The organism is Synechococcus sp. PCC 7335 (assembly GCF_000155595.1).
GTDB lineage: Bacteria > Cyanobacteriota > Cyanobacteriia > Phormidesmidales > Phormidesmidaceae > Phormidesmis.
The window spans coordinates 3682955-3738043 of sequence record NZ_DS989904.1 but is presented as its reverse complement, the minus strand read 5'-3'; the positions used below and the strand labels follow the sequence as shown (position 1 = coordinate 3738043).

Below are 55089 nucleotides of genomic sequence, written 5' to 3'. Positions count from 1 at the left end.
GTCCGTTACGAGACCGATAAGGTAGTTGAATACATCGATTAGCCTGTGATTCACGCACTTGTGCTACCTGTAGGTTGCAGCACCATCTGAAAGCTAACTAACATCTGAAAGCTAACTAAAGTGTGATTAGAGGACATTGAGGGATGGCTGTGCTAGCAGGCGTAACCGTTGCCGACAGCTTCATTCTCGCGGCTATCGTTGAGGGACTATATTTGAGCAGAACCCATATCTAGGCAGGTTGTATTCAAGCGGGTCGTACTCAAGCAGACTTTGTTTAAGCCGTTAGTAAGCTTGCCTTACTCGCCTTCGCCACCTTCGCCACCTTCACCGCCTTCACCGCCTTCACCGCCTTCGCCACCTTCAATTTCTTCAGTAGGTTCAGGCTCGAGGCTCTCACCGCCCTCGCCGCCTTCAGGCGTACATCCAACAGCCGTCAAGGAAACGACTAAACCTAGAGAGAGGAAAAGCTCTACTGGCTTCATTTTCTTGGTCATAATGCTCCAAAAAGGTACAGGATGAAACTGATTTTATAGCTAATGAGATTAAATATCAACAATAGCATTAACTGATTGATACCTTAGAAAGGGATGGTCTCGAATTTGGGCATGGCTAAGAAAAGAAGCGAGGCCAAGGAGCTATACAGAATGTTAGTCGAAGCTTAGTGTAAGTGCGCTGTCAAAAGAACTATGCGAACTTCAAGCTGGGCAGGGTAATTGTGGTAAAAGTCGTTACTTCACAGAGCGAATAGAGAGCAATAGGGGTCAATCATCATTAATGGATTAGAACAAAGCGTTCAAAGGATGAGCTGTCAGGGAAAACTCATGATAAATCGATGGCAGTAGTGCTTCTGAACAAGCTTCCGGAGGCCTAGAGCTAGACTTGATCAGTTCTAAAAGCATATATAGGCGTATAGATATGCGCCTAGTTTCGCTATTAATGTCACTGAGCTTTGGTACAGCTTCATCAGAAGTCTCTTCCATATACTACTCTTATTGCGAACCCCTATCGACTGTACGGGTACTTGTATGTAAGGTTGTTTTGCTTTTTGGAGACGGCGTAAGCACTCAAATTTGCCAACCAACCGCCAACTAACTATGATTTGAAGCTGAATACTTTATATAGCTACATTTTCTAGCGATCGCAGTGGTTTTGAATGAGCAGTTCGCATCTTTCCCTCAGCACTTCATTCATCTGTTGACCCTTATGCCTCAAACAGACGCCTTTAGTGAACTTTGGGACTTAATTAGAGGAGTAATTGCCTTACGTGCTACCACTTTTCAAACCCTGCAGAATCAACCGCACAGTCTGCTTGCCGCTCTTTCGATCGCTTTCATCGCCGGTGTTGCCCAGTCGCTTAGCCAAATTGTCGTTCTCTTTATCAATCAGGTCCGGCCACTACGGTTCGTTCTAAGTCTGCTGATATCAGCCGTTCTTTTTGTTGTTGGCTTTGGTTTTTGGGCACTAAGCACTTGGATAAGTATTAACACTGTTTTCACTAGCTACCTGCCGCTGAGCGCAGTTATCCGAACGATTGGATTTAGCTACGCACCGCTAATGCTAGGCGTGTTCGTCGTTATGCCATACTTTGGTAGCGCTATCTTCATTCTGCTTTCTATCTGGACACTGCTCGCTGTTGTTGTTGGTATTGATGCTATTAGTACGCTAGCACTGTGGGAAGCTTTTGGCAGTGTAGCCTTGGGATGGATTGGCATTCAGCTTATTCAAAAAACCGTCGGCCAGCCGATTGCTTCTCTGGGCCAATGGATTACAAACTGGGTCGCAGGTGAAGACTTGATTAGAAACCGCAACCGCCTTGCCGAAGAACTCTATGTCGGACTGAGAGCCCAAATAACCCAATCTGACCCTCTTAGCCAAATGCCGCCTACCCATCCAGCTAATGTTCCTTTCGATCCTAGAAAGTAGATTCTAAGTTGGTACACCAATAGAAACCAAAGCCTATAAAGACAACACTGACAGTCAATTTTCTTGCCGCCTCATTTACCTATGCGCCGCTACCTTATAAAACTCTGTGCTGCTATCTTCTTAGCAATCGGTGCCATTGTCTTATTGTCTCCTGCCAACAACCAATGGCTAGAATGGTATCTAGCCTTAAACAGCAGGCTACTGGGCTTTGTCCTTGATCTGATTCGTGTTGGACTGATTGCCTTGGTCCTAGCTGGGCTGCTTTCTCCCTTTGAATCTCTAGGATGGTGGGCTGGTTGGTACGGCGACGGTATCGAAACTCACATCTTTCCCATTCCTCAAGCGCGCTCATCCCCACAGATTCTAGATCCTCAAGTTCATTCCACTTACCACTACGCATACGCGCCCAAATCCTCGCAGCCTACGCCTAAGCGATACGTGATCTATCTAGACGGTATATCCCAAAGCTGTGCTGATTACCCAAAGCGTGTTCAGAACTTTTTAGATACCTTAGAAACTACGCTGCCTGAAGAAATGGTTTTCATTCAGGACATCATGGCCTACTCTGCGCTCAATCGGCCCCTGACTAGCCAGAGACCTTTTGCTTCATTCTGGCGCTGGATCAATCGCATAGAAGCTAATAATCCTAATAGTCCGCTAGATATTCTAATCAACCTTCGCAATACCTTTCAAGTCGCAGTTTCTACGGACAATCGCTACGGCCCTGTCTTCAATAGAGGAACAGCGCAGGTCATTCTTAATAGTTTGCGCCAGAAAGGGTATCAGCCAGGAATACCGCTCACACTTCTAGGCTACAGTGGCGGCGCTCAGGTTGCTTTAGGAGCAGTGACCTATTTAAAGTATGCGCTAGATGTGCCCATTGATGTGATCTCAATAGCAGGTGTCGTTAGTGGTGATAATGGCATTGCCGAGATTGAGCGGCTGTATCACGCTAAAGGTGATCGCGATATGCTAGCCAAACTAGGTGCAATTATGTTTCCTAAGCGCTGGCCTATAGTTGCCTGGTCCAGCTGGAACAAGTCGAGAACGGAAGGTAGAATTCAGTTTATCTCTCTGGGCCCGATCAGTCACAACGGCGCCACTGGCCCTATTGATCCAGTAGCTAAACTACCTAGTGGTCAAAGTCATCTTTCCCGCACAATAGAAATCATCCTTGATATTTTGAGTCAATCTAGGAGATAGGTTCAATCTGGCAAGCGGCCGAAATATAATCTTTTTGTTTCTGGCTTTGCCTTATGGCTAGTTGGGATCCGCGATCAAATTTTCTAATAGGTTCATTGGCTCCTAGAACTAGTTGTATAGTTGCGCAGTTTTTGAAGCTAAAGCATTTGAAGCGCAGCGCCGATTGCTATAAGTAAAAACACAGATGCCGGCGAGCTAAAAAAAGAACATACTTGATCTCAGTAACACCTCGATTGCTATCCTGATGATGAGAAATAGCATATGGCAAAATTGCCGCTCCTTGAGGGCTCGCAATGTTTAGCTGAAAATTGTTACAACGAAGAGAAAAACTAATCCCTTACTTGCTTTAAGTAAGGGATTTTTATTTTTTGATTAACTGATTCACGATCTCGATGAAAACAGCTTCTAGTTTACACTTAGCCTTCTTGAACTTTGGGCTTCGCCAGTGAGGAATAGCTTGCACTTCTAGCTGATCGTCTGGTAAATAGACAGGATACCGAATCTCAATTTGAAGTGCCTCAACGCTAGGGTATTGGCCGTAGTGTCGAGTAATATAGCCTCCTGTAAACACTTTGTTTTTCACAACTTGAAACGCTTGATTTGAGAAACTTTCACTGATAATATCGAGTGTGCTCTCGCTGCATGTTTTTCCTCTAGCATTCCCTAGACAAACTTCATCGCTGATTAGTCCCATAAAGCTGTGAAGATCGAGCAGGTAGACCTTGCCGTGTTGAGCGATCGCCTCATTCAAAAGCTTAGATAGCTGTTGGTGGTACGGATCGTAATATTGTTTAATTCGCGCTTGTACCTCCTTTTCAGTAGGTTTGGTGGTATAGATATCTTGCTTGAAAGCAGTTTGCTCTGGAACCACTGCTGACCAAAAAGAGCCAAACAGCGGCGGTTTGAGCGCTCGGTTTAGATCTACTACATAGCGACTGTAGTTGGCTTGCATCAGCGTGATGCCTAAGCTGGGAAGAAAATCGTAAAGTGGTTGTAAGTGCCAGTCTGAATTCGGCAATGTCTGAAGTTGCTCGGTTGTGAAAGTGCGGGCAATCGAATCTGGCACCTGTAGCCCACTATGAGGTAGATTCGCCAAAATAGGAACGCTACTACTTTCAGGAGAAAGAACAGTGAACAAATCAGTAGTCATACAATCTTTAAAGAGATATCGCTTGTATATAGCAAGTATTTCTGGGCTGTTTTAGGTGAGTACTATTTTCTAAGCGGTTGAGTAAAGCCCTTACCGACAAGCGCTATCGGCGCTAACTTGCTTCAATTTGTCTTACCGCTGTGAGCGCCGAATAGCTCACACCTGCTGTCCCCTCTCCTGGATGAGTACTATCTCCTACTAGCCACAGATTTTGGATGGGTGTACGAGTGGCAAAACCAAATGGGCCAAAAGTTGGTACACGCTGACCAATTCCACCAACAATTCCTTGCGATCGCCCTGTAAACGTTTCAAAGCTTCTGGGCGTAGCTGCTTCTACATGCACCAAATTTTCTAGGCGGAGGTCAAAATAGTCTTTCAAGCGAGAAATTGCCGTTTGTGTATAGGTTTCCTTCATTGCTTTGTACGTCTCTTGGTCGCCGTCATACCAAGTTTTCACATCGGTGAAAGAGGAAGCGATAATCGTCGCCTTTTCGGCTGGTGCTCGGCTATCACCTGCTCTACTAACTGAAACAAACAGAGAATTGTTCTCTGCAATCGGACCATCGTAGTCATATAAAAACTGCAAGTGAGGTGGGCAATCTTTGGGAATGGCGGATTGTTTTACGCCTAAATAAATAACAAACGCTCCAGAGGCGGATGGTAGCTGTTCTACTCTTCTTTCATACCCACTCATTCTTTCGCTGTCTGTTAGCTTCACAAGATTTTGTACGGTGACATTAGCCACTACGTGATCAGCTGCCTCTAACCAAGTGTTGCCTTTTTTGTCTGTTATTCTTACCTGAGTTGGCCTGCCATTCTCCACCTCTATCGCTTCAGCTAGATGTCTCATATGGATTTCTCCGCCATCTCTTTCTAGCGCTGCAAGCAGGCGATCGCTTAATACCTGCATACTTCCTTTCAAATGAAACAGCCCGTGGGGAGCTTGCGAAACGCCAAGTGCTGTCGCCGCATATAAAACCGCTGTCTTGTCTGCTGTTGTTTGTGAATATAGCTTCAGCTGCATATCTAAAAAAGTGCGCAGGCGGCGATTTTCATACAAACCGTATCCTTTCAGGATGTCACCAACTGTTGAAAAGGTAAACGGTACGGTCAATAGCGTATCAGGTCGTAGGGCTTTAGCTAACTGCCATGCGTCCCATATGTTTCGAGGTGGAAGTATGGGATCTCTCTGTTGGAACCGCCAGCTAAAATCGAACAGTGCTTTCATAAAAGCCCAGAAAGCGGCGCTACCAGGAAACTGTCTCTCTCGTTCAGCCTTCCACCTTTCAGGGTCTCGCCAAACGCTAATCGGCTCAGTCTCACCCGGTAAAAAGACGGCACAAGCCGGATCGCATTCACTAGCTGGCGGTATCTCAATGCTGAGTTCTTTGAATATTTGGTAATGAATGCCTCCAGCTTCTAACCCGGCTACTTGAGTTGCGCCTACATCAAAGGTAAAGCCTTGGCGCTTGAACGTAGAGGCGCATCCCCCTGGTACGATCGCCTGGTCAAAGACCTTCACTTGATATCCTCGGTGAGCTAATAAGGCTGCGGTTGTTAGCCCTCCTATGCCAGCTCCAATCACTACTACTTTTTTTGACGTGCCGCTAGCCATGCAATCGTTACATTTCTTAAAGTCTGCCTTTATTCTAACGCCGTTGCTAGGCTCTAGAGTTGTAGCTCGCTAATTTGCTAGCGGCTCTATCTTTGAAGGACCAATGAAGGTGTCAGTAATACACAAAGGAGCATAAAAATTTCCGTCATCCGGTACATAGTGCTTACTTTCTCTGGTTCGTAAGCTATGGATGCCGAAGTATAGGTAATGCAAATGGCAGATCCCAACAATATTCCTCAAGAGGCTCAGCAGCTCAAAGAAGATCTCAACAAAGAAAATCAGGAAACTAACGAGAATGAGGAGACTGGCGAACAGACTAAACCAGACATCGCTAGCCCTGAGTTTGATAAAGAATACGATATTGCTGAAGATAATAAGACTGGCCCGGGCAATCAAACTAGCAACCCAAGCGCAGTCGGTCGCAAAGACACAGACGGTGGCGATCATGCGTCTAGAAAGACCAAGGTAGACAATATCGATAGCCCTGGTGATAGCGATCCAGACGATTATCTTGATATGGCCAAGGATATCAACAAAGATGCCGATGCCGGCTAGGTGCGCTATCTGGATATGCTATAGCTTTGGTCACTTAGCTTACGGCATAGTCATTGGCTATAACCCTTGTGTTTCAACAGGCTAAGTGACTCGTAATGCACGAATGCATCCGCACATTGCTATATCTAGGGAAGCTGCTAAGTAGTGAGTAGGTTGAGATCATTCATTTTTGAACTCAACCTATCTACTCAACCTATCTATAGCGTTCACTACTCAGCTCTACACATTCGCGATAGGTAGAACCGTTGGTGTATACACAGCTAAATGGTTAGTAAGTGGTTAGCAATTGTCAAACGCATTTGGCAATTGCTATACGGACTAAGGCCTAGCTTACTGCTCGCCTTTGGTCAAATTGAAAATGAAAGGGACACCGGCACTTTCAGAACCGCTCGTCACTAAAACTCGAGGCATTTGAGCACCGCCCTCTTTCCAAGCCTCGATCGCCTCTTTTTGCAGTACCAGATTACCGCCCTGTGCTTTTAGTGTCTCAGCAATCAACCTTTGGGCTTCAGACCGCCCTTTTGCTCGGTTGATTTCAGCTTGTGCTTCCTGTTCAGCTTCTTGCGCTACATATACAGCTCGTTGAGCTCGCTGTTCTGCAATTTGCTTTTCTTCTACCGCCCTTGAAAATTCAGGGGAGAAAGTTAAATCGACCACGCTAGTATCGAGCACATCAATCCCGTATTTTTCTAGCCGCTTGGCTAGCGCGTTGTCAAAGTCCTCTTTTAACAGGGCCCTTTGAGTAATTGCTTCCTCTACTGTGCGCCGTGCGGCAGCTACTTTAAACGACTCTTGAGTCTGTGGGGCGATTATTTTGTTAACAATGTTTGAAAGTGAGCCTTGCTTACGACGAATGTCTACAACTTCGGCTGGCTGTAGACGAAAGTTGATTGCAAACCTCGCTCTTAGATCTTGCAGGTCTTTAGTCGAACTTTCGGCTGGAACCTCAAATTTCTGGACTGTGATGTCGTAGATGTCTACGAATGAGACAAATGGCGGCTTGATATGTATCCCTTCTAGCAAGGCGCCATCTTGGGCCTTACCCAATACGCTTAGTACGCCTGCTTGTCCCGGATTGATAATCACAAAACTGCTGGCCAAGATTAGGGCCACTACCGTTGCGATCGCTGCGATCACAACCGGCTGACTATTTCCTTTAGTTGCACTCAACTTACAAAACTCCTCTTATATATAAGTGTGATTGATAGCTGTCATTAACAGATGCGATCAATCGTTGGGCCAAACATCTTTTTTAGGTAGTGGGTATTCCTAGTATCTCTCCACTACCCGGAACGACTTCGCCAATGTCATAAGCAGTAATCCCCTCCTGTTCAAACTGTTGACAAGCAGCGACAGACTGATCGGGTGGGACAATAACTACAAAGCCAACTCCCATATTAAAGGTATTAAACATATCGCGCAGACCGACAGACCCTGCTGACTGCAGCCATGTGAATATAGGGAGTACTGACCAGCTATCTAAATTAAGCTGGATGGACTGACCTTCCCCTAGGCAGCGCGGTAGGTTCTCTGGTAGGCCTCCACCTGTGATGTGGGCCATCCCATGAATTGTCAACGTAGACTTTAGTGCCTTCAAGACTGGTTTTACATAAAGTTGGGTTGGTCTTAGCAATGCTTCCCCTAGGGACTGACCCTCTAGAATTCTTGGCTTCTCGCTCCAGTCATAGCCCGTAGATCGTCCGGCTTCTCTAGGATCACGATCGCCTTCTGCCATGATTTTCCTAACTAAGCTAAAACCATTGCTGTGAACGCCACTACTCGCAAGTCCGATGATGCGATCGCCAACTGCCACCGCCGATCCGTCAAACATGCGATCTTTTTCTACAATACCCACGCAAAAACCCGCCATGTCATACTCACCAGGCGCATAAAACCCTGGCATCTCGGCAGTCTCACCACCTAATAACGCGCAGCCAGACGTTTTACAGCCGTTTGTTACTCCAGCAACTACCTGCGCTAGCTGCTCAGGGGCTAACTTGCCAGTAGCCAAATAATCTAGAAAGAACAGCGGTTCTGCGCCTATGGTCAGTACATCGTTTACGCACATCGCAACGAGATCGATACCTACTGTATCGTGCCGATCTAAATCTTGAGCTAACTTTAACTTCGTTCCTACGCCGTCTGTTCCCGATACTAAAACCGGTTTTTGATATCCGTCTGGTAGCTCAAAGCAGCCGCCAAACCCACCTAATCCCCCTAGTACTTCAGGCCGACGCGTTCCCTCCACCATTCCCTTGATCCGATCGATAAAAGCGCGTCCTGCTTCTACATCGACCCCCGCCTGCTTGTAGTCCATCGCTCGCCTTCTCCCAAAACGCTCTGTATAGCATTACAAATCACACCGATTGCAGAGCGTACTCACATAAAGCGCTCAATAACCAGTCTCAGATTCTCACAACGCTTTCTAAGAGACAAACCAATCTGTGAAGAGACACATTAGGGACGACTTAAAATTTCGGTGAGTGACTGCTCATTAAATGTGTAGTTTTGTATGCAATAAAATGCATAGTCCCAAAAAAACTATTCCACTATGCACAGTAAAAAGGGGCTTCTATTGATTAGTTATCTAGATTAGGTAGCATCTAATACATAAGCATCACAAAATATCACTCTATAGGCTGAAGGCACTGGAAGCCCTTAACATTTCGTCACTTCAAGCTTTCATGAAGCACTCAGAAAAACTTTTTGACCGATGACCTTCGCGAATACCCCAATTTTTACCCCTACTCAGTTCGTGTAGATTAGCGACTGTTGGTTTAATTCATGCCGAGGTCAAGCACTGCTTCAAAGCAGCAGCTCAGTGAACCGAACAGAAGACCGGTTAGACAAACGGTGTCTAGCACTAATGCTGTCGCAACGTAGTCAATTATGTTTTTGCTTCCCCAAAGTCTGCTCAAGAAAAAGTCAAAGCAGCAATTTGCTACTAGTCTGGCAGCAGCTATATTGCTGTCAGGAATCAATACGGTAGGAATCGGCGCTACTCGAGCGATCGCCCAACCTACCAATCGCGCTAATGAAGCTGAGGCAGTTAGCGATAAGCCTACCGAGTTGATCGGTGCTACGGCTGCTAGCAGTGACTCAGAGTCAGGTTCTGGCTTTGTGTCTGATGCTGCGCTTAACGATGATGTTTTGGTTTATCCCCACGATGTCGATGGGCGCCAAGCTGCCACACTCTATTTGAAAGATATTCCGATACTTACTTTTTTGGCCACAGAGGTAGACAACCTCACCAACGGTATCGAAAGCGAAGCCGCGGCTGAAGCAGTTTCTGACACAGAAGTTTCCGAAGCGGTCAGCGTTTCTCCGGCTGATGAAGTTCTAGAGAATAATCCTATCCTTCGAGCAACTGAGCTAGGCACCCAGTTGAACCCAGAAGAAGTAGAGGCTACCGATATCTCGGTGCGCTGGCAGGAAGAGTCTGAAGGCTTTGTAGTGACGCTGGCAGATGAAGATCTGATTGCGTTAGATAGTCGCACAATTTTGGCAGATACTACAGACGATGCTGCTGAAGACGCTTTGCAGGTTACCAATCGTTTGCGTCGTTTGATCGGCGGAGCTGAACCGGTCTCAGAGATTGAAGATATGCCTGAGCCTGAACCTGTGGTCGAAGCGGCACCTGCTCAGCAAGTTGCGATTGTCTCTAGTACGGTCGGAACCGCTTCCTGGTATGGCCCTGGATTTCACGGCAGACGGACTGCTAACGGTGAATCTTTTAATCAGTACGCACTAACAGCTGCTCACCGGACACTTCCTTTCGGGACCAGAGTACTGGTAACTAATCTCTATACAGGCAGACAAGTTGTTGTTCGAATCAACGACCGAGGACCATTCTCAGGTAACAGAGTCATTGACTTATCAGCAGGTGCAGCTGATCAAATTGGTTTGACTAGTGCGGGTGTCGGTACTGTCCAGCTAGATATACTGGGCTACTAGTCAAAGATATAGCCGTTTTCAAATACACAGCTAACAAAAGCGTTCAACACAGGTAGCCTTAGCGTCAAAGACGCAGTAAGTGAGGGGTTGGACGCTTTACTCTGTTGAACGAACTATCGCTCTTTAGTGGTTCTCGGAAAAGAATGGCTGAAATGACGCAAACTCGTTACATAATAACCAACGACCCGTACGAGGTTTCAATGCTTACAGCGTTTTGATTCCCGAAGTCATTGAAGAGCGATAGCTTTGTGCACAGCAATAAGTGCTGTCGATAGATGGTTGGGGAATTGGGAACTAACGGAATAAGAGCACTGCAGTTTGGCTACTTCTAAGTAGTTGAACCGTAGTACTGCCAATGACCAAATGACGGATGCGACGGTGACCGTAGGCACCCATGACTAACAGGTTGATTTGGTGTTGCTCGATGTACTGGGCGATTACCTTCTCTGGATTGCCGACAAGTAGGCTTGTTTCCAGCGTCAGCCCCGCTTGTTGAAGCTGCTGCTTGGCCTTAGCTAGTGTTTGCGATCGCTGAGTCTCCGAATCCGACTTGGCCACCGTTAATAGGTGAATCGCTACATGCTTAAATCCAGAAGCATTGGCTGTCATAAAGGCTAAGATCCGTTGGCTAGTAGGGCTGCCATCGTAAGCCACAAGTAGCCGTTTAATCGGCGCAAAGGTTTGAGGCGTTACTAGGCAAGGCTTGCTGCTGCTGCGTACAATCCGATCAACATTGGCTCCTAGATGTCCTGAGGCAAACTCTGCTGCTTCGCCTCGCTTGCCTAGCACCACTATATCGGCGTCTGCTTCAAAGTTGTGAAAGCAGTCCACTAGAAAACCAGTTTGATTAATTAGCTCTACCTCCGCCAAACCTTCAGCTTCTAGCACCTGGCTAGCGTTTTGCAAGATCAATCGGGCGCGCTGGTTATTGAGTTTAGCCTTTTCATACTCTAAATTAACTAACTCATTTAATAGCTGCTCCGAAGCTCCTAGACCAATGCTGCCACTGAGATTGCCAGTAGAGGCAACTTTCTGTCCGCGAATATCAGTGACGAACAGAACCTTGACTTTGGCCTGAAACTGGCGAGCGAACCAGGCGCCGTATCGATAGATGCTATCTGCGAAGGCCGACCCATCAGAGCACAGAAGAATTGTTTTCATACTTGAGTTTTTTATTTTTGTGTTTTTTACACTTGTGTTCTACCTAAGGCGTTTCTATACAGAAATTGGGGAGATGGAGAGTCCCAGTGGCTTGAAGATACAAAGCGTCCTGTAGCGAGGCTAGACAGCGTTAGGAGAACAGTGCTAGGGCTGCCCGCTAGCGACAAGTTCCTCGTCAGTTGCAAGGCGGTTAAGTAAAGTAGCACTGGCTTCATTGAGACCAATCACGGTCACCTCAATTCCGCGACGTCGAAACTTTTGTACGGCTTTATCGAGTACCTCGACAGCTCCTTGGTCCCATATGTGTGCTCGGCTAAGATCGATAGTTACCTGTTCGACGAGTTCAGAAAAGTTGAAGGAAGCCAAGAATTCATCTCGTGACAGAAAGAAAATCTGCCCCGACACTTTGTAGATGCGATGAGTGTCCTCTAGCAAGATTCGATCGACAAAAACCAGCTTGGCTACTTTACGAGAGAAAAATACCGTACTCATCACGATACCTGTCGCTACCCCTAGAGCAAAGTTGCGAGTAAAGATAATGACAAGCATCGTGGTGAGCATAACGATGACTTCACTGCGAGGTACACGGCGCATGTTCGTGAAAGATGACCAGCGAAAGGTGCCGATAGAAACCATAATCATGACGGCAACTAAAGCGGCCATAGGCATTTGCCTTACCCAGTCTTGCAAAAATAGAATCGCCACGAGTAAAAACACACCAGCCGATAAAGTAGAGAGACGGCCCCGTCCGCCGGACTGGACGTTGATGACCGACTGACCAATCATGCCGCAGCCAGCCATCCCTCCAAAAAAAGCAGTCACAATATTAGCAATGCCTTGTCCTTTAGCCTCTTGGTTTTTGTCGCTAGGCGTGTCGGTAAAATCGTCGACTAGAGAGGCGGTCAGAAAGGACGCTAATAGTCCTACGATTGCTAGAGTGAAGGAATAGGGGAAAATAATTTGTAGGGTCTCAAACGTAAACGGTACCTGGGGCAAAGCAAACAAAGGTGGAGCAGTCGGTAGCTCACCCATGTCTCCTACTGTCGGAACATCTAAGCGCAGAGCGATCGCGGCGATGGTCATGACCGCTAAAGCGACCAGCGGCGAGGGCACTGCCTTGGTAAAGCGAGGCAGGATGTAGATGATCCCTAGCGATAGTAAAGTTAAGACGTAGACCGTAGGCGGCACATTAGTAAGCTGAGGTAGCTGAGCTAGAAAGATCAGAACCGCGAGCGCATTGATATAGCCGATCATGACGGCTCGGGGCACAAATTTCATTTGACGGCCTAGCTTGAATAGACCAAATATCACCTGAAAGATACCCGTCAAAAAGGTTGCTGCCAATAGGTATTGAAGTCCGTGATCTTTGACCAAGTCCACCATTAGCAAGGCCATGGCGCCCGTAGCCGCTGAGATAGATCCAGGTCTGCCTCCGAGAAAGGCAGTAATCACCGCAATGATAAATGAAGCATAGAGTCCTACCTTAGGATCGACGCCAGCAATAATTGAAAAGGCGATCGCTTCTGGAATTAGCGCTAACCCTACCACCGCTCCAGCTAGAAGGTCAGCCTTGGGGTTTGGTAACCACTCTCGTTTGAGCGTACGCAAGTTTGGTAAGCGAACGTTGAAATTAGAAATGTTCAAGGGTTCTCCTTAGGCCTGGGAAAAGATTGAAAGACGATTTTTGGTATGAGCTGTTTGGGTATGAGCTGTGGGAAACAGGGTAAAGGCAGTGTTTACACCGCACCCAAATCATTAGTCTCTCATATTTATTAAGACTCGTTTGAGACCTGCTTGAGGCCCGCTTATTAAGACTCGCCAATCCAATAGGGTCCCTAGAGCGTCCGTCAGCAAGCGCCTCATAGCTAGTAGGTCTTTACGTATTCCTGACGGCTTTCTCTACTTAGGAGCAGAACAAGCAGCTTCGCGATCTGCGCTAAATTAATGTGTGCTGATTTGGTCGTCTGATTCAACGGAGGATGGTTGTGCAGATACTTCATACGCTTGATGACCTGCACATCTATTTAAAGCGCTGTCGTCAGGACAAAGATCTCCTGAGTCCCGATCAGACCAGCGTAGGCCTAGTACCCACTATGGGCGCGCTACATCCAGGGCATCTGGGTTTGATCGAGCGATCGCGACAGATCGACCAAATCGTCATTGTTAGCATCTTTGTTAACCCGCTTCAGTTTTCTCCAGACGAAGATCTAGACCGCTATCCTCGTTCTTTTCAAGCGGACAAAAGCTTGTGCCAGGCGGCTGGTGTGGATGCTATCTTCATGCCCACTGTTGCCGAACTGTATGGTACACCAACTTTGGAGCTATCGAAGGTGACCCAGGTCGTTCCGCCCGCTGAGCTAACGAGTTCTTTAGAGGGGCGATCGCGACCGACTCATTTTCGAGGGGTGGCGACTGTCGTGACTAAACTACTGAATCTCGTTCGCCCTACCCACGCCTACTTTGGGCAGAAAGATGCTCAGCAAGTTGCCATCATTAAGCGGCTACAGCAAGATCTCAATCTGCCAGGTGAGATCGTCGTTTGTCCAACGGTTAGAGAGCCTGATGGCCTGGCGTTTAGCTCGCGTAATCGATACCTATCAGGTGCCAAAAGGCAACAAGCGACCGTCTTGAGCCGTAGCTTGCAATCGGCTAAAGCTGCCTTTAGGCAAGGAGAACGGACCGCTGTGGAGCTAATTCGAGTGGCAAAATCTGTTTTGTCCGCAGAACCTGACGTCCTTTTAGACTATCTAGCCTTGGTGCATCCTGATACACTGAAGCCTTTGCAAGTAATCGATACCGTAGGAATGATGGCAGTCGCAGCAACCGTAGGCACCCCTAAACAGAACGCAACGAGATTAATTGACAACATTATTTTGAGTGATCGCACTCCTATTATTGCCATCGATGGGCCTGCTGGTGCTGGCAAATCTACTGTCGCTCGTCAGATTGCCCATAATTTGGGACTACTGTATCTCGATACTGGCGCAATGTACCGCGCCCTGACTTGGTATGTTCTCCAACAGGGGGTTGATCTCACAGATGAGGAAGCGATTACCAGGCTGATCGCGCATTGTAAGATACAGCTGATTGCTAATGTCCAGGACAATCAGCCACAGCCGCCAAAAGTCCTAGTAAACGGTGAAGACGTTACTCAGGCCATTCGCACTGCTGCTGTCACCGAGTCGGTTTCTACTATTGCAGCTCAGCCTGCCGTGCGATCGCATCTAGTTAGCTTGCAGCAGCAGTATGGGAAAAAAGGCGGTGTGGTCGTTGATGGCCGCGATATTGGTACTAGGGTTTTTCCAGATGCCGAACTGAAGATTTATCTCACTGCCTCGATCAAAGAACGCGCTCAAAGACGCTACCAAGATTTGGAAAAGGCCCAGCTAGAAAACAGTCAGTCATTACCTAAGATCACTGAGCTGACTCAAGCGATTACTGAACGCGATCGCAAGGACAGCACCCGAGCTGTTTCCCCTTTGCGCAAGGCTAAAGATGCTATTGAAATTTTTACTGACGATCTTACGGCAGAACAGGTGATCGACAAAATCTCTAATCTCTACAAAAGTCTGTAGCTTCGCTTTTGGGTTTTTGAACTAATCTCTTAGCACGCTTTCTATTAGCACTCTTTTAGATGTCTTTCACCAGCGATATGGGCGACAAAGAATCGCAGCGGCGATCTTTGCTAAAAGCAAGACAAGCTATGCCCCAGCGGATCAGGGCAGAGAAATCCGCCAGAATCTGTCAACATATCCAAAACTGGGCTGTGTTTGGTCAGTCTAGACTCACTTTGGCCTACTGCACCTCCAACGCTGAACCAGACTTAAGTTTACTTCTACAGCAACCGAGAAGTTGGGGACTGCCTCGCTGTGAAGGTAAAACGCTCACATGGCACCAGTGGTATCCAGATAGTCCTTGGGCGCTTCGGCCTGGCGTCTATGGAATTACCGAACCTGATCCCGACTCGCCACTGGTCGATCCCGATAAAGTTGATTTAATTCTGGTTCCCTGCATTGCTTGCGACGTCAGTGGATACCGACTAGGGTATGGCGGCGGTTATTACGACCGCATGTTTAGCAATTCAATTTGGGCTGATAAACCGACTATTGGTGTTGTCTTTGAATATGCCCGTGTTCCCCAACTACCCAGGGATATCTGGGACATTCCGTTGGATGGAATTTGCACCGAGAGTGGGTTTTTCTTTAGGCGATAGATGAGGTACGTTGGCGATCGCTCAGTCTTTCCACAGCTTGATTCCCCCTAATAAGCCCAGCATATTGGAGACTATGGTTACATTCTCAGGTAGTTCTATCTCGATATGCTTTACCTCACCACCGCCTAAATAGAGCCGATCGTAGTTGAGCACGCGCGATAAAGACTCAATTGCTTTTAATAGACGCGTGTTCCAAGTCTTCGATCCAATCTTTTTGAGTGCTGCTCGCCCTAGCTGCTCTTCATAAGTCTCACTTTTGCGAAAACGATGATGGGCTAGCTCTATATTGGGTACTAAGTGACCCTCTGTAAAAAGCGCTGTTCCAAATCCTGTTCCTAGCGTGATTACCATTTCTACCCCTTCACCTGAAATCGCTCCCATCCCTTGTAGGTCGGCGTCGTTAGCAACTCGTACAGGCTTACCAACACTGCTTGAAAGCTGCGTAGCCAAATCGTATTCCCGCCAGTCAGGGTGAAGATTGACGGCCGTGTAGATTATTCCTTTACGAACGATCCCGGGAAACCCCACTGAGACTCGATCAAAATCGCCTTGTCTTTGAGCCAATTCGATGAGTAGACTCATCACCGCTTTTGGCGTAGCTGGCTTCGGCGTTTTGATGCGATCGCGATCGCCCAAGGGATTGCCCTGCTCGTCTAGCAGCAACGCTTTGAGTCCACTCCCACCAATGTCTATTGCCAGCGTCTTCATCTTGCTCTCTTCCATGCTATGGGTTGTCAGATTCTTTGGGGTTAACCCCTATTTATTAGACCACCCTAAGAGTTGGAATGATTGCTGAGTTGACTCACCTATAGCTGACTTATCTAGTGAGGTCTTCCTCAGCGAAGCTGGCTAGGTGACTGGCTTGGTTAAATTGTTAAGTAAAGACGTTTAGCAAAGCGATAGGATGCGTTAGCAAAATTGCAAACTCAATCTTGTAGGCTAAGTCCTTCAAATCGATAGATTTCTTCGAACACTTTGACCCACCCTGCTGAAACAGAATTTAGAATTGCCTCTCCTTTCTCTGAGGTTGCTGCTGTCGCATCACCGACAACCCCGCTTCGACTCAAGTCTTTCATCGTCCAAGCCATGGGTAGATTTCCCTCTAGACTCAGTAGGCTCCCTGGGGGAAACGCCTTTGGAAATTCTCTTACCGCCGCTGCCATTTTCACCTGCTCAGGCAGTAGCGCTAGCAAAACGCTTGTCTCGATATCTCCAGCATGAATGCCTTCGTCGTATTCTGTTTGGCCGACTATTTCAGCGACTCGGTGAGGTACGCCCCATACAAATAGGGGAAATATCATCAGATCGTCGTGCTGCACTCGTAAATCTCGGGCCACAATCTCTAGAATCTGTGGCTGACCTCCGTGTCCATTAACTAGCAGTAGTTTCCGGAACCCAGCGTGGTAAATACTCTCAGCTGTTTCCATCAGGACTGCTGTCAATGTCTGAGCAGATAGTGCAATTGTGCCCGGAAACTGACTATGTTCATTTGATTTGCCATAGTAGAGGGGCGGCAAAGCGTAGGCAGCGATCGCATCGTCTAGCTGATGCAGCGCCTTACCAATAATTGAGGTAGCGATAACGGTATCTACGATTATTGGTAGATGTGGACCGTGCTGCTCTATCGCGCCTACTGGCTGAATAATCAAAGTATTTGCCTTGTCTGGCAAATCTCTAATCTGTGGCCATTGTAAGTAAGGGAAAAATCGCTGGGGTGGAATGTAGCCATGCATAAGAATACGGTGAGACAGCTCGCGTGATCCTTCGATCATACGTCTCCTAAGGAGGGTCATGAATGAGAGTCATGAACTTGTGTATAGAGAAACCGTTTAGCGATCGGTCGCGGTAACTGTTCGGACTAAGTGCTCAAGATCTTCCAATTAGCTACAGTGGAAATGTTTGTATGGATAAGCTAAGAATAGAAGCACCTTACCTTCCTAAAACTTAGAAGTTAGCTGTTTTGTGTGTTCAGAATTAGACTACATTTAGCCAACTGGATATATCTTTTAATGTCAGTTCTATAAACACAGCCGTTTGGTCTGTGTATGCTGAGTCCATTGCTAGTTACACTAGCTGACCATTGCTAGTTACAACACTAACCGACTTCAGTGCATCTTCGTCTTTACGTCCTTCTGTTGTCTTGTCTTAAATGAAAAATACTGCCTGTGCTCTAGGCTCGCTACAACGCTGTTCGTTAGGTGTGCTTTCGTTGCTCCTACCAGCAATGGCGACAGGTGTCCTACCACAAACTACTCAGACTGCGGTTGCCTCTAGCTTCCAAAACAGCCCTAAAACCGTTTTAGATGAAGCTTGGCAGCTAATTTACGAAGAATATGTCGACGGTGACTTTAATCGGGTTGATTGGCTAGGGGTTCGTCAAACCCTTCTTAGCGGAGAATATACTTCTGCAGACGCTGCCTATAGAGAGTTGCGGCGCGTACTAAGTAGTCTGAATGACCCCTATACTCGATTTCTAAATCCGGCTCAGTACAGCGCTTTGACAGAACAGACTTCAGGAGAAGTATCCGGTGTCGGCATTAGATTGCAAAAGCAAGGCCAAGAACTAACAATAACAAGCGTTTTAGACCAGTCCCCGGCTGATAAAGCTGGTATCCGACCGGGAGACAAAGTGCTGATCATTGACGGCCGCTCAAGTCGAAATCTAACCGTTGAAGGCGCTTCGCAGCTCATTAGAGGAGATAGCGGCAGCCAACTTTCCTTGACACTACGCCGCCTAGATGACAGTGAGGAAACCTTAATCCTAACTAGAGAGCTAGTTTTTGTTTCGACAGTCGACTCTGCTCTGTACACAGATGAGGATATCTCAGTCGGTTATATTCACCTAGATGAATTTAGTGGCCATGCGGCTGAGCAAATGCATGAGGCTATCAATACTCTCACAGAACAGGGAGCAGAAGCCTTTGTATTAGACTTGCGGGGGAACCCAGGCGGATTGCTGCAGGCAAGTATTGAGATTAGCCGGATGTGGCTGCCTCGAGGCAGTATCGTTCGGACGGTCGATAGAGATGGCCATGATGATGAGATTACAGCTAACCGCACAGCGGTAACCGATCTACCCATGGCAGTGCTGGTTGATGGTCGCTCAGCTAGCTCAAGTGAGATTGTCACGGGTGCATTAGGCGATAATGACCGCGCAGTTATTGTCGGTAGTCCTACTTTTGGCAAAGCGCTCGTCCAGAGCTTGCATGGACTCTCTGATGGATCTGGAATAGCGGTCACTGTCGCTCACTACTACACGCCTGATGGTACAGACATTAGTACTCGGGGGATTACGCCGGATATTAACGTTTCTCTTACCGCTCAGCAACAGCGTGAGTTAGAAACAAACCCGGCGCTTAGAGGGACAGCAGAGGATTTGCAGTTCACTCGCGCAGTAGCGGCTATTCGCCCTGAAGTACTTGCTAGGCGGCAGGTCAATGCGCCGGTTTTAGCAGCTCCCGGAACAAAACCACAGCTTCCTAGTCAGCTAGGACGAATCGAACCTTAACTTAAAAAGCGTTTAAAGTTCAATCGAAAGCTGTTTATTCAGAAGCAATGCTCTGCCTAGAGAACATGTAGATCTGCTGAGTGTCTAGTTTTTGACAGATATCGCTGGGCATGACGTTAGGTTGCCCTTGGTTTTCAGTTGATAATGGAAAGATTTGCCGATCTAGTCGAACTTTGAGCTGAGTAAAGGGATCGCCGCCATCGGAGACCAAAAACTCCAACTGTTCGATATCTTGCCAGCTGATAAGTTCATCTAGAAGAGAGGCGATCGCCCGCACATAAGGATGCCTACAATCCTTGTACCAGCGATCACTAGTCAGACCTGGCTGATCTAAACCCAAATGAGCAATTAAGGGCATCTGCCCAAATACCGCTACTGCTACGGAGCGAGCTTCTTCTTGAAGCAGCAGCCCGTGCCTTTCGCCTATCTGCCGAAGTTTTTCTAATCTTTCATAGCGCTCGGCTACTGTATCTCGGCCCACATCTTCTACACTGCTCCACTGAATGGCCACGGTCACTAGATATGTCTGCAATAGAAAGTGGCCAAGCTTCTTTGCCTTAGTCGCCAAATATCCAGCATTATAAGTAGTCGCTTCGATCAATAGCGGTACTCGATCTACCATTTCTAAACCATAGCCCTTGAGCCCAGCAATTTTGCGAGGGTTGTTGGTAATCAATCGAAACTGACTGATCCCTAAGTCCATTAGAATCTGAGCGCCCATTCCATAGTTTCGCTGGTCTACCGGTAAACCTAGTCGCTCGTTTGCCTCAACCGTATCTAAGCCCATGTCTTGAAGAGAATATGCCTTTAGCTTATTCACAAGACCAATTCCGCGTCCTTCCTGACGCAGATAGACCACAACGCCCTTACCTGCACTTTCAATCATCTTCAACGTCGCTTGAAGCTGCATCCGGCAGTCGCATCGAAGCGACCCGAGGGCATCTCCGGTCAAACATTCAGAATGCATTCGGACCATAATCGGCTCTTGTGCAAATGTATCGGGATCGCCTTTGACTAACGCGATATGTTCAGATCCATCTAGCTGGTTGCGATAGGCATATACTTTGAACTCACCGAACTTAGAAGGCATTTCAGCAACGGCTTCACGCTTGACAAATCGCTCGTGTCGCAGCCGATAGCTAATAAGATCCGCAATGCTAATAAATCTAAGCTGATGCTTTTTAGCATAATTTATCAGGTCCGGACGCCTGGCCATAGAGCCATCAGGATTAGAGATCTCGCAGATAACAGCAGCTGGATAAAGCCCAGCTAGGCGAGCCAAATCTACGCCCGCTTCAGTATGGCCGACTCGCTTTAAGACACCGCCTTCTCTAGCGCGTAATGGGAAGATATGTCCTGGCCGTCGTAAATCATGTGCAGTTGATTTGGAATTGATAGCAACTTGAATAGTCCGCGCTCTATCTTCAGCGGAGATTCCAGTGGTTACTCCCCATTTCGAAGCAGCATCAATACTAACGGTGAAAGCCGTCTGCTCACTTTCATCTTCAAACGGACTATTGGTGACCATCAGCGGGAGGTCCAATTCGTCTAGACGATCTCCAGTCATCGCTAGACAGATCAATCCTCTGGCTTCTACTGCCATGAAGTTGATCATATCGGGAGTGGCAAATTGAGCAGCGCAGATTACATCGCCCTCATTCTCGCGGTCCTCATCATCGACCACCACGATAGAACGTCCTGCTGTTAGATCTGCTAGCGCATCCTCTATTGAATCAAATTGAAAACTCTCATTCGAGCGGCCATCTTTATGGGCATCTACCACGGGCGTTCCTTATACAATCTAGAAAAGTCTTTCTTTTCGATTGTATCGCCAGGGTTACTTATTCACAGCAGTTATGGAACTGGAATGAGACCTTTAATCTAGTGGCTTAGTCCAGATGACTTTCTTCTGGTTTGGATAGCCCCTACCGCTTTGCTCTTGCATAATTTGTGAGGCTTGGGCGGGATCAAAGTTACGGTCAAACTGCGATCGCAGCTTAGCGTTTTTCTCTTCAGCTTGAGCCACAGACTCTTGCAAAGTACTTAACTTTGCTTGGCGAGCCCGGAGATAGGGTACTAGGTTAGCAATTGAAGTGATAGCAATAATAGCCAGCAACACATTGATGGTGAGCTGAACCGAAGACTCTAGTGCGATCGCCTTCCCCCTGCTGAAAGTGCCTTGCCGCCGATAAGAACGGCGAGACTGGGTTGAACGAGCTATTTTAGGAGGAATTGGTGAAAGAGACTCTGGCGATGAAGAAGGAATCGGGCGCCTATTAGCATTCATAAAGCGGTGATTACCAAAATAGCGAGTTGACTATAGCAAAAAAGCGCAAATAGTATCGTCCGGAGAACCACTTACACAATAATTGAGCACATTATGGACAATTTCTTATCGTTTTCCAAGCTCTCCTAAACTCTTTTTTCTTTTTGTAGACCTTACCCACATCACCCCCTAGATAGGACTGCCTATAAATTCTTTTCAAGAATAGCTTCTCATTGACTAAACAACGTCTTTTGTTACAGCCACCTAGAAAACACGAGTAGCCTGAATAGCAATAGCAGAAAACTCCCCTCTGGTAACTTCATTGCAGCTACTAGAGGGGAGTTATGCGTTCAGGCTATATCCACGTTATTAAGCTGGTAGATTTTACATGAGCTACCTTAGTCAACCTGCCTAGGTGACCTATCTGAGTATCCTATCTGGAGTATATGAGCAGAAACCCAAAGACCATATACTCTAACCTCACAGTCACTGGTAAATATGGCCGTATGCCAAGTTCAGTGAGCTTGTTTACAGGCTGACAGCCCTGTGGCAGGAAGACTACTTATAAAGTTCAGTCGCCAAACGTAATGCTAGAAATCCAGGAATGAGTGCTAGAGCGAGTGCCAAAAAGATCTGAGAGTCAGATAATGCCATAGTGATTACTATCCTTCTTTCCTAAAAATAAGGTAATACTTCTACGATTGTTTCCTAAAGTGGCGTGTAGACAGCCTCATTGTTTACTAACTGTTACACACCCGCCTGGTTGGACCGCATCTTTTTACTGTGGCTCTTTCTCTTCTGACTCTGAGTATTCTTCTGAGCATCCTTTAATGGACTAATGTCATCTTAGACACTGATGTCATCTTAGACGACGTGTTGTCTGAACAACAGCCTCTATGCAAGGCCCCGCTATATTCCCACTATATCTAGTATGAAAAGTCTAGTAAGAAAAGACTACACTAGAACCCAACGCGAAGCATAAAACAAGCGAATAGGCAAACATGAAAGTCCGATGACTGCAACTCATGCAAGCTCATGTCTCTGCTACATTCTGCGATCTAGCGATAGAAACTTCATCCATAGGTTAGTTATAAATCCTTCCCTTTTAACAAAAATTCAAGTTAGCACCACCCTCTATCATGAAAGATTATTTTTCCACTTCTCTTCCTACAGGTGCTGTTTTTTCAAACGCTGATAATCAAAGCCGGCTGACGGCTAATAAAAGGCCTTCTTCTATGGTGATCGAAAACAGTCTTAGTCGAACCAACAACTTTGACGACGAAGATACTCTCAATAAGAGCAGTGCGATTAGCCCTGGGAACACACAGGAAAGTAGCCCCACGGTGGCTGATTTCGATCAGCCTATACCCAAGACAACACCCTTTATTAGTCGCTCTAGCCTAGATCGTAAAATTATTCGAGTGCAGCGAGAAGTTCTAAAGATGGGCGCACTGGTTGAAAATTCTTGCTTTCTAGCCAAAGAGGCCTTATGTGATCGCAACCTGGACGCCGCCAAACGACTTCCTATCCAGGATAGAGAGATCGATGCTCTCTATCGCCAGATTGAAGTAGATTGCACAAATCTCCTGAATTTAGAGGCGCCAGTCACACAAGACCTACGGCTAGTCAGCGCGTTTATGCAGATAGTACGCGACTTAGAGAGAATCGGAGACTATAGCAAAAGTATTGGAAATTCTGCGATCAAGCTGTTTCCATACCCTGCTCATGAGTCCATGCATCAAATTGGCGTCATGTTAGATAGATGCCGCTCTATGGTGGCACTATGCTTGCGATCGCTCTCAGAACTCGACTCAGAAGCAGGTACGGAACTCAAGCGCAAGGACGATATCGTTGATGACGACTACGAACGACTATATCAGCAGCTAGTCAGTACACCGTTTGTAGTAGGTTCCGTAGAACCAATTGTCCTGCTAGTGTTAGTGATTCGTGCCCTAGAACGCATCGCTGATCATGCCACTAATGTTGGTAGAAGAGTTAGCTTTGTTGTCACCGGTGAGCGTAATTAGCGTTGAACGCTAGGTTTCGAACACTAAGCTCTATAGATAGAGATGGAGTAACGTCGGATTGCATTCGACGCTTCACGTTGCCTAGCCCGCTCAATATCAGTCTGCTCTACATAAAGGTTCTAGCGGCTACAAGTGCGCAATCAAGGTGAACAAATTGATCGCTCCGACAGCTTTGTGGGACAGCTTTGTAGATAGATTACGGCAAATAGACTACAGTAAATAGACTACAGTGAAGGGCATTAGAGAGGTTCTACTATACTAGGTATTTGACAGTATTAACCTAGTACGGAACCATAAGAGGGCTATAGGATAGAAAATGTACTTTGGATAAGTTCAGTCTAGGTGGTTTAGTCTTAAGTCAATTTGATAGGCTTCGCTTAAGTTCATGACCTGTAGATCTTGATCTTGAACCACAGTATTTTGAACCACAGCGTTTGGTATCACAATAACCTGATCAAAAATGCTACTTTCAATCCGTTTTGCTCTATCAGCTCTGCTCACTAATTAGTTTATTAACCGGTTTGCCAAGATTAGCTAAGCGTTTGCCTACTATTTTCTTGATTTTGGGCTGTTAGAAACAATTAGCTTTACTATCTGAGATCTTAACGGATTCACTCAAGGATTCATCGCTACATGGAATTTTCGATTGCGTCACTTTTAGCTAACTTATCTGATGATAAATTAGTTGCCGTCAAAACTTTAGAGAAAAAGCTCAACTGTAATACCGAAGAAGCAGTACGAGACTTGCACATAGCGCTCACCGCTCTAGAGCGCACCAACGTTTTAGAGAAGTCTCGTGGAAAGTATCGAAAAATAGAGAATGAAGATGTCATAGAAGGCAAGCTGAGGTGCTCTAGTAAAGGATTTTGCTTTGCGATTCAAGATGAGGAAGGTGCAGATGACATCTATGTACGAGAATCTCAGCTAAATACGGCCTGGAACGGCGATCGCGTTCTAGTCCAAGTTACTAAAGATGGCAGTAGACGACGTAGCCCCGAAGGCGAAGTTAAGCTGATATTAGAAAGAGCAAATGAGTCCGTTCTTGCCAAAGTAAAAGCGGCCGAAACGGCAGCAGACAAGTTTAAAGCGATTCCTCTAGATGACAGACTACTATTCGAACTAGATATTGCCGAAAGCGAAGAAGATCTGAGCGAAGCTATCGATCACCTGATTCACGTTGAAATCACCCGCTACCCAATTGCGCAACACCCACCGCAAGGTAAAGTTTCTCGAATTCTAGGCAGTGATGCTGAAGACGCAGCTGATGTAGATATTGTTTACTGCAAACACGATTTACCTCGGATCTTTTCAGAAGAAGTTTTCATAGCCGCACGTGGCCTACCTAATCGGGTTCGAAAGTCAGACATTAAAGGCCGTGTGGATCTAACAGAACATGCCGCGCTGACTATTGATGGATCAAATGCCAAGGTGATCGATGATGCGATTAGCCTAGATATCACAGACGATGGCTATCGTCGACTGGGCATTCATGTTTCTGATGTGGCGCACTATGTTCAGCCCAACGACGTCATTGATCGGACTGCTAGATCTAGAGGAATGGCAGTTTATCTTGGTGATGAAATTGTTCCAATGCTGCCACCACCCATTCCGAATGCGCTATGCGCGCTAGTTCCCGATAAGGACAGGCTGGCAATCTCTATATTGATCACGATGGATGACGATGGCCAGGTGCTTGAGTATGAGATTCAGCCTAGTGTCATCCAAGTGAGTCACCAGCTTACCTATGACCAAGCTCAGGCGATTTTAGTTCGAGAAGAGGACGAAGAGCTAGAAAAACTAGGATTCAGCCCTGACGACATCGAAGAATTCGAGCCAGTCATGGATCTAATTGACAGCTTGTATCAGCTATCTCAGGAGGTGAAGCAGCGCCGTCATGAGCGAGGCTCTTTTGAATTGAATCTACCTCAGCATGAGTTTCCCCCTGAAGCAGAAGAGCTAGCTGAATACCTTTCGCCTAAGTTTCAATACGACGACGAAGGTTCCTTTGGTGCGATGGTAGTCTCTGACCATATGCCCGCTAGGATCATCGTGACCGAATTTATGCTGCTGGCAAACCAACTGGTCGCAAGACACATCAAAGAGCTGGGCATTCCAGGACTCTATCGGGTTCACCGAACGCCAGAACTAGCTGATGTCCAAGAGCTAGTGAAGCTAGCTAATAATATGGAAATCGACCTTCAGCTAGAAGATGTCGAGCAGGTAGCTCCCAGTGACTACAGAAATTTTACTGAGCAGTTCAAAGCCTCTAAGTCTGAGAAGGTATTAACTTATCTGCTGTTGGCTACTTTGAAGCCCGCTTTGTATAGCGCTCGGCCCGGTCCTCACTTTGGCTTGGCTATCGATGATGCCTATACGCATTTTGCCTCCCCCGTACGGCGCTATCCAGATCTGCTAGTTCATCGCCTGCTGCACGCAGTCTTCAAACACGGGCGCGATCGCCGCTCTACTCGATCTAAAGACCGCGTCAATCTTCGTCACAGCTCTTGCCACGGTAAGATTAACTGGAGTGTCTTGCCGCCTGCTGTTCAGCAGGAGATGGAAGAACAGCTCACACGTGCTCCAATTAAGCTGACCGAACGCGAACGGATCACTCAAGATGCCGAATCAGATCTAGAAGGATTGAAAAAAGCAGCCTTTATGCAGGCGCACACAGGTGAGGTTTTCCATGGTCTGATTACTGGCGTACAGTCCTATGGGTTCTTTGTGGAATTAGAAGAGCTACTAGTAGAGGGACTGGTCCATGTCAGCTCGCTAAAAGATGATTGGTATGAGTATCGCTCTAGGCAGCAGAAGCTGGTAGGTCGGAAAAATCGTCAGCAGTATCGACTGGGCGATCACGTTGAAGTCGAAGTCAAAAGTGTTGACTACTACCGGCAGCAAATTGACCTTGTTGCTGTTGGAGGTGGTAGCGAAGCTAGTGAAGAGGACAGCGAACTTGGCGAAGAAGAATAGAACAACAAGTGACTAACTCTTCTCTCTCATCATCTCATTTCCCGACTGTCTCACAACCCCTTATCCTCGGTATCAGCGGTGCTTCTGGCATGATCTACGCCATCCGCACCCTAAAGCACCTACTTAGCGCTGGTTATTCCGTTGAACTAGTTGCATCACGGGCCTCACAGCAAGTTTGGCAGCAAGAGCACGGTACGCCGATGCCTACCAATACAGACCAACAGCAAGACTGGTGGCGAAAGCAGGCCGATGTTCCTATCGCTGGCGAATTGCGCTGCCATGCATGGGGAAATGTTGGGGCAAGCATTGCCAGTGGTTCCTATCGGGCACGCGGTATGATTGTAATACCCTGTAGCATGAGCACAGTCGGCAAGCTGGCATCGGGCCTGAGCTCAGATCTGCTAGAGCGGGCAGCAGATGTACAGATCAAAGAAGGCCGTCCGCTGATCGTGGTTCCAAGAGAGACGCCCTTTAGCCTGATCCATCTACGCAACTTGACCGCACTAGCTGAGGCTGGCGTTCGAATTGTGCCAGCTATACCCGCCTGGTATCATCAGCCGCAGACTATCGATGACCTAGTTGACTTTGTAGTCGCTAGAGCCCTAGATCAGCTTGCTATCGACTGTGTTCCACTGCGTCGATGGAAAGGAAAGTAAACGTGTGGTGTGAGTGCTCTGCGCCAATGGTGCTCTATATTAACAGTGCTCTAGGTCAACGGTGCTCTACGCAGACGTTTGAGGGGGCCAACGTTTGAGGGTCAGTGTCCAAAATTAGCATCTAGTGCTGGTACCTACTTTGGAGATACTCAACCATGTTCCGTTTGATTATCCTACTGCTACCTATTGCTGTTTTGATCGTTATAGCTGTTCAAAACAGCACGCTGATTGCCCTTAATTTCTTAGGTGGTAGCTTTCCTGCTGTGCCTTTTGGTTTGCTGCTAGCGATTACGGTATGTATCGGCGCGCTGATTACCCTATTACTATATGGGCTTGTAGGCTGGCGGCGCCCGCCGGAGAGCAAATATAGGCCAATGGGTCGGCGGGTGCCCTACCCTGATTCTGACCCTAGTAGCTTACCTTCAAACCCGACTGTAGCACCCTCGTCTTATCCGCCCACTGATGCTTATGGCGGCTATGCTTCGGACGCCTTTGTTTCAGATACTCCTATTGGTGAGACTGCAGTGGAAGGCGATCGCCCGCCTATTCCTCAAGATTCACCCAGAGATATTTACCATAGTTCAACAGCTCAAAGTTCAACAGCGGAAGTAAATGAATCGCAAAGTAACTTGAATCCTCTTTCTGGTAGCACATTTGTCGATTCATTGAAGAGCAACTTGCCCTTCACCAAAAAGGGCTCTGCTCCAGAAGGGATGGTGAGTGAAAGTTCAGGTGGAAAAGGGCGCGCAAGCAGAAAGCAAGAAGATGGGCGACCAATTGGAGACGACTGGGGCGAGAGGCGAACCGTCGAACAAATCAACGACTGGGAAGCGATCAAACCCTCAGTAGTCGAAGAAGGCATTGATAACCTATTCAGATTTAGTAAGAATGCTGGTACTAACGTAGGGCGAATAGCTGACGACATCGCTAGCGGCTGGAACAATCAAAATGAGGGATACTATCCGTCAGCAGAAGCCCCAAAGTCTTACCCAGAGTCCTACTACGCTGAGCCCTATGGGGATGAACTAGAACACGGCTGGGAGAACTTTGACGATGGCTATGATGATCTAGAGCAAACTGGCTCTGCTCAACCTAGCAGCAAACGAATTTATGGTGACAGCCTGTATGGAAGGGGCGAACCGCCTTGGGCAGAGGATGACTATCTACCTGAGGAGGATGACATAGACTTAGACAGAGCAACTGACGAAGTCGGGCCAGACGGTGTTTATGAAGCAGATTACAAAGTAATTATCCCTCCCCTTAAACCGCTCGATGAGGTAGAAGACGATAGATATTCATAGGAGGTCGGCTGTTTCCAAATCAGTAACTCGCTGAATGATGTTTTATCTCACTACTATTGTTTGATAGGTATGTTTGATAGGTAAGTTCAGTTTCTACATGGCTATTCCCACTGCCAATCCAATGAAACAACGTTCCACTGCTGGTAGCTGCATCTTGGAAGTTACTACGCGACCATCGGCGTTATCGCAGTGGTCAGATCGGCTAGTTGCCGACAGCTTGACGTTCAAGCTATGGCTAGCGGATGGTGCGGTTGATCCTAATGCGAACGAAGCCCGAGGAGTTCCAAGACTAGTCGCTGAAGGGGATGGCACGGTGCTCCAATCAATCACACGATATATCCAGATTCGGACCCGTCAGACGCTAGCCGTTCCCGCTCTTGGCGGGCTATCTAGCAATAACTCATCTAGCAGTGATTCTTCTAGCGATGACCCATCTAACAGTGATTCATCTAGTACTCGTACGAGCGCGTACCCTCCAGAATTTGAGTATCCACAGCCACTTAGCTATCTTCAACTCTGTGATCTCAACACAGTTCTTACCCAATATGAGCAGACTGTTGTTACGCTGCCCCCGATAGCGCCAGAACAGCTCAGTGAGAACGTCATTTTGTTACAGCCGGTTCGCGATAACCGAGTAGACCCCTCTACGAATGTCATACGGTCTCCGCGTAAATTGCGCAAACGGATGAGGCTGTGGGCTAGTGCTGCTGCCACTGCTTTAGCTGCTGTTGGCTTGACTACGGCGCTGTGGTCTAGAGAGTCCACGCTACAAGAAGTGGCGACGGCAGATAACGTAACTATTCGCGCTGACGTATCTGAACCAGAAACCGTACAGTTATTAGAACAAGCTCAAGCAGACGATATCTCGCCAGATTCTTCGCTCGACACTTCATCGAATGCTTTGCCTGATTCTTCGCCTAACTTTTCGTCTAATTCTTCGCCCAACCTTCCACTAAGTGATGATGAAACTCAGTCAGCCAAAGCGCTATTTGAGGACACCCAACCCGACGTTTCATCAAACATTTCGTCAGGTCAAACGGCTCAGTCTCTATCTAGAACACAGGTAGGACTTGGAGACAATTCAGCCCTACCGTCTACTGATGAATCAGCGACTTTAGCTCCTTCTGCTCCACAGACGCTGACTGCCGCGCCTTCGCCTACTTCGACTGAGCAGGACCTAGCTCAAAACCAAACAGAGATACTCCCTACCACGCCATCCCCTGCTATTGCAGAGTTTGGTGCATCCCGGCTTGCTGAGCAATCTGAGGAAGTCCCAAGGATAGAGATGCTAGAAGAAACTACATCAGCGGCAGATATTAATTCTGCTGAGGGCGAGGCCGTTCTTGGTAGTGATCCTAATGATAGTGCTCGAAGCACAGCTATTGCCGTTCCGAACGATCTGCCGCCTGCAGAGCTTGCACTACAATCCATGCCGATAGTGAGCCAGGTGCAAACTTATTTTCAGCAGCGTTGGCAAGGGGGAAGTGAAGGCATACTGCTGTACGAACTTAGGCTATCGGATACAGGAGATATTCTTAGCTTTACAGCATTTAGTGAAGCGGCAGAGCAGCAGCGTGAACGCATCTTACCGAGCACTGCTCGCCCTTCCTTTGCGACGAGTTCAGAAAGCGATAGTCTGATACTGCGCGTTATTTTAAGCGATGATGGAACCGTACAAGTTATTGAAACGAGATAGGACACAGAGCTAGCAGCTAGTTTTTTGATGCCTTTTTGTGAAGCTTGGCAGTGCGTCGACGCCTTTGGGCAGCAATAACCGCTTTTTCAACCGGAAAGCCAATTACAGGAATCACTTGAGTTAGGCGATCGCGCTCTAGCTGCTTCAATTCGGTATAGTCCACCCGATGAATGCAGTCTACTGGGCAAGTGTCTATAGCCTCTTGAATTAGCGCCTCTGAATCACCATCTTGACGAACTACTCGCGCTCGGCCGTAGTCTGGCTCAATATAGAACGTATTACGGGCTACGTGAGCACAGTGCGTACAGCCAATACAAGAAATTTCGTCTACATAGACTCCGTTTTGTCTAAAAGCCCCTCCCAGCTCAGGCTCTAACCCTGTACGCTGCTGAGCAGATCGTAACTGACCCCCCAGTTCTGGCTCCAAACCCGAGCGGTCGCCCTCTTTGTGCTTAGACACTTGTACTATCCTCTGTTTGAAAGCTGTGTGTAGCAATAGATAAAGCGGCTATCACTACACACAGGCACAGTCTTGTCTATGATTATGTATGTCTATGATTATGTATTTTGTGACTATATCCGAGTACTGCGATGGGCTTAAGCACCCCAGCGCTGAAGCACTAGACGGATAGAGCCATCCTCATTAGTCGCCTGTTCAGAAACTTGGAATCCCTGATCGACGGACTCATTTAGAACAGTGTGGTAAGCGTAGCGCTGAGTCACTTTGTTTAAAAAGCCTTGTACAGATAGAGGCTGCTTCCAGTACTGTAAATCAGCTATCAGTTCGTAGTTGCCAGTCTGTGAATTCTGCTTGAAGCCGACGTCATAACCATTGTCTTGCTCAATGACGATCTCGGCGGTCTGAGTGTCGCCCTGATAGCCCCTGACAGCTTTAGGCCCAGCCTGCCAGCGAACACCTGCGTCGCTTAGGGCCAGTTGTAAAGAAGAAAGATTACGAAGCTTAGTTTTAATTTGACTGAAATGAGACATTTTAGAACCCGGCTAAACAAACAGTAAGTAAGATGTACGGTGGTAAAAACAAAGCTGATACAGTAGCTGACACAGTGCCAATAGAGTTCTTAGCACTGCTAGTGACTAGTACTACCAGCTACTAGAGACCCTGGCCTGAGCAAAATTTTGGGCAAATCCACCAACGGAAGAGCAGTTTGTGCTAGACACTTGAACTGGTTGAGCATAGTACTCAGACGTTTTCTCATGGGCCACAACATCCCCTAGCTGGGCTTCAATAGCGGCGGTAACCTCAGCACATGATGTTCCAATGACACCTGTGATGACTTCCTTGACCCGACCGTCTGGATAAATTACAAACTCAAGCGTTTCCATAAGTTCAACTGGCCCCTAAAAGGCTATCTATAAGGCTGTGGGACTGAATGTGTGACTAAAAAAAGTCGTATGATCAAACGTTGACACGAAGAAGTAAGTCCATGCTTCAACCAAAGGTGGGTTTTCTATTGCCAACCAGATTGCTCATAATGTAGTCAATCTCATTCAAATAAACTAGTCATGTCGCAGCAAAACTTTACACTTTTTAGTAAGTGTCATTAGTTAGCAAGAGCACTCACTTCTTAATACTATAAAGCTCTCTTAACGTTTACGAAAGCGCAAAAGGTATAAATGTACAGTATTTTTTAAGTATAGCTGTAGTAACTAGTCGTGTCTTAACGTAGGAATGGGGTTGCACAGATAAGAAGCATTAGAGAATAAGAAGTGTTGCGATAGAAAACATCGACTTTTGACGTACCAGCTGGAATAGCCTTTTTGCGAACACGCTATAGATTCAGATCGTGAACCTCGTAAAGTTAGGAATGATTCATGTCTTTGCTGCGCTAGCTACCGCCCAAGGTTTACTAATTTGGCTAGCACACTGTACTACCGACACACTGTACTATCTGTGTCAATCTACGCCGGGCGATCATCGTGTATGTTTTCAGACCTAAAGAGAAGGCGTGGAGTCTAAGTGGAATAGCCTAGCGACGATTGGCGATCGCGATGAATCCGCTTGTATCGACGACCTTGCTGCAAGCGGAAGCGGTGACGAAGCAGTGACATTGACAGCAGAACACATTTGCAAAGCGTTCTGAACAAATTCCATAAAAAGCGATCAATCACTAAGCTGAGTTTAGAAGCGCCTTTCTTCTAGCGACGCTAAGTTTTCGATATTCAGCAGGTGTGACTCTATCACAAGCGACTTCTAGGACTCTAATTCCCTTCTCTGGCAAAACTCTGATAGCCTCTACAAAGGCTTCTACAGTTTGTACTAGCTGGTGCTCTACACCATATGTTCGACACAAAGAAGAGAATTCCACCTGCTGCGGAGTAATAAAATACTCTTCGAACGTAGATGAAAAGTTGGCTACGGGCAGCATCTCAAAGATACCACCGCCGCCATTATTAATTAGCACAATGGTCAGATGACCCCATAGTTGAGCGGTATTAAGGAGTCCATTCGTATCATGTAAGAAGGCAAGATCTCCAGAGAGTAAGACAGTGGGTCTATTACGATGAGCTATTCCCATCGCCGTAGACAATGTCCCATCGATTCCATTCGCGCCACGGCTGAACACTGGTTGAATCCGACGGTCGTTAGGTGGCCAGAAATACTCAAGGTCTCTAACTGGCATACTGTTGGCAACAAAAAGGGGAGTTTGTTCTGGTAGATGTTTTGATAATAGCCAAACTACTTTACTTTCAACGAGATCTGGCTCTGCTGTTAAATGCTCTTCGAGAGTGCCACGCATCTTACGTTCATAAATCATCCACTGCTGACAATAGTTTGAATCTTCAGGCGATTCAACAGACATAGGCGATTCAACAGATATAGGCGATTCAACAGAATTAGGTTGAGTGAAAGCTTCAATATCTAGAAAAAGACGATGAGTCGGTCCGTGTAAAGGGTCTAAGTTCCGCCGAGGTCCGACTATCCAACGGTGGGGTTGATGCCTTTGTAGCCACTGACGCAAGACTTTACTAGTTGGCAACGCGCCTAACTGAAGTACACACTCAGGCACCAGTTTTGCTGCCCGGCGAGAGTCTCGAAGGATAAGATCGTAGCTAGAAACAAGGAAAGGATTAAGTGCAAGATAGTTGCGGAGTGCAGAGAGTCCTTCAGCGAGAACGGGCCAATCTAGTAGCTGTGAGAGATAGAAAATTGTCTTGCAGTAAGCAGTGGGGTCACTAGGATTGGCCGGACCTGCAATAATGATGCCAGCCTTAGATTGCCAGTCTGCTATTGGTAGTGATGTGAGTAAGTCAGTATGTTCTTTGGTTGTGACTGGAACAGAAAGCGAATGAAAAAATTTCTCTGTATTGAAAGCCGATTTGACCCGATGAGTACTGCTGTTGGCGGTCGGCGCTAGCGGGTTGCGAAAAGGGCAGTTGAAATGGATAGGTGCAGAATGTGGCGTGATCGCACTTTCCCATCCACTGACCAATGTCTGTCGTAAGTACGACAGCATTGACAGATCCGCCACCGGTACCGCCATTTCCACAAACCGCTTCACAAATCCTCCGAACAGTTTAATCTGGTCTATTGTTTGACCAGAGGCACAGTCGCGCATCTCCGGGGGGCGATCAGCAGTGAAAACCAACAGCGGTACTCCACTTTCATAGGCTTCAATGATTGCTGGATAGAAGTTTGCTCCAGCTGTGCCAGATGTGCAAACGATCGCCACCGGACTATGCTGCCGCTTTGCACAGCCTAGGGCAAAAAAAGCGGCCGAGCGCTCATCTAAGATAGGTAGCGTTTCAATTCCAGAATGGTTGGCGAAGGCAACTGTGAGCGGGGTCGAGCGAGAGCCGGGACAGAGGATGGCTGTCTGTAGCCCTAAACGGGCAAGGGTCTCGACCGCTATAGAAGCCCAAAGACTGTTGGTATTACGAAAGTCGATGGGCATATGGATTCAAAAGGCATAAGGAGCAGAAGATAGAAGGCCAAAGGGAAGTCGCTAGACCAACACGTTCAGATACATTCAGACTAAGGCATTTAGCAGTGCCTGTAATTTTAGCTTGATTTCTGCGAGTTCCTTCGCGGGCTCCGAGCCAGCAACGATCCCAGCGCCGGCGTACAGCCGAGCCTTCTGTCCATTGAGCAAAGCCGAGCGAATTCCAACTACGAATTCGCTGTTCCCTTGAGTATCTATCCAGCCGACCGGCGCGGCATAGAGGCCTCTATCAAAGGTTTCGTACTGACGAATAAGCTCGCAGGCGGCCTGATGCGGAACGCCTGCTACAGCCGGGGTCGGATGGAGCCTAGCGAGAATATCTAGAGGGGAGACGGACTGCGGCGGTGTGATACTGGCACTAATAGGGGTATGCAAATGCTGAACGTGTAAAAGCTGCAGCACTTTAGGTCGCGGATCGTATTCGGGGGTAAGGCCTAGCAATTTAAGCTGGCGCACAATAAATTCAACAACAAGACGGTGCTCAACCTGTTCTTTCTTGCTGTTGATCAGCGTTTGAGCCAGCTGAATATCAAGACTAGGTAGTGTTCCGCGTGAGACCGTGCCAGCGAGTGCGTCGGTAGTAAATCGACCATCGGCGATGCTTAGAAGTCGTTCGGGGCTAGCGCCAATAAAAGATTGACCGCGACCGTTGCTAACAGAAAAGATGGTGCAGTCCGGATGATTTTGCCTGAGAGCTTGGAGCGATTGCACTTCATCAAATGGCTGCGCTCCTTCGACATCCATCACATCCGCGAGAACTACTTTATGTAGTTGGCTAGTTTGTAGTTGTTCTAGTGCTACCTTGACTGCCGACTTGAAATGGGTAAGGTCATTGTGGCGGGTACGGTAGTGAGAACTATGACTATGCCTTCTACCTGAACTTTCTTTCAGTTTTCTGACTGTAGCAGTTGTTCTAATTCTAGACGGTAAGTTGCTAAGTGAGATTAGCTGATTCAGCTCGGTGTAGATTGTGTGAGTAGTTTTTTCAATATCTGTTGTCGCGGTTATCAAGGAGTTGAACGTCGCTATGGAGTGGGCGAGCTGGCGGGTCTCTACGGTTGTAACTTGAAGCTTAGGTACGAATAGGTAAGCGGGTTCAAAGTATGGAGTCTGCAGCGTCGGCGTTGCATTCGCTGCAAGCTTGTTTGAGATCTCAGAATCTGAAAAGAAAGTAGCGCTGCAAAAGAAGTGGCCAGGTAGTGACGGCCTTGATCTATTTAAACCTGCTTTATCTAACTTTGCATAGACAAACTGAGCTTCCCAGAACTGTACGAAATCCTGGGCTTGAGAAAATCGACTGCCTCCAGCCGCCCTAAAGTCTACCGCGCAGCCTAGACCGACCATTGACTGCCTCGATAAGTCAGACTGCTGAGGCGAGTCGTAGTAGAAGTGGCGCTGATATGGATTACTAAGTGTGGCTAAAACGGCCCCAGATGCGATCGCTCGAATTGAAAAGGAAAGGCTGGCAATCTTCGGCTGATTAGACGCGATCGCCTGTTGCTGACAGTCGGTCAAGAATTGATAGATCTTTGTCGGTTCAAGTCGCGAAGCTTCAACAGAGGTCTTGACAGAATCAATTTCGTGCTGAACGGCTGGCATGAAGGTTGCAATAACAATTGATCACTAGATTTTCCCATGCTAACCCTCAGAGATCAAAACGCCCTGTAACTATTTATTCGTAGTCATTGCCAGATCCATACTTTACAGCGTCTCTCCAACGGTCAGAATAGTATTGCTTTTGATCTGATGTTTCTCGACTATCAACAGCACTTTGCATCTTATCCAACAGATTATACCGTCCTAGATTCATGAAGTGCCGCGTCCAGCTAGCTACGGAGGCTATTCCTACCTGCGGCAGAATGCCCAATACCAGTAATGGATGCCGCGTCGACGTTCTTAGCATTGTCTTTGCTAGCGGTGAAAACTGAACCACATCTTGAAGAAAAGGGAGAAGAACTTCATCACCTAGTGCAGCCATATCCTCAAAAATAGTCGAGAGCACTTGGTTAATCTTATTAGGTGGTAGCGTTTGGTCTACGCCTACGCTCATAGACTTTTGAAATAGCCAAGTAGCCGATAGGTTTGGCTGATATGGCTGCAGCTTGCCTAATGCCTTCGCTTCTAACAGATTAGCCTGCAGCGCGTCATCAATACCAATGGCAAGTCTTTCTAGATGACGCACCATTGCTCCGAAGCCACCAAAGCTCAGTGGCGACTGACTGCCGCTAGAATCTCCTACTGGTAAGGTACGATTCCATTTGTATTGGAGTGGACTGTCTTTGTAACAAGGGAAAAAGCCAAATAGGGCTCTGACAAAGTCTAGCTGTTCTAAGGAAATATCTTGATACTGCGGCAATAGCTCAAAATAGTCTTCAAACATCTCTACTAAACTTGGGCGGCTTGGATGTGCATCTAGATAGGTGAACATGTATGTTGTGCGGCCATCACGGGCTGGGAACGCCTCCCAAAAGTACTGACACTGCTTTTGAATAGGCGTGAAAGAGACAATAAGATCGCCTGATTCATTCTGTTCGTAGCCAGTTGCACAAGTTCCCACAACCAAACAAACAGCATCTGGTTTTTTACCTGCTCGTGCCTGCTGCACTATAGGTGAAAAGTGCCCCATCGCATCTATCAGCAATCTGGCGCTCACGTGCCCGCTATCCGTTTGAATAGCCACTCCGTTGGGATGTACTTTGGCAGATTTGAATGCAGTGTGCTCTAAAAGTGTGCCCTCTGCTATTAGAAACTTCTGCTTGAGCTGCTCTAACAAGCTAATTGGATCTACGCCAATATTTAGCACATCTTCTACCCAAAGATCTTTACCGCCGTTGAAAGCAATTCGAGCTGGATTGTATTGGGAGGCGATCGCCGTTTCTAGTTCAGCTTCATTGAGCAATCCCATCCGCACGAACGTCTGCAGCTCTCGCCGGGAGATATTCCACTCTTGATCGCGCCCTCTTAGCGCTCCTCTTTCAATCAGCGCTACTCGCCATCCTCGCTGAGCCAGCGTTGCGGCCAGTAGAATTCCTAAGGTTCCACCACAGATGGCCACATCATAATCAACTTGAGCTAGCTCATCAGATGCCTCTGTTACTACCGATTGAACCTTGCGATCGCCTGCTTTATAGGTGCTCCATAGCTCGCCCGCTCTTTGAAGTCCTTTCCAGGGATTGCCTTCGATCTTTGAAAGTAGCTGCTCAGTTTTATTCATACAGTCAATTTTAGTGCTGAGTTCTATACATTGATCGTAATACTGATGGGTAAGCGCTTTATTCAGTATCAGTTAGTATCAGATTGCTTAAGTATCTACCTATGCTCCCTATTGTTTATAGTCTTTTGCTTGACTCAGCTCTAGGCAGCTATACCTGTATGCTCTTATCAAGCGCGTAGAGAAAGAGGGTAGATGGCTATGTCAAGTATCAAGACAGCCAGTATTGGTGTAGCGGTAGTCGGCACAGGATTTGGACAAAAGGTGCATATTCCTGGTTTGCAGGCACATCACCGAACAGAGGTTGTGGCGGTCTGGAATGGCGATCGCACAAAGGCTCAACAGGTCGCTGATGCCCATAATATTCCTTTTGCTAGCAGTAGCTTAGAAGAGATTTTGGAGCAAGAAAGTGTCCAGGCTGTGACCCTAGCAACGCCGCCGTTTGCCCATTACGATATGGCAAGAGAGATCCTCAAGGCAGGCAAACACTTGCTATTGGAGAAGCCAATAACCTTAAGCTTGACCGAGGCAAAGCAGCTGCACCAGCTAGCTGTAGACCATCAAGTGATTGCGATTCCTGATTTTGAGTTTCGGTTCATTCCAGCGTGGCAGCACTTTGCGAATTTACTAGATCAAGGCATTGTTGGTAAAAAGCGGCTGATCAAAATTGACTGGATAGCGTCAAGCCGAGCTAGTTCAAAGCGGGCATGGAATTGGTACGCGCAAAAAGCGTTGGGCGGCGGCGCGCTGGGCTCAATTGGTTCACATACGTTTGACTATGTGAACTGGCTATTTGGCCCAGCTAGCAAACTGAGCGCTACGTTGAGCACGTCTATCCCACAGCGGCCAGATCCTCAAACGGGTGAGATGAAGCCAGTCGATTCTGATGATGTGTGTGTGATCGCGCTAACGCTGGCAGATGGAACACTTTGCCAAATCACCTTAAGTGCTGTGAGCTATGCTGGGCGTGGCCACTTCGTTGAAGTGTATGGCGATAAGGGTACTTTGGTACTGGGCAATCCTAGTCAAAAAGACTATGTCAATGGGTTCAAAGTATTTGCTAGTGAGCTAGGCGCAGAGCTAAAGGAGATACCAGAACCTGAACAACTTGCCTTTCCCAAGGTTTACTCAGATGGTCGGATTGCTCCGTTTGTCCGCGTTGTCAATCACTGGGTTAGTTGCATTGAAGCCGGTAAGGTGACAGCTCCAGCGATGCCAGAAGGGATCTATTCACAGCTATTAATGGATCTGACCCATCGTTCGAACGAGACAGGCAAACAGCTAAACGTGCCTGCTGTATAAGATAATTGCACCAACGATGAAACGCCGAGACTATCGGCGTTTCTCGTGTCAAGGCTATCCTAACAAGTGACTTTCTTACTCGCTAAGTTTAAGGTCTTTGTCTCTGCTAGAACCCTTACTTGTTAGGGTTACTAGTTTCTCTCATAGATAGAAATCTATCTAGAGAAAAAGCTTCACCTCGTCTTTCAGGTAGTAATGTATTCAGCTTGCTTTCTCTCTGGTAAGAGTTCTGGGACGTCGGCTTTGGTTCAGGATGATTGACGTTGTTTTTCATCGTTTGCTCGACGATCTCGCGTACAGGCTCGCCGTAGTATTCGATGGTTTTCGCACCCCGGGCTTGGTCCATTCCATAGTCGATGTTGTAGGCCATAGCACCGTCTACGAAGCTAGTGATTACCAACCCAAACACTACTGTCATCATGACGGCTACTTTAAGTAAAGTGTTTGTCAAAGTCTCTTTGGAAGTCTTTCTAGTTGATTGCGAAGCGGTGTACTTCATCGGCTGATCCATTTCTTAACTATTTATTAATAGTAGTTCAGTTTTTGTAAACAGATGTATCTAGCTCTCATAAAAGTTCATGACGATCTATCAGCGTGGATGCTTTTGACAATGAAATAGCTGATAGAAAGAGACAGAATTGCGATCGCAAGTCCAATCAAACTCACTCCAGAGACTTCCTTTAGATCCAAGATGATAATCTTACGAGCAACTGCTGTTAGAGAAGTGACAATGACTAGCTCTACTTGCACGACGTGTTTTCGCAGATAGGCCGTAATATTCTCTAGGATTTCTAGCGCAATCAAAACGCTAAGAAACAGACCAAAGATGTCTAGCAGGGTTCGGCCAAAAAAGGTATCGGGATTACGCGATGCGGGGTTTAGCATCTCTGTGCCAAGAGATGTAAACAAGTATGTGAATAGATCAAAGACGACCACGATGATCACCATGATCATGGCGATTGAGAGCAGCTTGGAAATCCAACCCTCGAATCGCTCAACGTTTCGCATGAAACCTTCATCACTGAGATTGTTGCGAGTAAATTTTTTCACCCCTGAACTGATGCCGCCACCGAAACTTACGGGTTCATATTACAGTCTTTAGCCCTACAGAACCGCTACGGACGAGGAACGGAACTACAGGCCAACGCTGATAGCTTGTTTCTTGGCTGCCTGAGAGGGCTGCACCATCTCTAGTAGTTGCATAGCTGTTTCGGGTGGGGCTTGCTCTGCTGGGGCAGCTATTGGCACGAGCTGAACGGCGCAGGCTTTGAGTTCAGGCTGAAGCGAGATCGGACAAGCAGCAGGATGGGTAAGCGCATTGACTTCGGCGTCTTTAGCCCAAAGAAAACCCCAGTGCATGGGCATAAATACAGTGCCTCGGCGAATGCTTTGAGTGACAAGGACGGGTAGTTTGGCAAAGCTACGACGCGATCGCACCTCAACCCAATCCCCCGATTGCACCTGTAATCGCTGTGCGTCTTTAGGATTGATCTCTAGTACCGGACGCGGATGTTTAGTCGTAATCTTCTCAATTCTGCCCGTCCGCGTCTGTGTATGCCAATGGCCTAGCAACCGACCTGTCGTCAGTACCATGGGAAACTGATCATCCGGGGGCTCTGCTAGGCCTTTTGCATGGAAAGCGGCAAACTTCGCTCGGCTATTTTCTGTCAAAAAGCGGAAGTCTGTATACAGTCGCTTATCAAACTTATCGGCTGCGGTTTCATCGGTTTCGCTAATGGGCGCTGGCCATTGAATCGGTCCAGAGGCCGCTAAGCGTTCGTGGCTAAGCCCGCTCATATCACATAGCTGATCTGATGTTAGCGAGACAAACTCATCATAGACCGCCGCCGCATCGACAAAATTAAACTGCTGGGCAAACCCGAGCCGACGCCCTACTTCAGCAAAAATCTCCCAGTCCGCCTTTGCTTGACCCACCGGATCGCGAAACGCTGGGCAAAAGGTCACCACCCGTTCAGAATTGGTCATCACCCCATCCGCTTCTCCCCACTGCGCCGCTGGCAACACCATGTGGGCAAAAGCAGCTGTTTCTGTTGGGTAGTAAGCATCTTGACAAACAGTAAATGGTGACTTCAATAGAGCCGCCTGCGTCCGTTTGATATCGGGCATACTGACTGCCGGGTTTGTCGCAGCAATCCACAATATGCCAACTTCTTCACGCTCTAGGCCCAATATCATATCCCAAGCCGCCATCCCAGGTTCAGGAGATATACTACCTTCTGGCAGCTGCCAAGCTTTTTCCAGCGTACGGCGATGGGCAGCGTTCTTTACCGATCGGTAGCCTGGCAAAATATGCGCTAGTCCTCCGGCTTCTCGTCCACCCATTGCATTGGGCTGACCTGTCAAAGAAAACGGACCCGCGCCTGCTCGGCCAATGTTGCCTGTCATCAAATGCAAATTGATGATGGTACGCACTTTAGCAGTGCCCTCAGTCGATTGATTAACGCCCATCGACCATAAAGAGAGTACATTGTTCGACTCTCCCCACAGTTTGGCCACTAGCTCAACTTCATCGACGGTAATGCCGCAAAGTTCGGCTACACGTTCGGGCGGATAATGAGAGACTACCTGAGCGTACTCGGTGAAGCCATCTGTGCAATAGTCAATAAAAACAGGGTCATGCTGATTTGAACGAATCAACAAATAGGCAATACCGTTTAGCAGCGCAATATCAGACCCTGGTTTAATAGCGAGATGGAGATCTGCATCTTTGGCTGTCTCGGTGCGGCGGGGGTCCACCACGATTAGCTTGACTGCTTTATTCTTTTTGTGGTGCTTTTTTAACCGATTGAAGACAATCGGATGGCACTCGGCGGTATTCGTTCCAATCAGAAACGCGCAATCTGTTGCTTCTAGATCGTCATAGCAACAGGGCGGACCATCTGAGCCAAAGCTTTGCGTGTAGCCAGCCACCGCTGAAGACATACACAGACGTGAGTTAGCGTCAAAATTGTTAGTGCCAATGCACCCTTTCAGTAGCTTTTGGGCTGTGTAATAGTCTTCTGTCTGAAACTGCCCAGAGCCATACATACAGATGGAATTAGGACCGCGTTGAGCAATTGATTGTTGAATTTCACGGGTAATGCGATTAAATGCCTCGTCCCAACTGACTGGTTGAAGCGGCTGGTCGAGCGAATCTCTCATCATTGGTGCCTTCAGCCGATCCCGATCAATTGACTCACCAATTGAAGCACCCTTGATACAGACTTGTCCCTTACTAGAAGGATGGGCCTTGTTCCCTACTGCCTGCCAGATCGGCCGTCCCTGACTATCGCGCGTAATTTTACGGCCAGGCCGCGCTGGCGGAAACACCTCTAGTCCGCAACCAACACCGCAATATGGGCAAAGTGTCTTTGTAGATAAGGACTTTTCAGCGGGTGGATTATTAAACCGGGACACCATTTAATCTCCTTTAACCTGACTCTTTATCGTGGCATTTCGTCATTACTGCTATCAGATAAGATCGATACATAGTCAGCGTATTTGTAGATTGTGTATAGAAAATTGCGTACTAGAAGCAGAAACTATCACTATTGTCGAATATGTCTATAGGCAAAAGGGGAACGACTGCTTTAGCGCTCCCCCTTTGTATACGGATAGCTGATAAAAAGGCTGCTTTGTACTATGAAGAACACCCTTCTCAAGTCACCAGCACTACCGAACTACTAATGACTCGATCACCCTATTAGCTAAGCATCGAGGAAGAAGGTGCAACCACTGTTTCTTCTTCGCCTTCGTGAGCATCGGCAAAAGAATTCTTAGGCTCATCTAGGAAGAAAGCACATAGGAAGGCAACCACTAAGCCAGCAACGCCCAGCACTTGGAAGAAGGCAGCATTAGCTCTTGCAGTACCCGCTGCTATGAGGGCAGGATCAATTTGATCGCCAGCAGGCACAAACGCCTCTTTAAGCAGTAGCAAGGTAGTCAAGTAAGCAACTGCACCGACGTTACCGTAGGCACCGACGTTACCAGCGATCTGACCTGTAATCCGAGGCTTGACCAGCGGAACTAGTGCGAAGGTAGCACCTTCTGCGGCCTGTACGAAGAAAGAACAAGCCATTACCAGCAAGACAGCAAGTGTCAAAGACCAGCCACTACCCACCATGCTAAAGATGAGGTAGCCAACCCCCATCCCTGCTAGTAGAACAGTCATTGTCCATTTGCGGCTACCAACAGAGTCGGAGATAATGCCGCCGCCAGGACGTGATACTAGATTCATGAAGGCGTAGCTAGCGGCGATAATACCTGCAGTGGCCTTATCTAGGCCAAAGGTCCCTTCAAAGAAGGCAGGCAGAATAGAGACGACTGCGAGCTCAGATCCAAAGTTAACGATGTAGGTTAGCTCTAGTAGAGCAACTTGCTTAAAGCGGTATCTATCTTCGGCGGGGTAGCGTTTGCGGCCAGCTAGCAAATCTTTGTTGACGCTCCAGCAGTTGTAAGCCTGAAAAGCATAAAGACCTAGCAGGCAAAGCCAGACGATATACATTGCTGGAATTGACAAGAAGTTAACCTTTGTCAAACGCCACGCCAATACCATCAAAATGGCAGTCAAAGGGATGTTCATCGCCATCAAAAACCAGAAGTCGCGTACTGTGGTAACTTCCATACCACGAGCACTTTTAGGTCTTTTGTAGACTTTGCCGGGGGGAGTATCGGTGACGTTGAAATAGTAGAAGATACCGTAGAGGGCAGCGACAATACCAGAACCAGCGATCGCAGCTCTCCAGTTCAACACTTCGCTGCTAAAGCGCATACCTAACACAACAAAAGGCTGAGGTTCACCGAAGTTAAACGAACCGGGTAGAAAGCTCAAAGCCATGGCAAAAAGTACCATAGTGAAGGCAGAGAAAGCAGAGCCAAAGTTGCCCCAGCCGCCGTAGATACCCTCAGCCGTACCCACTTCTTTGGGTGGGAACCACTCTGCGGTCATCCGAATACCAATCACAAATCCAGCACCGACAATCCCCATCAGCAAACGACCAACCACTAGCTGGTTGAAACTAGTCGCTGTTGCAAAAATTAAGCATGGAATTGCCGCGTAGATCAGTAAGCAACTGTAAGTAACACGAGGACCGAACCTATCAAGCAGCATGCCGATTATGATTCGGGCCGGAACTGTTAAAGCGACGTTACACAAACCAATGGTGCCTGCTTGCGCTGGCGTTAAGCCAAACTCTTGAACAATCGTTGTTGCGAAGGGCGGGAAATTAAACCAAACAACAAACGATAAAAAGAAAGCAAACCAAGTCAGGTGAAGAATTTTGTACCTGCCCTGAGTTGCTTTCGTAAACAACTCTCCGATCATCTTGCGCTATGCTCCTATATATAAAGACGTTTTGATTCGGAAAATGCCGAATCGTAAACGAATAAGTTCGAAGCCTTTGGGTTGCCGCCCGCAGGCTTCTTTTTTGTGGCCCAACAAGCTGGTATCAGATGCCAGGCCGGGATCTTCCGTCAAAGGAAGGCGACTATCTATAAAGGCACCGTAGAAAGTGCGCTTATAGCGTTTTAAAACCCGTATGTTCTCACTTTGTAAGCGTGATGCTTGCTATTTGGCAGCAGCGCCAAACTTCTCTTTTAGTAGATCGCTGAGCACCGCCTCCAAATCCTCGCAAGGAACTGCTTTCATTACCCGCTCGCCCAGCTGAGCGTGTTTACCAACCTTACCGCCCATGTAGATATCTACAGCTTCTACAGATTTGCCATCTTTTCGAGCTTTGGTTCCCAAGAAGCCGATATCAGCAACTTGGGGCTGTCCGCAAGAATTTGGACAGCCGGTCCAGTGCATACGCACTGGCTGGTCTACCGTTAGCAGCGAATCTAGCTTCTCAGTCAAGGCCTGTGCCCGCTGCTTAGTTTCGACGATGGCAAAGTTACAAAATCGCGAGCCAGTACAGGAAACTAAAGCCCTAGAAAGCGGCATAGGATCGATTGAAAACTTCTTGACAGGCGCTTCCTGCAAAAATGCTTCTAGACGCGAATCAGGAATATTTGGAATGATGGCGTTTTGCTCGACGGTTAGACGAATCTCTCCATTGCCATAGACTTCAGCTAGACGGGCTAGTTCAAACATGTCATCAGCAAAAATGTGGCCCACTGGCACATGCAATCCAACGTAGTTCAAGCCTGGTTGCTTTTGAGGGTGTACGCCTAGATGATCGCTTTTGCCTTCTTCAGTAATGGCATCTTCAGGCGCCGCAGGTAGGAGCGTTGTTCCCATTTCTTCTTCCACAGCAGCGCGAAAAGCGTCTAGGCCCATCTCTTCGATTAGCCACATTAACCTAGTCTGCTGACGGTTGCCGCGAGAGCCTTTATCTCTAAACACCGTTAGAATAGCGCGGCAAATTTCAACCACCGTATCATCAACCGGCACCCAGGCGTCGAGCGCAATAGCCGATTCACAACGGCGCGCGGAGAAGAATCCGCCAACTAAAACGTTGAACCCTAGTTCACTGCTTTCATCACCATCTTTGAAGGCTGGGATAAAAGCAATATCGTTGATCTCGGAGTGGATAGAGTCTTCACGACTGCCTTCGATAGCGATATTGAACTTACGAGGCAGATTGGTGAAATCATAGTTTCCTTCACTGTTATTAGTGATCATATCTTGTACTTTGATCACTAATCCCTGGGTGTCAACCAGTTCGTTAGCAGCAATACCTGCAACTGGCGAGCCAGTGATATTGCGAACATTGTCCATGCCCGACTGTATTGAAGTTAAACCCGCTTGCTCGAAGCGCCTAAAGATATCTGGAATATCTTCTAGGCGAACACCGCGTAGCTGTAGGTTTTGGCGGGTGGTAATGTCAGCGCAGCCATCATCGCCGTAGCGCTCGACAATCTCAGCTAGCAAGCGCATTTTGTGGCTAGAAAGAATGCCATGAGGCATCCGCATTCTCAGCATAAACTTACCGGGAGTAACCTCACGATAGAAAACGCCTAGCCACTTTAGTCTGCCAGTTAAGTCGGTTTTATCGATTGCTTCCCAACCCATCTCAGCGAACTTATCTAGCTCATCCTTGACGGCTAGACCATCTTTTTCGGCCTTATACTTTTCAAACTTATTCTTTTTCTCTTCTTCTCTTTTCGATTTTAAAACGCTTGGTGATGTAACCATGCCTATCCAAATGCTAACAATCTAGTGTTGAAATCTATTGTCAAACCCTTTATCTACAGAACTCTTTTCCAAAAACAAAGGATGTTGCTAATACTATCTGGCCAACAAGTACTCTACACGGAAGCTATCTTCAACCTACAAAATTAGCCTCTCAAAACCTATAGCATCTCCAAAACCTATAAAATCCTGTGACACATACAATAGAAGAGAAGCGCTTTTACACAACAAAAACGAAGGTAAGACAACTAAGAAAGTGGTAGGCATACCAATCACTATTAGCAACTACTATGCCTACCTACCACGCTTATAAGGAACCGTTTTAGGGTTTGTCTAACTCGTTATCTATTGAGTTGAAACTAAGATATGGAAATTCACTGTCCTGTTTTGTATTATCTACTACTGTTTATGTCCGTAGGCAGACCTTGTTTGCATTATATGCATGGTACATATGCGTTTTGTGCTCTCGTCTGCGCCGCAGGCGCGCAATCTTAGGCATGCTTAGGATTGATATTGGATGAAGCCTGATGTTGTAACTTTCCATCTGCTCCCTTCCTGCAAGAAAAGTAGGTATGAAATAAGTAGTTGATTGCAGACGGTTATTTTTGAGCGTTCATGCATAGGCAGCAGCTATCACTAGTTTGGTTAGTCGCTAGCTAGGCAAGGTAGTGGCAGCTGTGATCGGAGGAATTATCTTTCCTACGAAAGTTGCTGTTCTAGTATTGATGATTAAAAAGCGTACTTAGCAATATTGCCTATGAACTCGGTTCCTTCAAAATCAGTTTCTTCTACAGAAAATACTGCATCCGCAAGTTTGCCTATGTCTGAAAAATCTATGGCAGAAGTGATTGATCAGGCGATCGCCTCGCTCGAAGAAAACGATTTTCATAGCCAGTGGCAAGATGCTAAGCAACTATCTCGGCAGATAGCACAGTGGGGCGATCATCCGGTCCCCTACTTAGTCAATCGCCTGCGAACAGCCAGCGATCTTCATACCCAATGGTTCTTAGTTCGCGTTCTCAGTCAGTTTGACCAGATTGAAGGGATCGAGGCGATCGCGCACCTATTAGCAACCACTCAAAATGAAGATCTTAAAATAGAGGTGCGCAACGCACTCATCCGTATTGGCAATAGCGCCATTGATACGGTCAGCGACCTGCTTAGCCTTGACCAGCCTATAGAACGGCGAATCGTAGCTGTCAAAGTGCTCGCACATATTCGCCGCAGCGCGACGATAGAGCCTTTGCTTAGTGTTGTTAAAGACGACAATGCAGAGATTCGGGCAGTGGCTATTGAAGCGCTTGGTAGCTTCCACGACCCACGAATCACACCTGTTTTGCTAGCCGCGTTAGAGGCTGAGACTGATGCCGACGTCGCTATATGTATAGAGGCTATTCGTACGCTCGGGCGACGTAGCGATTTGCTATCGAACATCAATTTAGTAGACCCCCTGCAGCAATGTTTGCGACACGATCACTCTCAAATCGCCGCAGAAAGTGCGATCGCTTTAGGTAGATTAGGGACCGAAGACGCTGTGGTTGCTCTTGGTCAAGCCCTAGTTCAGCCCGTAGCTACCTCGGTCAAAGCGGCAATTGTCCGCGCTTTAGGCTGGATAGATACAGAGAATGCTATCCGGTCGCTAGCGATCGCCTTTGAGCAGAGCGCGCCGATGATTATGCCTACTATCAAGCCAGAAATTGCGAGAGCGTTAAGTCAAACTCATCAGCATAGTCTCAGGCCTTACGCTGCAAAACCATTAATTGCTTGGCTTGGAAGATCTGTACAATCGGCTGATAATTTTCTTGCTAATCCTTTTCCTGACGTTTCTACCGATAATTCACCAAATCTAAAGCAGTCTGTTGTATCAGCCTTAGCTAGGTTAGGCCAAACAGATGCAATTACCGTGCTGATTCCTCTATTAGCAGATTCAGACTCACGAATTCGAATACATGCGCACAGCGCCCTTCAGCAGATTGACTACGAAGAAGCTGAATCTCGGCTCCGGTACTATCTGCTAGACGAGAAAAACCCGATTAAGGTGAGGAACGCAGTCCGAGAATGCTTGAATAACTGGTAGTCCATAGATAAAACAACTGAGCTCCAAACTTACTGACCTCTAAATATCTACGTAAACGGCTAAGGAATAAGACATTAGAATGAGAATAACTCTCTCGTTCTTACCCATCTCTAGCTTTGGTTCGTCGCGAATACAAGAGCAGCGGAAAAACTCTCCTATAGATTTAGAAGTACTATCAAAAGGGTCAAAGTACTCTTCTACTTATGCTATAGCTCATCGTAAGAACAATAGCTCTGTGACTGCACTCGATATTGTTCGAAGTAGATTTATTTTCTTCACTTTTTAGAATCTCTCTAACCTACTGGTTCTTAGAAAAATTTGAAAAGGTAGATGACAAAAAGACTGTCTTGTATATTAAAATCATCAAAGTGACTGGATTTGGCAATTAATGATGAAATCAAAGTGAAAGCCTCTTATTTTTTGAGGAAGAGACTTTCATCATGTAAAAGATACTGATATAGGATTAAGAAACATACCTATGTATCTATGACTCATTTGAAGAAACAGTAACACTTTCTCAAGATGAAGAACTGCGTTGTGGTCAGTACTGTTGCCAACAGAATCTTCTAATCTGTTACTTTGAATTCATTCTTTCGAGTTAGTTTATTCAAATAGACTATAGGATTAGCAGTCTGACATTCCCTTGTATTCCACTTTGATGTATCTTTCTGGGAAAATTTCTTTGTTCGCTAAAAGTGGTCTAGTGACTAAACAATGCTAGAAACGGCTCAGATCACATTGACTGAATGACTAACCTAACATATGAGCCTTCCGCACTTTGCTCCACTACACTTAGGAAGGCTACACCCCTTTTCTTATAGCGCAGAGTGCCATAGCAAAGTGCGTAGGCTCTGCCTTTTCGAAGAGTATACATCCACGCTTTGCTATATAGAAGACACAATAGAATCAATAGACACAATAGATAAATACTAATCTACGGACAAAAACTCTTGTGATACTGTTCTATGAATTAGTCGCTGGTTAAATCTCGTAACTAGTTGTCTTTTATACTTCAATACAAACAGATATTCAGTGAGGGTAACTCAATTACGTTTTAATAGCTAGAATGGTGCTCTACAGGAAGGAGAAATAACTGTTTCGCTTTTAGTTTTTGTCAGTAGCCAAACAATTACGATCCATCCGCTTAGCTAACTTAGACCTTCGAAAACAGCTCGCCTAGTAACTCTCATGGAAGATTTCTCCTCATCGACAGCCGGCCCAACAACCGAGACGGGGAGCATGGAGATTTCTCTATCGGAACAGCCAGCCGAAGGGCAGCTAGAGAAGCATTCGGGCAAGGAAATTGGTGGCGGGTTACCCGTTATAGAATACTGGGCTAAAAATACGCTTTCTTCTAAAGGTCTACCTGTATGGAAAACGTTGTTTCATAAGAGTGCGTGTTTGTCCTGTGCTTGGGGGACGGGAGGGCAAAAGGGCGGCTTTACAAACGAGGCTGGTGAGAAAGTGCAGCGTTGCATGAAGAGCATGGAGTCGATTATCGCTGAGCTTCAACCGCCTGTAGCGCCTCACTTTTTTGAAACACACTGCATCGATCATCTACGGACACTCAGCTCAATGGAGGCCGATCGGCTAGGACGGCTAAGTTTTCCTGTCATGCTGACCGCCGGTGAGTCTCACTACCAGCGCATCACCTGGAAGAAAGCTTATGAACTGATGGCAGAAGCGTTTTGTCAGCCGCCGACTCGAGTCGCTGCGTATAGTTCTGGGCGCTCGTCTAACGAAGCAGCCTACATACTACAGCTAATGATGCGGTTATTAGGCTCAAACAATTTAGCTGACTGCTCTGATCTATGCCATCGACCTTCGACCACAGGTCTTAGCAGTATGTTCGGCTCTGGGACTTCTACGGTCAGCTTAGAGAGTCTAAAGCAAACTGATTGTGTGGTGTTAGTAGGGTCGAATGCGCCAGCGAACCATCCTCGGCTGATGAATGAGTTGATCAAGGTGCGCGATCGCGGTGGCACTATCTTAGTGGTTAACCCTATCCGTGAGGTTGGCCTGGTCAAATACGGCTCACCTTCTTTCCCGGTCAAGTCCCTGGTCCCTGGCTCAGATATCGCGAATTTATTCTTACAGCCTGTTCCCGGCTCCGATCTGGCGCTGTTCGTTGGCATCCAAAAATCCTTAATCGAAAGAGATCTAATCGACAGGGACTTTTTAAAAGCTCATACAGAAGGTTGGGAAGCCGTGATAGCGCAAGCTCAACGGGCTAACTGGGAGACGCTCACCGAGATCTGTGGCATTCCTAAAGCAGATATAGAGGCGGCAGCTACACTGATCGCTCAGGCTAGGAAAGTTGTCTTTGCCTGGGCAATGGGGATTACTCATCAAGCGAATGGCACTGATAACGTCTGCAGCATCGCTAATACCGCCTTACTCACTGGCAATATCGGTAAAATGGGTGCGGGCGTGATGCCTATTCGCGGACATTCGAATGTGCAGGGCTTCGGCTCGATGGGCGTCAAAAACGATATTAAACCCGCCCTTAGAGAAGCTTTAGAGAAGATTACCGGACGCTCTCTCAAACGCGAACCGGGCTATCATGCTCGCGCCTTGATCGAAGCTGCTGACCAGGAGCAAGTAGATACCCTATTTTGCCTAGGAGGCAATCTCTATGCAGCCAATCCAGATTTAACCCAGGCTGAGCGCGCTCTTAGCAAGATAGACACAATCATCTATGTCGCCACCAAACCAAACCTAGGTCACTTTCACGGATTAGGTCAAAAGCAAACGCTGATTCTTCCTGTCTTCAACCGATTCGAGAATCCTCACAAAACCACTGTTGAGTCGGGTAATAACTTTGTCCGCCTCAACGACGAAGGTAAAAGTCATCTAAACACTGCAGACCTAGTATCAGAAGTTCATCTGCTCACCGAGCTAGCTCACCGCATTCATGGCAATTCCCCAATTGATTGGCGCAAGCTGCAAGATACCCGCTACGTGCGCGAGTTAATTGCTAAAACCATCCCTGGCTACAAAAAGATAGGAGAGATTGACAAGACCAAGGCAGAATTTACCATTGCTGGGCGAATCTTCACGACACCTAGGTTCAAAACCGACTCTGGCAAGGCCAAAATGCCGCTGACGCCGTTACCAGATCTGAGCCTATCGGTGGACAGTGAACTTGGTAGTCAGCCAGGAACGCAACTCACCCTCATTACTGCTCGTAGCTATCGACAGCATAATACTATTGTCTATGGGCCTGGTGATAAGTATAGAGGTATACCTCATCGGCAGTGTATCCTCATGAATCCAAAAGATATTAAAGCGGGTGGATTTTTGAATCATCAGCGCGTCACCATTCAAGGTAGTGCTGGCACGCTTAGCGACATCGAAATCATTAGCGGTGCGATTCGACCCGGTGCGGCCTTGATGTTCTATCCCGAAGCCAATGTTTTGATGAAAGCAGAGATTGACCCTAAATCTCATACACCTGCTTTTAAGCGAGTGCCGATATTAGTGCATGAGTAGTTTGGAAGCTCTATGATAGTACCTACAACGAAAATTCTGATAGTTGAAACCGACGGTGCTTTGTCCAAGCGTATAGAGCGTGCGCTTGTGATGGACCATTATCAGGTAGATATTGCCTCTGACGAAGTGTCTGTATTAGGCCTAGCTAGGCGAAGCAACTATGACTTAGTACTGCTGGGTTTGTCCTTATCCGAACTGAAGAGTATCGATTTTTGTCGACGGCTTCGGAGCCAAAGCCGCGACATTTTAATTTTACTCTTGAGTGTAGAAGAAGCCGTAGCTAAGAAAATAATCGGTGTAAAAGGTGGCGCTGACAGCTATTTAACTAAGCCGTTGGATTTAGATCAGCTGCTAATAAAGGTGCGCTCGTTACTCCATCACAAACAGCCTCACACTTCACCTTTATTAGCTTGGTCGAATGTCCGTCTAGACTCAGTGAGCTATGCAGCTTCCATGTCTGCTAAGACAACAAATACTTTAGAAAGAAACTTAGGGGTGGCACCGAAACCTCTAGATTCTAAAGGTTCGCACACACAGTCGTTAGATCCACTAAGCGCTACCTGGAATCAGCACTGTCTAAAGTATCTAGAGCTAGCAGTTAGCTTGAATGAGGTAATTCCCTTCTTGCAGGCTCAAGATTCAACGCATTTAGCTAAGCGGCATAAAGCGGTAGATACAAAAGCAACGGATAACGACACTAAAAAGAATGCAGTGCTTAGGCGATCGCAAGCTGCTGCTCATACTTTAAAGGGCACGCTGGGTAGTTTTGGGTTGAATCAGGCCTCGCAGATAGCCAGCCAAATTGAAATCTATTTGAGTATGACTTCCTCCCTAACCACGAGACAAATCGAACAGTTGGAGAGGCTAATTGACTCACTAGAGCACTCTTTGGTGCGCTTTGAACCTGACGCTTCTATATCCAACTCTTCTTTTGACTCTAGTTCTCTTGAGTCTAGTACTAGTGCTTTTGCAGACAATCTAACGCCTGCCACTTTCGTAACTTATCCCCGTCTAGAGAGCAACAACGCATCAGTCACTAAATCAGCTACGGGTACAGTCTTGGATGCTTTATATTCTCCTACGTTAGGACATCAATCAGGACATCAATCTTCTGTCGTTTACGACTGGCTGATTATTGATAGCGATCAACACATGACTGAGTCGTTGCTTCACCAAGCTTCAATTTCAGGCCTTTATCCTCAAGTAGCCCATTCACTTACTGAAGCCCGGCGGCGATTGGCTCAGCAGCTACCTAACGTAGTTACTTTTGATCCAAGTTGTGCTCCAAGCTGGGGTGAGGGAATTGCATTCTTAGCCGAACTCACGAGTGAGTATCCCTCTTTGCCAATTCTAGTTATCAGTGAACAAGACTCTTTAACCGCGCGGGTTAACGTAGTGCGCTCTGGTGGGTGTACCTTCTTGCACAAACCTATGGACGTAGCTCAGATACTAGAAACTGTCGCTTATACGGTTACCAAGCGGGCCTCTACGGACGTTCGGATTGTGGCTTTAGATGACAATCCTGAAACATTGCTCCACTTGCAAAGTTTACTGGGTCCGTGGGGATTTCAATTAACGCTTCTATCTGAGCCGACTCAGCTTTGGCAAGCATTAGAGAAGACTTTGCCTGATCTATTGATACTAGATCTTGAGATGCCACAGTTCAATGGACTAGAGCTTTGTCAGGTAATTCGCAGCGATCCAAGAACTGCACAAATTCCAATTTTATTCTTGTCAGCCCACACAGCTCCTGAAATTGTGAGAGAAGTGTTCGAGGCAGGAGCTGATGATTATATTAGCAAGCCAGTGGTTGACCATGAGTTGATTGGACGTATCTTGAATCGGTTAGAGCGGCAGCGGCTCTTGAGGAAGCTAGCAGAAATTGACAGCCTCACGGGACTGAGCCGTCGTCGTCAGTCGGCAGAGACGCTGGAACGTTTGCTTAGACTATCGGTTCGTCAAGGTGTTCCGCTATGTATGGCGCTTTTAGATTTGGACCATTTCAAACAAATCAACGATCGCTATGGTCATGATGTCGGCGATCAGGTGTTAAAGGTATTCGCAGAGTATTTGCGCAACTCCTTTCGAGGTGAAGATGTGGTTGCTCGCTGGGGCGGTGAAGAATTCGTGGTGGGTTTATATAATGTCTCCAAGGAACGATCGCTGCAGCGGTTGAATACGCTGCGCGAGAGTTTTGGTCAGCATATTTTTCAAGCAAAGTCATCCGCTTTCTACCAATCAGATCTGCTACTAGAGTTTCAAGTTAGTCTCAGTGGTGGAATGGTGACTGCGCCTGCGGATGGAGAAACAGTTGAAATGCTCTACCGTCGCGCTGACCAGGCTCTATACCGTGCTAAAGCAGCCGGACGCAACCAGATCTGCATCTTTGGTCGTTAAACAGTAATTAAACCCGGCGATTTGATTGCTGGTAATAGAATGGCAGTGATCGCATAGCGGCAATAGGATAGCAAAATGGCGAAGCGAGTATTAGTCGTCGATGACGATGAAGGAATACGGGAGGTTATTCAACTTTCTTTGGAAAGTAAGACGGACTGGACTGTATGGACGGCCGCTTCTGGAAAAGAAGGCATTTCGATTGCCCAGTCTAAGCCACTCGATCTAATTTTGATTGATGTTGTCATGCCAGAAGAAGACGGGATTGCTGTCTACAAGAAGCTTCAGGACCGTGAGTCAACTCGCACTATTCCCGTGCTCCTACTGACAGGCAACACAGACGTTAGCGACCAAAAAGAATTTATGGCTTTAGGGGTTGATGGCATAATTACCAAACCTTTCAAGTATGAGGTACTCGCTCAAACAATTGCTCAGACTGTCGGCTGGTAGGCAAACTGAGTAGATTGAATACCCATTCACCCTAGAAAACCATGAGGTCAGTCTGTCTTGGCAGATTTTGTTGATGTCATTTTTACAATCAGGAGGAGTGAATATATCCGTGCTATTCGGCGCTACTACAAAACCAAGCTTAACCTCTGGCGCGACGGTGCAGTTAGCGTTTTTATGTTCGCTGTTGGGATCTATCTGTTGCAATCGGTTGGCATCCCGTTTTTTGCGTGGCTGCTCATTGTTCTAAGCGTCTGCCTTCTAGCCCTCACTCTCTACTCACTGCTGCTGTTACCTCAAATCATCTACCGCTCGCAGCCAAAGCTAAAGTCAGAGTATCGTTTGCGCTTTCGAGAAGACGCCATCAGGTTTCAAACAGATGAAATTGACTCAGAAGTAAAGTGGTCGTTTTATCACTCATGGCAGCGCGATCAGGAATTCTACCTGCTATATCATGGAGAACGCGATCTCAGCGTCATTCCCCGCCGCGCCTTGCAGAGACAAGACGATGACAGACTCTTCGAGCTGCTAAAAAGACGTATCTCGAAGCAGATACAGTAGCCGAGATAATCCCCCAACTCACTCGCTCAGCGATTTAGGCTAGCACTACTTCAGTACCCAGGTATCTTTAGCGCCACCACCTTGCGATGAGTTCACGACTAGCTTGCCTTTTTCTAGGGCTACTCGCGTCAGTCCACCTGGATGCACATAAATCTCGTCGTCTTTATGCAGTACATAGGGGCGCAAATCCGTGTGCCGACCCTCAATGCCGCCCTCTACTACCGTCGGGATTTGTGAGAGATATATTGTTGGCTGTGCCATATATTCTCTGGGCTTATCACGAATCTTTTGAGCAAAGGCCTGCCGTTCT

General features: G+C 47.1%; 43 protein-coding genes (1 of these 43 running past the window's edge). 19 read left to right on the top strand and 24 right to left on the bottom strand.

What is annotated here, in order from left to right; translation table 11 throughout:
* Window positions 1–296: 296 nt before the first annotated feature.
* Entirely contained in the window at window positions 297–494 is a 198-nt protein-coding gene (locus tag S7335_RS15760) for a hypothetical protein (RefSeq protein ID WP_006456724.1), read from the bottom strand.
* Between the two features lie 709 nt (window positions 495–1203).
* On the opposite strand from S7335_RS15760, the gene S7335_RS15750 reads away from it, so the two are divergent.
* Entirely contained in the window at window positions 1204–1923 is a 720-nt protein-coding gene (locus tag S7335_RS15750; protein ID WP_038018686.1) for a hypothetical protein, read from the top strand.
* Window positions 1924–2004: 81 nt separating this feature from the next.
* Complete coding sequence (locus S7335_RS15745; RefSeq protein WP_006455190.1) at window positions 2005–3126, top strand: hypothetical protein; 1122 nt, start codon at window positions 2005–2007, stop codon at window positions 3124–3126.
* A gap of 361 nt (window positions 3127–3487) precedes the next feature.
* Here S7335_RS15745 and S7335_RS15740 read toward each other — a convergent pair whose 3' ends face one another.
* Complete coding sequence (locus tag S7335_RS15740; protein ID WP_006456874.1) at window positions 3488–4276, bottom strand: N-formylglutamate amidohydrolase; 789 nt, start codon at window positions 4274–4276, stop codon at window positions 3488–3490.
* Between the two features lie 112 nt (window positions 4277–4388).
* On the bottom strand, window positions 4389–5891 hold the full coding sequence (gene crtD, locus S7335_RS15735; RefSeq protein WP_006454171.1) for a C-3',4' desaturase CrtD: 1503 nt from the start codon (window positions 5889–5891) through the stop codon (window positions 4389–4391).
* 213 nt (window positions 5892–6104) lie between these two features.
* On the opposite strand from crtD, the gene S7335_RS15730 reads away from it, so the two are divergent.
* On the top strand, window positions 6105–6446 hold the full coding sequence (locus S7335_RS15730; protein WP_006454192.1) for a hypothetical protein: 342 nt from the start codon (window positions 6105–6107) through the stop codon (window positions 6444–6446).
* A 330-nt stretch (window positions 6447–6776) separates the two neighbouring features.
* Here S7335_RS15730 and S7335_RS15725 read toward each other — a convergent pair whose 3' ends face one another.
* Window positions 6777–7583 (bottom strand): prohibitin family protein, encoded by an 807-nt coding sequence (locus S7335_RS15725; RefSeq protein WP_369791692.1) that lies wholly within the window; start codon window positions 7581–7583, stop codon window positions 6777–6779.
* A 115-nt stretch (window positions 7584–7698) separates the two neighbouring features.
* A complete protein-coding gene (gene purM, locus S7335_RS15720) occupies window positions 7699–8763 on the bottom strand; it encodes a phosphoribosylformylglycinamidine cyclo-ligase (protein WP_006457028.1) in 1065 nt (354 codons plus the stop codon).
* A gap of 572 nt (window positions 8764–9335) precedes the next feature.
* Here purM and S7335_RS29385 point away from each other — a divergent pair.
* Window positions 9336–10400: a septal ring lytic transglycosylase RlpA family protein gene (locus tag S7335_RS29385; protein WP_006454215.1), complete on the top strand. Its 1065-nt coding sequence runs from the start codon at window positions 9336–9338 to the stop codon at window positions 10398–10400.
* Window positions 10401–10694: 294 nt separating this feature from the next.
* Here the strand turns inward: S7335_RS29385 and S7335_RS15710 are convergent, their stop codons facing one another.
* Window positions 10695–11561, bottom strand: a complete 867-nt coding sequence (locus S7335_RS15710; protein ID WP_006453381.1) for a universal stress protein — start codon at window positions 11559–11561, stop codon at window positions 10695–10697.
* A gap of 144 nt (window positions 11562–11705) precedes the next feature.
* A complete protein-coding gene (locus S7335_RS15705; RefSeq protein ID WP_050765996.1) occupies window positions 11706–13169 on the bottom strand; it encodes a SulP family inorganic anion transporter in 1464 nt (487 codons plus the stop codon).
* Window positions 13170–13540: 371 nt separating this feature from the next.
* Here S7335_RS15705 and S7335_RS15700 point away from each other — a divergent pair, with 371 nt between their 5' ends.
* Complete coding sequence (locus S7335_RS15700) at window positions 13541–15136, top strand: bifunctional pantoate--beta-alanine ligase/(d)CMP kinase (protein ID WP_198011381.1); 1596 nt, start codon at window positions 13541–13543, stop codon at window positions 15134–15136.
* 59 nt (window positions 15137–15195) lie between these two features.
* On the top strand, window positions 15196–15774 hold the full coding sequence (locus tag S7335_RS15695; protein ID WP_006457038.1) for a 5-formyltetrahydrofolate cyclo-ligase: 579 nt from the start codon (window positions 15196–15198) through the stop codon (window positions 15772–15774).
* A gap of 21 nt (window positions 15775–15795) precedes the next feature.
* Here the strand turns inward: S7335_RS15695 and S7335_RS15690 are convergent, their stop codons facing one another.
* Both S7335_RS15690 and S7335_RS15685 read right to left on the bottom strand, forming a co-directional pair.
* A complete protein-coding gene (locus tag S7335_RS15690; RefSeq protein WP_006454588.1) occupies window positions 15796–16482 on the bottom strand; it encodes an ROK family protein in 687 nt (228 codons plus the stop codon).
* 218 nt (window positions 16483–16700) lie between these two features.
* Window positions 16701–17546 carry a creatininase family protein gene (locus tag S7335_RS15685; protein WP_006453641.1) on the bottom strand — a complete coding sequence of 282 codons (846 nt, stop codon included), beginning with the start codon at window positions 17544–17546 and terminating at the stop codon, window positions 16701–16703.
* A gap of 377 nt (window positions 17547–17923) precedes the next feature.
* Between S7335_RS15685 and S7335_RS15680 the strand changes: the two genes are divergently transcribed.
* Window positions 17924–19282 (top strand): S41 family peptidase, encoded by a 1359-nt coding sequence (locus S7335_RS15680; protein WP_006456817.1) that lies wholly within the window; start codon window positions 17924–17926, stop codon window positions 19280–19282.
* 34 nt (window positions 19283–19316) lie between these two features.
* Here S7335_RS15680 and ribBA read toward each other — a convergent pair whose 3' ends face one another.
* From ribBA to psaM, 3 genes are all read right to left on the bottom strand, one after another.
* Window positions 19317–21065, bottom strand: coding sequence for a bifunctional 3,4-dihydroxy-2-butanone-4-phosphate synthase/GTP cyclohydrolase II (gene ribBA / locus S7335_RS15675; RefSeq protein WP_006453943.1), 1749 nt, complete (start codon window positions 21063–21065; stop codon window positions 19317–19319).
* 93 nt (window positions 21066–21158) lie between these two features.
* Window positions 21159–21569: a hypothetical protein gene (locus S7335_RS15670; RefSeq protein ID WP_006454080.1), complete on the bottom strand. Its 411-nt coding sequence runs from the start codon at window positions 21567–21569 to the stop codon at window positions 21159–21161.
* A 537-nt stretch (window positions 21570–22106) separates the two neighbouring features.
* Complete coding sequence (gene psaM / locus S7335_RS26905) at window positions 22107–22202, bottom strand: photosystem I reaction center subunit XII (RefSeq protein ID WP_071776932.1); 96 nt, start codon at window positions 22200–22202, stop codon at window positions 22107–22109.
* A 485-nt stretch (window positions 22203–22687) separates the two neighbouring features.
* Here psaM and phoU point away from each other — a divergent pair, with 485 nt between their 5' ends.
* The 5 genes from phoU (at window position 22688) to S7335_RS15645 (ending at window position 30201) form a co-directional block, all read left to right on the top strand.
* The gene (phoU, locus tag S7335_RS15665) at window positions 22688–23575 is read left to right on the top strand and encodes a phosphate signaling complex protein PhoU (RefSeq protein ID WP_006456703.1); all 888 of its coding nucleotides are present in this window, start codon (window positions 22688–22690) and stop codon (window positions 23573–23575) included.
* Window positions 23576–24208: 633 nt separating this feature from the next.
* Window positions 24209–26548: a ribonuclease R family protein gene (locus S7335_RS15660; RefSeq protein WP_006456821.1), complete on the top strand. Its 2340-nt coding sequence runs from the start codon at window positions 24209–24211 to the stop codon at window positions 26546–26548.
* An 89-nt stretch (window positions 26549–26637) separates the two neighbouring features.
* Window positions 26638–27204 carry a flavin prenyltransferase UbiX gene (locus S7335_RS15655; RefSeq protein WP_006454404.1) on the top strand — a complete coding sequence of 189 codons (567 nt, stop codon included), beginning with the start codon at window positions 26638–26640 and terminating at the stop codon, window positions 27202–27204.
* A gap of 155 nt (window positions 27205–27359) precedes the next feature.
* Window positions 27360–28505 carry a lipopolysaccharide assembly LapA domain-containing protein gene (locus S7335_RS15650; protein ID WP_006456016.1) on the top strand — a complete coding sequence of 382 codons (1146 nt, stop codon included), beginning with the start codon at window positions 27360–27362 and terminating at the stop codon, window positions 28503–28505.
* Between the two features lie 121 nt (window positions 28506–28626).
* Window positions 28627–30201 carry a hypothetical protein gene (locus S7335_RS15645; protein WP_157620284.1) on the top strand — a complete coding sequence of 525 codons (1575 nt, stop codon included), beginning with the start codon at window positions 28627–28629 and terminating at the stop codon, window positions 30199–30201.
* Between the two features lie 16 nt (window positions 30202–30217).
* Here S7335_RS15645 and S7335_RS15640 read toward each other — a convergent pair whose 3' ends face one another.
* The 3 genes from S7335_RS15640 to S7335_RS15630 form a co-directional block, all read right to left on the bottom strand.
* A complete protein-coding gene (locus S7335_RS15640) occupies window positions 30218–30661 on the bottom strand; it encodes a ferredoxin (protein WP_006454310.1) in 444 nt (147 codons plus the stop codon).
* A gap of 137 nt (window positions 30662–30798) precedes the next feature.
* Window positions 30799–31191, bottom strand: a complete 393-nt coding sequence (locus S7335_RS15635; RefSeq protein WP_006457544.1) for a DUF1257 domain-containing protein — start codon at window positions 31189–31191, stop codon at window positions 30799–30801.
* A 111-nt stretch (window positions 31192–31302) separates the two neighbouring features.
* Entirely contained in the window at window positions 31303–31545 is a 243-nt protein-coding gene (locus S7335_RS15630; protein WP_006457547.1) for a DUF2997 domain-containing protein, read from the bottom strand.
* A 623-nt stretch (window positions 31546–32168) separates the two neighbouring features.
* On the opposite strand from S7335_RS15630, the gene S7335_RS29215 reads away from it, so the two are divergent.
* The gene (locus S7335_RS29215; protein ID WP_006454379.1) at window positions 32169–32303 is read left to right on the top strand and encodes a hypothetical protein; all 135 of its coding nucleotides are present in this window, start codon (window positions 32169–32171) and stop codon (window positions 32301–32303) included.
* 27 nt (window positions 32304–32330) lie between these two features.
* On the opposite strand, the gene menD is transcribed toward S7335_RS29215, so the two are convergent.
* The 3 genes from menD to S7335_RS15615 all read right to left on the bottom strand — a co-directional run bounded on the left by menD (window position 32331) and on the right by S7335_RS15615 (window position 37377).
* Window positions 32331–34115, bottom strand: a complete 1785-nt coding sequence (gene menD, locus S7335_RS15625) for a 2-succinyl-5-enolpyruvyl-6-hydroxy-3-cyclohexene-1-carboxylic-acid synthase (protein ID WP_006457377.1) — start codon at window positions 34113–34115, stop codon at window positions 32331–32333.
* Window positions 34116–34190: 75 nt separating this feature from the next.
* Window positions 34191–35762, bottom strand: coding sequence for an isochorismate synthase MenF (locus tag S7335_RS15620; RefSeq protein WP_006457673.1), 1572 nt, complete (start codon window positions 35760–35762; stop codon window positions 34191–34193).
* Window positions 35763–35835: 73 nt separating this feature from the next.
* Entirely contained in the window at window positions 35836–37377 is a 1542-nt protein-coding gene (locus S7335_RS15615) for an NAD(P)/FAD-dependent oxidoreductase (RefSeq protein ID WP_006453652.1), read from the bottom strand.
* Between the two features lie 192 nt (window positions 37378–37569).
* On the opposite strand from S7335_RS15615, the gene S7335_RS15610 reads away from it, so the two are divergent.
* Window positions 37570–38676: a Gfo/Idh/MocA family protein gene (locus S7335_RS15610; protein WP_006454581.1), complete on the top strand. Its 1107-nt coding sequence runs from the start codon at window positions 37570–37572 to the stop codon at window positions 38674–38676.
* Between the two features lie 115 nt (window positions 38677–38791).
* Here S7335_RS15610 and S7335_RS15605 read toward each other — a convergent pair whose 3' ends face one another.
* The 5 genes from S7335_RS15605 to S7335_RS15585 form a co-directional block, all read right to left on the bottom strand.
* Window positions 38792–39187, bottom strand: a complete 396-nt coding sequence (locus S7335_RS15605) for a hypothetical protein (protein WP_038016355.1) — start codon at window positions 39185–39187, stop codon at window positions 38792–38794.
* Window positions 39188–39252: 65 nt separating this feature from the next.
* Entirely contained in the window at window positions 39253–39684 is a 432-nt protein-coding gene (locus S7335_RS15600) for a phosphate-starvation-inducible PsiE family protein (protein ID WP_050765907.1), read from the bottom strand.
* 126 nt (window positions 39685–39810) lie between these two features.
* Complete coding sequence (locus tag S7335_RS15595) at window positions 39811–42096, bottom strand: molybdopterin oxidoreductase family protein (protein ID WP_006457536.1); 2286 nt, start codon at window positions 42094–42096, stop codon at window positions 39811–39813.
* 283 nt (window positions 42097–42379) lie between these two features.
* The gene (locus tag S7335_RS15590; RefSeq protein ID WP_006457223.1) at window positions 42380–43999 is read right to left on the bottom strand and encodes an MFS transporter; all 1620 of its coding nucleotides are present in this window, start codon (window positions 43997–43999) and stop codon (window positions 42380–42382) included.
* Window positions 44000–44242: 243 nt separating this feature from the next.
* Window positions 44243–45811 carry a ferredoxin--nitrite reductase gene (locus S7335_RS15585; RefSeq protein WP_006457363.1) on the bottom strand — a complete coding sequence of 523 codons (1569 nt, stop codon included), beginning with the start codon at window positions 45809–45811 and terminating at the stop codon, window positions 44243–44245.
* Window positions 45812–46628: 817 nt separating this feature from the next.
* Here S7335_RS15585 and S7335_RS15580 point away from each other — a divergent pair.
* The 5 genes from S7335_RS15580 to S7335_RS15560 all read left to right on the top strand — a co-directional run bounded on the left by S7335_RS15580 (window position 46629) and on the right by S7335_RS15560 (window position 54779).
* On the top strand, window positions 46629–47885 hold the full coding sequence (locus S7335_RS15580; protein WP_198011380.1) for a HEAT repeat domain-containing protein: 1257 nt from the start codon (window positions 46629–46631) through the stop codon (window positions 47883–47885).
* A 1188-nt stretch (window positions 47886–49073) separates the two neighbouring features.
* Window positions 49074–51377, top strand: coding sequence for an FdhF/YdeP family oxidoreductase (locus S7335_RS15575; protein WP_006457170.1), 2304 nt, complete (start codon window positions 49074–49076; stop codon window positions 51375–51377).
* Between the two features lie 12 nt (window positions 51378–51389).
* Complete coding sequence (locus S7335_RS26105; RefSeq protein WP_050765906.1) at window positions 51390–53774, top strand: response regulator; 2385 nt, start codon at window positions 51390–51392, stop codon at window positions 53772–53774.
* A gap of 75 nt (window positions 53775–53849) precedes the next feature.
* Window positions 53850–54221, top strand: a complete 372-nt coding sequence (locus S7335_RS15565) for a response regulator (RefSeq protein WP_006454392.1) — start codon at window positions 53850–53852, stop codon at window positions 54219–54221.
* Window positions 54222–54278: 57 nt separating this feature from the next.
* A complete protein-coding gene (locus S7335_RS15560; RefSeq protein WP_006455634.1) occupies window positions 54279–54779 on the top strand; it encodes a YcxB family protein in 501 nt (166 codons plus the stop codon).
* A 45-nt stretch (window positions 54780–54824) separates the two neighbouring features.
* Here the strand turns inward: S7335_RS15560 and S7335_RS15555 are convergent, their stop codons facing one another.
* Window positions 54825–55089: the final stretch of a circularly permuted type 2 ATP-grasp protein gene (locus S7335_RS15555; RefSeq protein ID WP_006454976.1), read on the bottom strand. The gene runs 1166 nt beyond the window's last position; the window shows 265 of its 1431 coding nt (coding positions 1167–1431); its start codon lies beyond the right edge, outside the window — the gene reads right to left on this strand; its stop codon occupies window positions 54825–54827.

What these genes read in the sequence shown, in the direction of transcription:
- S7335_RS15690 (WP_006454588.1), bottom strand. Translation starts at nt 16,482, where the DNA reads ATGAAGACGCTGGCAATAGACATTGGTGGGAGTGGACTCAAAGCGTTG.
- S7335_RS15695 (WP_006457038.1), top strand. Translation starts at nt 15,196, where the DNA reads ATGTCTTTCACCAGCGATATGGGCGACAAAGAATCGCAGCGGCGATCT.
- purM (WP_006457028.1), bottom strand. Translation starts at nt 8,763, where the DNA reads ATGGACTACAAGCAGGCGGGGGTCGATGTAGAAGCAGGACGCGCTTTT.
- S7335_RS26105 (WP_050765906.1), top strand. Translation starts at nt 51,390, where the DNA reads ATGATAGTACCTACAACGAAAATTCTGATAGTTGAAACCGACGGTGCT.
- S7335_RS15740 (WP_006456874.1), bottom strand. Translation starts at nt 4,276, where the DNA reads ATGACTACTGATTTGTTCACTGTTCTTTCTCCTGAAAGTAGTAGCGTT.
- S7335_RS15620 (WP_006457673.1), bottom strand. Translation starts at nt 35,762, where the DNA reads ATGCCAGCCGTTCAGCACGAAATTGATTCTGTCAAGACCTCTGTTGAA.
- S7335_RS15615 (WP_006453652.1), bottom strand. Translation starts at nt 37,377, where the DNA reads ATGAATAAAACTGAGCAGCTACTTTCAAAGATCGAAGGCAATCCCTGG.
- S7335_RS15760 (WP_006456724.1), bottom strand. Translation starts at nt 494, where the DNA reads ATGACCAAGAAAATGAAGCCAGTAGAGCTTTTCCTCTCTCTAGGTTTA.
- S7335_RS15680 (WP_006456817.1), top strand. Translation starts at nt 17,924, where the DNA reads ATGAAAAATACTGCCTGTGCTCTAGGCTCGCTACAACGCTGTTCGTTA.
- S7335_RS29385 (WP_006454215.1), top strand. Translation starts at nt 9,336, where the DNA reads ATGTTTTTGCTTCCCCAAAGTCTGCTCAAGAAAAAGTCAAAGCAGCAA.
- S7335_RS15595 (WP_006457536.1), bottom strand. Translation starts at nt 42,096, where the DNA reads ATGGTGTCCCGGTTTAATAATCCACCCGCTGAAAAGTCCTTATCTACA.
- S7335_RS15685 (WP_006453641.1), bottom strand. Translation starts at nt 17,546, where the DNA reads ATGATCGAAGGATCACGCGAGCTGTCTCACCGTATTCTTATGCATGGC.
- S7335_RS15700 (WP_198011381.1), top strand. Translation starts at nt 13,541, where the DNA reads ATGGTTGTGCAGATACTTCATACGCTTGATGACCTGCACATCTATTTA.
- S7335_RS15610 (WP_006454581.1), top strand. Translation starts at nt 37,570, where the DNA reads ATGGCTATGTCAAGTATCAAGACAGCCAGTATTGGTGTAGCGGTAGTC.
- psaM (WP_071776932.1), bottom strand. Translation starts at nt 22,202, where the DNA reads ATGGCATTATCTGACTCTCAGATCTTTTTGGCACTCGCTCTAGCACTC.
- S7335_RS15645 (WP_157620284.1), top strand. Translation starts at nt 28,627, where the DNA reads ATGAAACAACGTTCCACTGCTGGTAGCTGCATCTTGGAAGTTACTACG.
- S7335_RS15605 (WP_038016355.1), bottom strand. Translation starts at nt 39,187, where the DNA reads ATGGATCAGCCGATGAAGTACACCGCTTCGCAATCAACTAGAAAGACT.
- S7335_RS15660 (WP_006456821.1), top strand. Translation starts at nt 24,209, where the DNA reads ATGGAATTTTCGATTGCGTCACTTTTAGCTAACTTATCTGATGATAAA.
- S7335_RS15565 (WP_006454392.1), top strand. Translation starts at nt 53,850, where the DNA reads ATGGCGAAGCGAGTATTAGTCGTCGATGACGATGAAGGAATACGGGAG.
- phoU (WP_006456703.1), top strand. Translation starts at nt 22,688, where the DNA reads ATGAAAGATTATTTTTCCACTTCTCTTCCTACAGGTGCTGTTTTTTCA.
- S7335_RS15635 (WP_006457544.1), bottom strand. Translation starts at nt 31,191, where the DNA reads ATGTCTCATTTCAGTCAAATTAAAACTAAGCTTCGTAATCTTTCTTCT.
- S7335_RS15600 (WP_050765907.1), bottom strand. Translation starts at nt 39,684, where the DNA reads ATGCGAAACGTTGAGCGATTCGAGGGTTGGATTTCCAAGCTGCTCTCA.
- S7335_RS15730 (WP_006454192.1), top strand. Translation starts at nt 6,105, where the DNA reads ATGGCAGATCCCAACAATATTCCTCAAGAGGCTCAGCAGCTCAAAGAA.
- S7335_RS15655 (WP_006454404.1), top strand. Translation starts at nt 26,638, where the DNA reads ATGATCTACGCCATCCGCACCCTAAAGCACCTACTTAGCGCTGGTTAT.
- crtD (WP_006454171.1), bottom strand. Translation starts at nt 5,891, where the DNA reads ATGGCTAGCGGCACGTCAAAAAAAGTAGTAGTGATTGGAGCTGGCATA.
- S7335_RS15650 (WP_006456016.1), top strand. Translation starts at nt 27,360, where the DNA reads ATGTTCCGTTTGATTATCCTACTGCTACCTATTGCTGTTTTGATCGTT.
- S7335_RS15750 (WP_038018686.1), top strand. Translation starts at nt 1,204, where the DNA reads ATGCCTCAAACAGACGCCTTTAGTGAACTTTGGGACTTAATTAGAGGA.
- S7335_RS15670 (WP_006454080.1), bottom strand. Translation starts at nt 21,569, where the DNA reads ATGAATGCTAATAGGCGCCCGATTCCTTCTTCATCGCCAGAGTCTCTT.
- S7335_RS15580 (WP_198011380.1), top strand. Translation starts at nt 46,629, where the DNA reads ATGTCTGAAAAATCTATGGCAGAAGTGATTGATCAGGCGATCGCCTCG.
- S7335_RS15710 (WP_006453381.1), bottom strand. Translation starts at nt 11,561, where the DNA reads ATGAAAACAATTCTTCTGTGCTCTGATGGGTCGGCCTTCGCAGATAGC.
- S7335_RS15630 (WP_006457547.1), bottom strand. Translation starts at nt 31,545, where the DNA reads ATGGAAACGCTTGAGTTTGTAATTTATCCAGACGGTCGGGTCAAGGAA.
- S7335_RS15745 (WP_006455190.1), top strand. Translation starts at nt 2,005, where the DNA reads ATGCGCCGCTACCTTATAAAACTCTGTGCTGCTATCTTCTTAGCAATC.
- S7335_RS15575 (WP_006457170.1), top strand. Translation starts at nt 49,074, where the DNA reads ATGGAAGATTTCTCCTCATCGACAGCCGGCCCAACAACCGAGACGGGG.
- menD (WP_006457377.1), bottom strand. Translation starts at nt 34,115, where the DNA reads ATGCCCATCGACTTTCGTAATACCAACAGTCTTTGGGCTTCTATAGCG.
- S7335_RS15590 (WP_006457223.1), bottom strand. Translation starts at nt 43,999, where the DNA reads ATGATCGGAGAGTTGTTTACGAAAGCAACTCAGGGCAGGTACAAAATT.
- S7335_RS15585 (WP_006457363.1), bottom strand. Translation starts at nt 45,811, where the DNA reads ATGGTTACATCACCAAGCGTTTTAAAATCGAAAAGAGAAGAAGAGAAA.